Here is a 54,450-nt window from a genome sequence, read left to right on the forward strand (position 1 = left end):
ACATCGGGGAGTTGACGTAATGCTGCTAATTCGCGGTATTTCGACCGGTGTTCACTCGCCGGACTACCAAAATAAGTTTTACCTGCTTCGGCATTGGACATTAATCCGGATTGTCCCAATACAACTGCACCTTCACCAATGGTGATGCCGGAAGGAACACCAACTTGTCCCCACAGCGTTACATTATTTTCAACGATCACACAACCTGCAATTCCCACCTGAGCGGCGAATAAACATTTTTTTCCAACAACGGTATCGTGACCAATATGTACGTGGTTATCAATTTTACTTCCTTCGCCAATAACCGTATCGCCGGTAACTCCCGAATCGATGGTGCTGGCTGCTCCGATTTCAACATCGTCTTCAATTACAACTCTGCCACAGGTATGCATTTTATCGAAACCACTTGCACGTTTTTTGTAATAGAAAGCATGTGCTCCAATTACGGCATTGGCATGAATAATTACATTTTTACCAATCACTGCATTATCATAAATAACAACTCCCGGGTAAATTACCGTGTTTTCTCCAATGGAAACATTATGTCCAATAGTAACATTCGGATAAATAATAGCCGATTCTGCAATGGAGGAATCGTGACATATTTCGAGATGTTGCGTAGTGGAGGGCGAATAATGTCGCGTAATGGTATTGAAATCACGAAAGGGATCATCGGATACTAACAGCGCTTTACCTGCGGGACAATCCACATCTTTATTGATGATTATTGTGGTGGCAGCAGACTGAAGTGCTTTATCGTAATATTTCGGATGATCTACAAAAACGATATCACCGGGAACGACTTTATGAATTTCGTTGATACCGGTAATAGAATGATTTTCATCTCCGATGAAACGAGCATTAATTAAAGCTGCAATTTCTTTAAGGGTGGTGCCTGGTTCTATGCGCATAGCCGTAAAATTGGGCTAATTTAACATAAATACACCACAGGGTGAAAGGATAATGAAGGAAAGGAAGGTTAAAAATGTTTAACGATCCCTCGAAAATTCTGTAGGTACATCGAAACAGATACCGGCACAAAAGCGGGGAAGTTCCTGATAGGGGAATTGCGTGCTTGGCTTAATCATATCGGAAATGCGGTATTGACAAAAAAGCAACATATGCCTGAAGCCCAGTCGAACTGTAGCACCATAATTCCATTTGTTGAGGTAGGGGAGGTCGCGATAATACGATTTTACCATCGATCCCCCTAATTGAGCATCAATCTTGTCTTTGGTCATATGCCGAGCAAAAAGCTGGTATTCCACATAGCCTGCCAAATCGATATAGCGACCCAATTGATTTCCTCTTTTCTTTTTCAGATTAAAACGGGTGTAGATTAAAAAATTAGCATCCACTTTTAAAAGTCGTTCACTTTTGTGATGTGAAATTCCTCCGAACGTTTTTTCATCATTTTGTTTGATGCTGTAGCTTTTAAAATTCAGGTTGAAATCATGTCCCATGGCAAATAGCGGACTAAACTGATGTTTGTGTCGCGCTCCTGTTTCGTAGTAAAATGATTTTGCCCAATTAACGGCAGAACCGGTAGAATCGGGAGCTCCAAATAATAATCCGAAGGAAGTAAATGTGGCGTTGTAGTATTTTTTATTGGGACCATATTCCTGTTCTTCGAAATCATTTTCCACATCCTGCTTTATAATCACATTTTGTGATTGAGCTGCATGAATGAAAAATAGAAATGCTATGGAAATAATTTTTTTCATAATCAGAAATTAATGGTTCTCATTTGTCCTTTATACCAAATGCGCACAATTTCGCCCTTATCGAAATCGGCTTTATAAAGCGTAAGCGGATTCATCTGATGCACCGAAATAACATAATAGGTTTTCAGATAGCCTTCTGTGTTTTGCACGGAATAAAATAAATAATCAGGGAATTTCGGATAGCAATATGCGCCTGAGGATGATGTTTCGCGATCGTCGATATGAAATTCCTTCCATTCGTCTTCCTGATTTTTTTTGCTGTTATTCTCGCCGTAAGGATAATAGTAATGAAGAAGTGGTTCTGCAAGTGTAAAGCTGGAACTGTCGATGATAACTTCAAATTTCAAATCGCTGCTCTGAATGTGGAATCGTTCAATTTCTAACTGTTCGGTGCTGTCGGTAAAATAATCAGCCTGAGGAACGCCATATCCGTGGGCATAATCGTAATAGGGGTAGAGATCGGCACTTTGTTCTATTTGCGATATGATTTCCATGTTTTTTGTTCCCGGATTCATTTGTAAAACACAAGCAGCAAATCCTGCCACCAAAGGGGATGCAAATGAAGTTCCTGTTTCTTCCATTAAACCACCATCCGAATCGCACATGGTATATCCATAGGCTGAAACATTCGGTTTAATTCGTTTGTCAGTAGAGGGTCCGTATGAACTCCAGGTAGCGTGTAGTCCGGTCCAGGGATTAATTGCGCCAACAGTAAGAACTGAATCTGCATCACCCGGTGATGCAACTATTTTCCATGCGCCGTCGCCTTCATTTCCTGCTGAGCTCACAACAATAATTCCTTTACGTGCAGCGATGGTGGCGGCTCTTGAAATTAATCCGGCTTTTCCGTTCATGTCGGCACGGAAATATCTGCTGGAGGTATAGCCTAAAGACGAATTAATCACCTGCGCTCCGTGTTGATCGGCCCACTCAATAGCGTGCAGCCAATTCTCTTCTTCGCGGAGTTTGTCTGACCAGGTCTTTTCGGTGCGGGCCAATAAAAATTCTGCCTCAGTTGCGAGACCGATAGGAATGGTGTCGGCCATCCCCGCAATGCAACTGGTTACCATCGTACCATGGTAGTGACCATGATAAACATCTTTTGTTTTTTTTACGAAATCATATGTTTCAACAATTTTGTTTTTGCGGAATAAATGATCGAGTCCATCCGTTTCTTTCATTCCCGAAAATCCTGCATCAATTACACAAATGCGAATTCCCTTTCCATCTATTCCGGCTTTTTTAAACGCTTCTGCATTCATGCGGGTTGTTTGTGCGCGAAGAAGATTGATTTCGCCGGGACTCAAATCCGACAAATCCAATGAGGTGGTGAATTGATCCAATTCTTCCACTTCCTCAACGGCAAGTACAAAGGGAAACTGTTTTATTTGTTCTATGCGTTCTGCGCTACTACTTACATAAAGCATATTGAACCATCTGCTCGCATAACCGGTAGAATCGCACAGGGAAGAAACCTGGGTAATGTAGCAGGGGTTGACAGGTAAATCAGAATAGCAATAAGGAGAAATACCGTGAATGGCTCTTCGCTGAAGTGCTTTTTCATCGAAGAATGAAATCGGATTAAAACCGGTGGAATCTTTATCGGAAAAATAAACGCGATATCGGTTTTGAGAAAAACCCTGCAACTGGAGCAATAGCAGGATTGCACTGAATAATTTCTTCATAGCTGTTTGGATAAAGCAAACATACGAAAGGAGCCTTAAAATAAAAAGGGATCCCGATGTGAGATCCCATTTCCATATGATATAAGCTTTAATTTTTCATTTTTATCAGCTTTTCACGGTTAACGATGGTAATTCTGCTGCCTTTGCTTTCAATGAGTTTTTCTTCTTTAAAATCCGAAAGAGTTCTGATTACGGTTTCAGAGGTCGTACCAACAATATTGGCAAGGTCATCCCTGGCAATAGCCATACTGAAATTTTCGTCTTTCTCCTTGTTCGAATAATGTTGTTCCAGCATGAGTAATGCTTCCGCAACACGTTTGCGAACAGAATTATAGGCCAGCTTAATGAGTCGTTCTTCTTTTTCACGGATGTTATCTGAAAGCATATGAATGAATTTCGCTGCTACTTCGCGGTTGGAATTTAAAAGAGCAAAGAAATCTTCTTTTGGAATAACACAAATTTCAGCATCCTCCAATGCAACGGCCGAATCATTATAGGGTTCGTCCTCCAACAATGAGAGGTAACCGAAAAAATCACCTTCATTATAAAGACCCGTAATGAATTCCTTTCCGTCTTCATTATTACGTGAAGCTTTTACTTTTCCTTTAGCAATAAAATAAATGCTGTTCGGATAAGCTCCTTCGCTGTAAATGGTTTCTTTTTTCTTGAACGATTTTATTTTACGGTTCTCCGATAATTTTTTTAAATCATCGAGACTTCTTGCTTCGGTATAGAATTTATCCAGACCCGGAATATCGCGCGAGAATGCATCTTTCAAACGTTCCGATTTTGTAAGGCGGGTTTCAACGGCCGTCAACAATTCCATATCATCAAATGGCTTGGTCAGATAATCATCTGCTCCCATACTCATCCCTTTGCGGTAATCTGATTTTTCTGCTTTGGCGGTAAGAAAAATAAAAGGAATAGAAGCTGTTTGCGTTTCCTTACCCAGCATGTGCAGCACACCATATCCATCCAGTTCAGGCATCATGATGTCGCAAATGATTAAATCGGGCGATTCGGATTGAGCCAGTTTAACACCTTCTTTTCCATTTGGAGCGGTGAGCACATTATACTTTGCCAGTTCCAGAATCTCAGCTGTATTTTCCCGCATTTCCGGATTGTCCTCAATAAGAAGTATTTTTTTCATGCTGTTATTGGGTTAATGGTAGTTCAATATAAAAAATAGTTCCTTTGTCCGCTTCGCTCTCAAATCGAATCGTTCCTTCCATTAATTCGATGTATTTTTTTACAATGTTCAGCCCCAGTCCCGTACCCTGAATGTTGGTTGCATTTTGAGCTCTGAAAAAACGCGTAAATAAATGCGGCTGGTCCTCTTTCGGAATTCCGATACCCTGATCTTTAACGCTTATCAGGATGGTTTTCGCTTTTATTTCGGAGTTGACAACAATTAATGCGTTTTCCGGCGAGTATTTAATGGCGTTCGAAACGAGGTTGATTAAAACATTACGAAACAATTGCTGGTCGAGAATAATTTCCGTGTATTCTTCTTCGTGATCGAAGCGGATGCTTTGACCCGTTTTTAAAATTGCTTTTAATTCATCGATGGTTTTTCCAATGAAAGGTTCCAATGGAAATTGCACCGGGTTATTGCGGATGATTCCTTCTTCCAGTTTATCCAGCGATAAAAAGTCATTGAGAATTTCAGTCAGATTAGTCACCGCCGAACGAATCCGGTCCACATGTTTATTCCTCTTTTCACTATCCTCCGGAGCCTCATAACGTGCAATCAGCGAAGCCGAAGATAAAATAGTTCCCAGCGGTGTTCTGAATTCATGCGATGCAGTGGTAACGAACCGCGATTTTAGAGTGTTGAGTTCTTTTTCTTTTTCAAGCGCTTTCATCACTTCTTTTTTCGATTCTGCCAAATCTTTAAATGCCTGGGCAAGTTCTTCGGTTCTTTCCTGAACTTTCGTTTCCAATTCAGCATTTAATTTCGATAAAGCCTCCGAGGTTTGCATGAGTCGTTCCGAAGCCATTTTTAACAGTGCTTCTCGCTGTTTGCGCTCGGTAATATCAATAATAAAGCACATTACAAAATTACCTTCAACTGTGCTGAAATGACTTAAACTGATTTCCACCGGGAATTCAACACCTTCTTTGGTGATGGCGAATAGATCCAATCCTTTCCCCATCGACTGGGAATGCGGCGCTTTGGTGTAGCCCTCGCGTTGACCAACATGTTTGGCATGAAAGCGCGTGGGGATTAATTTCTCGATATTTTGATGAAGTAATTCATTCCCGGTATAGCCAAACAATTGCTGAGCCTTGGGGTTTAGCATTACAATCTCGCCTCTATCACTCACAACCACAATGCCTTCCGTTGCATTCAGGAACAATGCGTCCAGCATTTCAATATCCTTTTCCATTAGGCTTCTGCGAGATTTTGGTGTTTTCATGACAAATATAATACCGTGCGCGACAAAATATTGAATCGGGTGATTAAAAAATATGACCAAGGTCAGTCTTTTTGTTTGACCACTGTCATTCTCATCTTCTTACGACTTAGCGTTATTTGTAGTGTAAATACATCGAAATACTGACCAAAAAACCTGAATTATGGAAAAGATGAAAACAGAAAAAGCGTATACCCTGCATGTGGAGCATTCTCAATGGCTCGAAAACTTGAAATTTTATGATGATGAAATCGGAATACTCCGTTCCAGAATCACCGAGGTGGCAGCAAAAAATACTTCACAGGAAGTAATGAAAGAAATTGAGCATTTTCAAAATCAGTTGATCATTCAGAAAAATGAAATTGACGAGTTGCGTCATGCGATTAAAGACCATGAAAACTACATCGAAAATGCCGTAGCTCAAAATCCGGCTGCTGATCATAAATACGTGAACGATCATGTCGTTGAACGCGATCGTATGGATAGCTTTGAGAAACTGTTTAAGGATATGAAAAGTGAATTGAATAAATTCCTTTCTAAGACAATGTAAACGTGTTTTTATAAATGGAAAAGTCGACTGAAAAGTCGACTTTTTTTTGTGCCTTGATTAACATTTAAATCGCAGAACTGAATATTTTTTGAGTCGGCTGATTCCGGTGTAAACGTGCATCCAATGCCATGCAAACATTCCTTAAAAAGGATTTACCCTTTTCCGTAATATGTAATTGAAAAGGCTCGAGAATTACCAATCCGTCCGCCACTGCCTCATTCATGCGTTCCAGTCCTTCGTATAACGACTGACATTGCTGATCTTCTTCTTTCCATGAAGTTTTGTAGGTACACATAATATTGAGAATGTGCTTACGAAGGATAAGATCCTCATGACTTAAAATATGTCCTTTAAAGAATGGGAATCTACCTTGTTGAACCGCTTCCTGGTACTCTTCTACGGTTTTAATATTCTGTACAAATCCAAACCAGGAATCACTGATGGAAGAAGTGCCTAAGCCAATGAGCAATTTACTTTGTGTTGTAGTATAGCCCATAAAATTGCGGTGTAAGCGGTCTTGTTGTTCTGCAATCAGCAATTCATCGCCTTGAAGTGCAAAATGGTCCATACCAATTTCAGTATAACCGGCGCCTTCTAAAAATTTTCTTCCCAAATCATATAATTCCAGTTTTGTCTCCATTTGGGGAAGATCCGCTTCGGAATATTTGCGTTGTCCGGGTTTAATCCATGGAACATGCGCATAGGCGTAAAATGCAATCCGGTCGGGATGTAAATCAATGACTTTTTTAACGGTGGCTTCAACACTTTCTTTGGTTTGAAAAGGTAAACCATAAATCAAATCATAATTCACGGAAGTGTATCCGATTTTTCTTGCCAATTCTGTGATGTCACGAACTTGTTCTTCACTTTGTTTTCTGTTGATCACATCCTGAACATGTGGATCGAAATCCTGAATTCCCAGTGATAAACGTCGAAATCCAATCGTATACAATTGTTCCAGATGTTCGCGTGTTGTATTTGCGGGATGTGCTTCGAAACTCAGCTGTGCATCTTTACAAAGTTTTCCGTTGGCAATGATGTTGCTGAGCAGATGTGATAAATTTTCAGCTGAAAAAAATGTGGGAGTCCCACCTCCTAAATGGATCTCGCAAATGTTCGGCTTATCGGGGAAAATAGAAAGGTACATCTCCCATTCTTTCAGTACAGCATCGATATATGGACGTTCAACTTTGTGATTAACCGTAATTCGTGTGTTGCAGCCGCAATAGGTGCAAAGACTTTCGCAGTAGGGGAGGTGAATATATAAGCTAATTCCATCGGTACGGTTTGCAATTTGGAAAGAGTTAATGACAGATTCTTTCCATTGTTGTTCAGACGGAGCCTTACTATCCCAATAAGGAACAGTGGGATAGCTGGTATAGCGTGGTGCCGGAACGTTGTACTTACGGATTAATTCGATGTTCATACAACAAATATCCGATCCTGCTTTCATTCAGGAAATGATGTTAATCAGTAGCCCGAAGTTTTTAATTGAATCATCATTGCAATGGATTGGGCTCGTTGTGAGGCGATTTCGGTGTTTGGCCCACTAAAATGCTCCTTTAGATTGCTTTGAAACAGTTCCAGCCATCGACTGAAATGTTCTGCTTTAAGCGGACTTTTTCCATGTAGTTGTATATGGCTTTGCATGGGGTTCCCTTTATAATTACCTTTTCCAAATACGATACTCTCCCAGAAGTCATACATCACCGGGAGATGATGTTCCCAATTCACTTGTGCCACATCAGTGAATAAATAACTAATCAGAGAATCTGCCTTTACTTTTTCGTAAAAGGTATTGACCATTTGGGCAATGTCATTTCTTGATTCAAGATCTTTCATGTGAAATTATCTGTAGAGCAAAAATACAGAATCTTCTATGCATTTAACGGAATGTTTTTCCATGGCCAGAAAATTGAGAAACATATTTTCGCTTAATAAATAATCTTTGCCACCCATATTAAAACATATTTCACCCTGAATTACTAATAGACAGGTATCAACCGGTGAATGATGATCGGGCAGAATGGCATCTTTTTTCATTCTTAACTGGACAATTTTCCGATCGCCGGAGTTGAAAATGATATCAGATTTTAAGCTTTCTTCAAATGAAGAATCAGGAAGTTTTTTGGATTCCATAAATAGATACAATTCCGGTTAGAAGTAAAACAACAAGTTTTATTATTTCAAGAATCACATAGGTGATGTGGTGCCAGGTGGAGGGAATATCTTTTCCGGATAAAATTTCGGAAGCACGTTCATCCATTGGTGGAAACAATACCAGTGTTTGAATCAGAAGAATAATGGCAATGGTGGAAAATAATAAGGTAAAGGTGGAGTGCTGTTTTCCGAAAATCAGACTAATTGCCAAAGTGATTAGAAGTACCAATTCCAGTTTATTTAAAGCATGAAAAACGATTTGTCCAATCCCCAAACCTAATTGCAGTGTAATGTTGGGGGCTGTGAATTTTAAAGGAGCTTCAATAAACGAAATCGCTAGTATTAATCCGGCCCAGATAAATGGAATGGCAATGCGAAGTGAAGCAATGGCTTTCATTGTTTTTCTTTATTCCTGATACGGTGATCTGGTTTTTTACAACAATCAGGCACCGCCATGGTTTCTGTTTTTTTGTTTCCATCATTATCCACCACCTCAATTTTCTTTTCTACGATGGAAGGAGATAAATAGGGAATTCCAAGATTTAATCCACGCAATACTAAAGCCAGACCCATTATCCCCACAACAACGGGAACCATTCGTCGAACGTTATTTCTAAAGTTAACCGAAACAATTCCGCCAACCATATTCATGGCCATCATAGCAGGGAGTGTTCCTAATCCGAAAAAAGCCATAAATAAAGCACCGTATATTGCACTACCTGTAGCAATGGATCCGGTAATTCCCATATAGACAAATCCACAAGGAAGTAAGCCATTCAACATTCCGATTAAAAATAATCCGCCGGTGGATTTCTTATTGAACAACGGAATGAATTTCGATTTCAATCCATTCACTATTCTAAAAATTACGGCATTGTTTCCAAGCCGATTAGCCCATGCTGAAAAGATCAGCGATAATAAAATCAGAATTCCCAGTGTGAGAGACAAAAAATTCTGGTAACCGGCAATGAACAGCCCCTGACCTATTAACCCAAAAACCAGACCAATCGCGGAATAAGTAAAGACTCTCCCGAAATTGTAAGCCGCACTGCCGATTACCATTGTGAGATAATTCTTCCTGTTTAAAGGCAATGCCAGAGCAATGGGACCACACATTCCCATGCAATGAAAACTACCTAAAAAACCAAGCGAAAAGGCTACAGGAAGAAACATAAATATCAATTTTGCATTTGTATTGAACCTTCGTTGTAATATTTTTTATTGCCTACCGACCAATCAATTTTTACTTCGTAATAACCGGAAGGCATTTCTGAAGTATTAATGGATTGCTGCAATTCATTACTGTTGATTTCTATTTTTTTATCCAGACGTGAATCGCTCGGTCTGAAAAAATGGACGTCAGCATGAATTTCCTGTCCCGCAAATTCATTGGGGAAATTCAATTGAAAAGAACCTGGTAAAACCTGCCATTGCAATTGTTCTTTTAAGGCATTTGATGCCGTTTTCTTATCAATGATTTCCTGATATTTTAATTCTTCCTTGTAATAGTCGGAAGTAACTAAATCCAGACGTTGATTCATGCTCATTATAACGAGCGTTACAATGAGAGCAACGAATCCGATATAAACGATTGCTATTCGTATTCCCCAGTGAAATTTCATGGCTTTTTCTTTTTAATGGGACCTAAGAAACTTGTTTTTACAGTTTGGAGTTTTTTATCTCCGGTATATATTCCGATTTTAACTGTGGTTTTTCGTTCCGTAATTTGTTCTTTGGGAAGAATCAGAAAGAAAGTACCTACGGCATTGGATTCTTTTTTACAAACTAATGCATCACCCACCATTTGTATCTCACCGGTTCTGTCTTCAAGTTTTAATTGAATTGGAATGTCCTTGTGCGATTTGTTGATCACTTTTACATTATACAAATTACTGATTTTATCGGGACCCTGCTCCTGAAATAAACTTCCCTGCGCACGTACAATGGTTGCTTCTACATCGCTTCTGCTTACCAATAAGAAAGTTAAAAAGCCAAGCAGTAATGTAAGTACAATTGAATATGCAAGAATCCGTCTGGTAAAAGTCAGCTTCACTTTGTTTTTGATTCCCGATTCAGAATCGTAACGAATGAGGCCTTTTTCCAAACCGACACTCTCCATCATATGATCGCAGGCGTCGATACATGCAGTACAGTTGGTACATTCTAATTGAGTACCGTTTCGGATGTCGATACCGGTTGGACAAACCTTAACACATAATCCGCAGTCGATACAATCTCCTTTATCCCGTTCTTCATTCTTTTTGAATTTGTGACGGGGTTCTCCGCGGACATAATCGTAAGCAACTACAATGGAGTTTTTATCGAGCAGCACACCTTGAAGTCGACCATAAGGGCAAACGATTAAGCAGGCTTGCTCCCTGAACCATGCAAACACAAAGAAGAAAACAAGGGTAAATAATAACAGAGCGATGAATCCGCCTAAATGCTGACCAACAGGTTCGGAAATGATCTGGAATAATTTGTCGGCCGAAATAATATAAGCCAAAAAGGTATTTGAAATGATAAATGAAATGAGAAAGAAAATGGAATATTTTAAAGATTTCTTTCTGATTTTTTCACCGTTCCATGGCATCTTATTCAACGCGCGCTGGTGAGGTGCATCGCCTTCTATCCAGTATTCTATTCTTCGGAAAACGAGTTCAAGAAAAATAGTTTGCGGACAAGCCCATCCGCAGAAAAGCCGTCCGAACACTACGGTAAATAAAACCACGAAAACAATCATGGTTAACGTCGCGATACCGAAAATAAAAAAGTCGTGAGGCCAGAATACAAACCCGAAAATGATAAATTTTCTTTCGAGAATGTTTAGCATCAACAGCGGATTACCATTGAGCTTTAGGAAGGGTAGAGTGAAAAAAACAATCAGATATACATAACTGAGTTTTTTCCTAAGGTTGTAATACCATCCGGAAGGTTTATTGGCATAAATCCAATTTCGTTTTCCTTCTTTAATGGTGCCGATCGAATCCCTGAAGGAGTCATCGGGTTCTTGATCATTCTGCACGGTATTCATTTGGGTTGGGTTAATAGGATTTCAAAAAAAAGCGGATCAACCGCAGTGAATTACTTCACTGCGGCTGAATCTGCAACGGGTGCAGTAGCTGTTGAATCGGGTACAACAGTAGCTGTAGCACCTTCTTCAGTATAAATCGTTCCTTCCGGAGCTTTCGCATTGGCAGGATTGCTTCCACGCAATGATTTTACGTAAGAGGCAAGGACGTGCATTTGACGCGGACTTAATTCTTGTCCCCATGCTTTCATCCCTTTTTCTGTCCATCCGTATTTGATGGATTTAAAAACATCCTGAATACTTCCGCCGTGAATCCAGTAATCGTCCGTTAAATTCGGCGCGATGCTGGTTCCTTCTCCGTTGGCACCGTGGCATGCTTTACAATCTTTACTTGCAAATACACCTTTACCTTCTTCAATATCGGCAGCTTCAGTTAATAAGGTCACATTGTTTTCATCAATGAGATTGGCGTGTTTGGCTTTGTATTCTTTCATTTGAATATCTGCTTGTGCCAATTCAGCTTTTAACTCATCGATTTGTAATGCACCTGTTTTAAAGATGTGGTAGTTGAACATGTAAATGACTGCAGCCACAATAGTAAAATAGAATCCATATTTCCACCATGGTGGTAAGTCGTTGTCCAACTCTTTAATACCATCATAATCGTGATCGAGAAGAATGTCTTTCTCATCTTCAATGGCAACGGATGCATTGAATTTTTCCATGAAAGAAACAACCGGTTTTGCAGCCATTTCTTTTGCTTTAGAGGAATTGCCAAGTAAAGTTTTGATTTGTCCGATGAAGAAGAATGCAATTACAGCTTCGAACAAGTTAAACAATACGAGAGTCCAGAATGTAAAGCCGTCCAGCCCCCACCAGTTATCCGTAAATTGTGGAATAACTTGTTGAGCAGGCTCAGCGGCAGCAGCAGCAGCTGCAGGTGCAGCGGCATCTTGTGCAAAACTGAAAGCCGGAATGGCAATGAGCAAGGCAATCATCATCATTGTTTTTCCGCCACCGTTATTTTTTTCTTTTAGCATTTCACGCTGGTGATGCAAAGAAGATTTTACGATGTCGCCCAATACCATAATGAGAACCATTAAGAGTAAAGCGGAAATTACAAGGGCAATAAACACCGGATTGGTGTACACGGTTCCTCCGAATTGAGGAATTTTATTTTCTGCAGCAGCAGCTTCTTGTGCAAGAAGAGTAGCGCCAGGCATAAGCAGAGTGACTGCTAACAGTAATGCTCTGCGGATTTTTTGAGTCTTCATATGATTGGGTTGACCGTTCATGATTTTTTTAATTTTCATTGATTTTCTTCGCCTTCAAGCGGCATGTTTTCCATGTGTTTAATCAATTCTTTATCCGATTTAAAGAGGTAAATCCCTAATAGAATAAAGAAGGAAAAGAAAATCAAAAAGGAGATCACCGGATAAATCCCTACACCGTCGATCGAGCTGAGATAATTAATGAACTTCATGATTACTCCTTTTTAGTGGTTACACCATATGGATCTCTTTCTTCCGCAGGTGCCAATGTAACATCTCTACCTAAGCGTTGCAGATATGCAATCAAGGCGACAATCTCATTGGTGTTTTCTGCAGGTAATCCATTTTTATCCAGATCAGCAACAATGCTGTCGGCTTGTGCAAGGAAGTCTGCTTCTGCCAGTGCATCGTATCCTTCAGGATATGGTACACCTAAGGTTTGCATCGCTCTGATTTTTGCAGGGGTCATGCTCAAATCAACATGCTTGTCGAACAACCACGGATAAGAAGGCATAATGGATCCTGGTGATGGAGTTGATGGATCTAACAAGTGATTGTAATGCCATGCATTCGATTTTTTGTTATTTCCAACACCTTCACGTGCTAAATCCGGACCAGTACGTTTAGATCCCCATTGGAATGGATGGTCGTAAACGAATTCTCCTGCTTTGGAATAGTCGCCGTAACGTGCAACTTCATCGCGGAAAGGACGTACCATTTGTGAGTGACACACATAACATCCTTCACGAACGTAAATGTCGCGACCTTCAAGTTCAAGCGGAGTATATGGTTTCACAGTACTGATGGTAGGAATATTCGATTTAATCAGGAAGGTTGGAATCATTTCGATTAATCCCCCGATTAAAATCACCACCAAACTCAATACTAACATTTGAACTGGTTTACGCTCAATCCAACGATGCCAGTGTTCACCTGCATGTTTGTGATAAGTTTTTTCAAGCGGAGCAGCTTCAGCTTCTTCATTCGCAACAAAGTTTCCGATTTTGATTGTTTTAATCAGGTTGTAGGTCATAATCACCGCACCGGTGAGGAATAATGAACCTCCGATTGCACGCATCGCATACATTGGTAGAATTTGCGTTACTGTTTCCAGGAAGTTCGGATAACGAAGCATACCTTCTTCAGTAAATTCTTTCCACATCATCGCTTGTGTGAAACCTGCCCAATAGAGTGGAATAGCATAGAAGAGAATACCTAAAGTACCAATCCAGAAATGCCAGTTGGCAAGTTTTTTAGAATACAGTTCGGTGCGGAACATTTTTGGAATCAACCAATACAATACACCGAAGGTTAAGAATCCGTTCCATCCCAATGCACCAACGTGAACGTGTGCAATGGTCCAGTCGGAGAAGTGAGAAATCCAGTTTACAGCTTTTAAAGAAAGCATCGGGCCTTCGAAGGTTGCCATACCATAAGCGGTAACTGCAACAACAAAGAATTTTAAAACAACATCTTCACGCACTTTATCCCAAACACCACGCAGTGTAAGCAGACCATTAATCATACCACCCCATGATGGTGCAAGCAGCATAAAGGAGAATACAACACCAAGTGACTGAACCCAGTCAGGTGTTGAACTATACAATAAATGGTGAGGACCTGCCCAGATATAAATAAAGATCAGTGCCCAGAAGTGAATAATGGAAAGTCGGTAAGAGTATACCGGACGATTAGCCGCTTTAGGAACGAAGTAGTACATAATTCCTAAATATGGAGTTGTAAGGAAGAATGCTACTGCATTATGTCCATACCACCATTGTACCAATGCATCTTGTACACCTGCATACCAGCTATAACTTTTAAACAAGCTTACCGGTAATTCAAAAGAGTTCACAATGTGAAGTACTGCTACTGTAACAAATGTGGCAATATAAAACCAGATAGCAACGTATAAGTGACGTTCGCGGCGTTTAAGAATGGTTCCAAACATGTTCCATCCGAACACTACCCAAATCAATGCAATCAGAATATCGATTGGCCATTCTAATTCTGCATATTCTTTACCGGTAGTGTAACCCATCAGAAGCGTAAGCGCTGCGAGTACAATTATAGTTTGCCAACCCCAAAAGTGAATTCGGCTCAGCAGATCGCTGAACATTCTCGCCTTGGTGAGGCGCTGTAGAGAGTAATACACACCCATAAAAATTCCGTTTCCCACGAATGCGAAGATGACGGCATTGGTGTGTAATGGACGGATACGACCAAAAGTGGTGTATTCCAATCCAAGGTTGAGGGCCGGGTAGATCATCTGCAATGCAGCGATTAACCCAACAAGCATACCCACCAGTCCCCATAGGATGGTGGCATACGCGAACATCTTTACGATCTTGTTGTCGTAATAGAATTTTTCGGTTTGCATAGTTGTACTCATTTATCGTCGGTTGTATTTGTGGATTCTTTTTTGGATTCCTTGGAGGAGGTTAATTCTGAATCGAAAAGGATTCTAACTGCAGGTGAATAATCATCTTCATATTGACCTTTTCTTACGGCCCATAAAAAAGCAGCCAAAAATCCGATAGCGATTATAAGGCTGGCTCCGATCATGATGAATAATGCACTCATACTATTTATCTTGTGTCAAATGTATTTTTAGTGGCTTAGGAGGTTAATGACTGTGGTCACTACAAAAATTGATAGTTGTCAGTTTTTACCCTGAAACCTTTTAACTGCTTGTTTTGTAGTTCGGTTTAAAAATTTTTCGCGATGCAATTCCTACTCCGATGGTGGTAAAAATGATAACAGAAATGGAACTGATGGGCATAAGTATAGCGGCCACCAGGGGTGATAAATTTCCCTGCACGGCGAACCAGAGTCCAACCAGATTATAAATAAAGGATAGTCCAAAACTCATCAGAATTACATTTACGGCGGCTTTGGAAAAGCGGATAAAACGGGGTAGTTCACTGAACGATTCCGAATCGAGAATGGCATCGCAGGCGGGAGAAAAATTATTGATGTTCTCCGATACGGAAATTCCCACATTACTTTTTGCCAATGCACCGGCATCATTCAATCCATCACCAATCATTAATACCGTTTTATGTTCATCCTGAAGTTGTTTTACCAGTTCCAGTTTTTCAAAAGGCGATTGATGAAAGAGCATGTTTTCTTCCTTTCCGAATAAAGGCAGCAATTGTTGTTTTTCACCATCATTATCGCCGGAAACTAATTTAACCTGATGCTTTAATTGCAAATCCTGAATCACATGCTTTAAATCATCCCGGTATTCGGATCGTATGCGGAAATAGCCTTTGTATTGACCGTTAATGGCGTAATGCACTTCCATGGTACGTAAACCATCGTGATTTCTTTTTTTACCGCAAATCCATTCTTCGGAGCCCAGTTTAATTTCGTCGGTTAATTTTTTGGCAATAATTCCTTTTCCGGAAATTTCTTCATAAGTATCCCATTCGATTTTCGAAATCGACGAAGGGATGTTATCGTGGATTATACGGGATAGCGGATGTGCAGAATTTCCGCTTGCGGATCGGATTAATTGTAAATCGTAGTCGCTTAATTCTTCACCCTCAAATTTTAAACGGGCAGCTCCACTTCGTGTGATGGTACCTGTTTTATCGAATAATACCACATCCGTTTGGGCCAGTTTTTCAATGACAATCGTATTCTTTAAATAAAATTTCATTTTACCCAGAATCCGCATGGCATTCCCCAATGTAAAAGGTGTGGATAGGGCTAAGGCGCAGGGACAAGTAATAATCAGAACCGAAGTAAAGGCATGCAATGCTCTGGCCGAATCGGTGCGTAGCCAATAGAGTGCAGCGCCAGACGCAATGATTAAAATGATAAGCGTAAACCAGCGGCTAACCCGATTGCTTAATGAAGTAAGTTTATCTTTTTCCGTTTTATCTTTTTCAAAGGTGTCTTCATTCCATAAGCGGGTGAGGTAAGATTGAGATACTTCTTTTATTACTTCAACTTCAATGGCATTCCCAATTTGTTTTCCGCCGGCAAAAATTATTTCACCTAAGGTTTTATCTACCGGAGTCGATTCTCCCGTAACAAAACTGTAATCGATATGCGCATCTCCTTTAAATAAAATGGCATCTCCGGGTATCAGCTCGTTGTTTCGAATCAATAGTCTGCTTCCCACTTTTACCTGTGTGGCTGGAATATTTTTTTCCTGTCCTTGTTCTAATAAAGTAACAGAAACCGGAAAGTAGGATTTGTAATCGCGGTCGAAGGAAAGTCGGCCATAAGTCATGTTTTGCAATGCCCTTCCAACCAGCATTAAAAAAACCAGACTCGCTAAGGTGTCCATATAACCACTCCCTGTTCCCGAAAAAATATCGTAAGAGCTGCGAACAAACATGATAAGAATTCCCAAAGCGATGGGAAAATCCATATTCAGAGTTTTGTGTATTACCCCTTTCCATGCGCTCACAAAAAATTCGGAAGCCGAGTAAAACATTACCGGAATTGCCAATAGGAAATTTAGATAACCAAATAAATTGCGGTAGGGCGATTCGGTTAAAGAATCGATACCGAAATAATCGGGAAAGCTCAGCAACATAATGTTGCCGAAACTAAAAAATGCAATACCTAATTTGTAGAAATAACTTTTATTGAAATATTGACGCTCATCTGTTTTTTCTTCCAGCGAATTCAAACTTAAGTGAGGAGGATATCCAACGCGGTCGAGCAATTTGGCAATATCCGATAAAGCAATTTCTGAACTGAAAACAATGGAAAGTTCCTTTTTAATGAAGTTGACCCTCGAACGAAATACTTTTGGATGAAGCCGGTTTAAATTTTCCAGTAGCCAGATGCAACTACTGCAATGCATGGCGGGAATGTAAAAGGTGACGTGAATCTGGTCGGCATCACGAAATGTGATGAATTTCTTTGAGGTTTCTTCATCATCGAGAAATTCATAACGTACGGTGTTGGATTTTTTTTGGGTTTGACCCGGACGTTCATTCAGATCGTAATAATCGCACATTCCGCTTTTGTTCAGAATGTCGTACACTGTTCTGCATCCTTCGCAACAGAATTTTTTATCCTCCAGTGTTAATGGTTTATCCGGACAAAGTTCACCACAGTGAAAGCACGTTGTTTCCTGTAAAGTTTTGGTTTCTTCCATTACCACAAGTTTAAAAGATGGTCAATGGAAAATACATCCTGTGCGATGGGGATGAACATCAGAATTACAAGCAAAATCATCCGTGGAAATACATGTTTTAAATCCCAGAGCGGATTCATCATTCCCATTGCGGCGGTAACAAGAATTAAATCGACTCCCAAAAATAAAAATGCCAGGGGCTTAAGTAAACCAAGAATAAGCAATGCTCCTCCAATTAATTCAACCCAGGAACTGTATAAAGCGGTAGCAGAAAAAAGCCAATCCGGTAAAAAGGATTTTTTTAATTCGTAGCGAAAAGTTTCCGCCACTTTGGAGGTACCAATCAAAGCTACTTTTTCATAGCCCTGAAACAGGAATAACATTCCCAACATCAGCCGCAGAAACAAAATGCCGGCAGCCGGTAAGTGAAGAATCAGATTTTCCATGATTATTCCTGTTCGTGAATATCCGGTAATTCATCTTTACCCATAGGCATATTCATTTCTTCACCAAGGTGATTAATCTCCGATAAAGTCATTTCATCCGTAACCGTAGTTTGCAACCATATTTTTCCGCTTTTCCGGAAAACCTGAACCCAGATACCTGCATCTTCAATCCAGTTTTTTTCAAAATTTTTCACTTTGGTGTGACCATTCATTGAAATGGAACAGTTAATGCGGGCATGCAATACATCGTGAATGGTTTTGCTGTAATCCTTTATCGGATCACCGGGAACCTCTTTATGCGCCAACTGATCAATTTTGTCTTCGTAAAACTGAATTTTTAAAAAAGGAAAATGCTGTTGAAATGCTTTATTGATATCCTCCAGTTTGGAATCTTCATTAAATATTAAATTCATGGGGCTGATTTTTTGGGTTAATAATCAACTGAAACAATTTAATGTTTACAGAATATTTTATGGACCATAGCACAGGATTTGGGTAAAAATATATTCCTGAATCCGTACTATTACCTAAGTGTTTATTTTGGTGTATCGGTGTAGGGGAGTTCTGGTAATACCAATAATGGTAAGTGAGTGTGGTAAATCATTTTTTTGGTGACACTCTTGTTGAACATGCGATCGAACAATCCATGTTTACGATGCACTAATGCTAACCAATCTGTTTTATGTTCAGCAATAAATTCATCAATTCCTTCTGTAACATTTTTTCCTTCCGGAAAGAAAAACAAGTGACTGAGTTCCTCAAAATAGTGGTCCAGCTGAATACCTGCTACACTCTTGTTGTAATCAGGAAGTAATTCACCTTCGGTTACATTCACGATGTTTACCTTTGCTTTAAAACTCAACGCACATTCTTTTAACGCATCCAGCGAATGAATTTGGAGTCCCTTTAAATCAGAAGCAAAAGCAATCCACTCCGGTGTTTTGTATTTCGCATCCGAAGGAACAACCAATAAAGGTGTTTTGGTGTTTTCAATATACGATGCAGTGGTGGATCCGATAAACAGTTCGGAAGCTTTATTATGACCATGCATGCCTAAAACAATTAAATCTGCATTGATGGCTTCTTTGTATTCATTTATTTCATCCGTGGTAAAACCCATTTCTGCTTTTACAAAAGGAGTGATACCATATTTTTCATTCAGATCTTCGCCAAGTTTTTCAAGACGGTCTAAACTTTCTTTTTCCATCGATGATAAATCCGGAACAACCGGAATATCTGAGGCAATCAGGGGCATGTGATAAACATGCAATAAATGTAATCGGGCGTTTAACTGCTTGGCTAATTGGGCGGCAAACTCAACGGCATTAACCGAAGCGGGAGAAAAATCGGTGGCAACTAAAATGGATTTCATAAGGACAGTTTTAGGGTTTTGGGTTAAGCAAAAATACCCCCCATGCAGAGCATGCTTAATGATTACGGTCACAGGTAATTCTGACATTCATCAGTTTTTGTAGTTTTGGAAAAAAAAATGAGCATGCAAACCTTTATCGACCTTAGAAGTGATACCGTAACCAAACCGAGTCCCGAAATGCTTGAGGCCATGTTAAGTGCACCTCTGGGTGATGATGTTTTTATGGAGGATCCCACCGTTATTGAGTTGGAATCGAAATTGGCATCTATGTTTGGAAAAGAGGCTGGTTTGTTTTGTCCTTCAGGAACCATGACCAATCAAATTGCAATTCGTATGCACACGGTGCCTGGTCAGGAAGTAATTTGCCATAAAGAATCGCATGTCTACAAATATGAAGGTGGCGGTATAATGGTTAATTCGTTATGCAGCGTAAAACTGATTGATGGAAACCGCGGACGAATTACGGTGGATGACGTAAAGAACAGTTTAAATAATCCGGAAGATGTGCATTTGCCTGTTAGTCGATTGGTTTCTGTTGAAGACACTGCTAACCGTGGGGGAGGAGCGATTTATGATTTTGAGGAGTTAAAACGAATTTCGGCCTTTTGTAAGGAAAAAGGATTGGCCTACCACCTTGATGGTGCGCGTATTTTTAATTCACTGGTAGAAACAGGAGTGGATTATACCACCTATGGTCAGCAATTCGATTCAATTTCCGTTTGTTTAAGCAAAGGTTTGGGTACTCCGGTTGGATCCGTCTTAATCGGTACATCTGCTCAAATAAAAGCTGCACGTAGAATTCGAAAAGTGTTGGGTGGAGGAATGCGCCAGGCAGGCGTTTTGGCAGCTGCAGGATTGTTTGCGCTCGAGCATAATATTCAACGATTAAAAGATGATCATCGTCGTGCAAAACTTATCGGGGAGATGGTTAAAAAAATATCGTTTGCAGAAGAAGTTTTTCCGGTTGAAACCAATATTGTAGTGTTCGGAATAAAACCGGCATTAAGTGTGGAGAAGATAGTTTCCGACTTAAAATCGAAAGGTGTATTGTGTGTGCCGTTCGGACCCGGTTTAATTCGTATGGTGACCCATCTCGATTTTAAAGAAGAGGACTTAAACAAACTAAGTGAGGTGTTAAAATCATTATGAAGAACAAGCTAAAATTGATTATCCCCTTTCTACTTTCAGTAGCATGTTCTACTTATGTGGAAAAGGACCCCGCTCCTGAACCGGAAAATACAGATACTTCCATTTCTCTTACCGAAGAACCCGCAATTTTACCTGATACGGTTGCTATAGATCCAAAGTTAAGTCCACAGGAAAAAATAATTGCCTTTAAAGAAAAACAGTTGCGTTTGTATTCCGAGGTAGAGGCAACAAAAGGTATAAATCCCGAACGCTTCGAAAAGGATACACTGATAAAATTCGCTTTGAAAAAAAACACTCCGGTTAAATACGGTACTACTGAGAATGTATACCCTGTTGCTACTGTTTTTTATTTACACTATTCCGATTCTACCACGTTCAACAATGCATTCAATAACTGGATGAATTGTTTTGGTAATGATTGCACACCCATTCGGTTCGAAGAGGATATGAAGGCTATAAAGACAACACCTTCTTATACCTGGATCAATCAGGATCAGTTATGGATGCTTCATCTTTGCTATCAATGCGAGCATAAGGAAAACGACTGGAACAAATGGATTGATGAGCTGGATTTGCTTTTTGGCGGAAAAAATACAGTCCGTATCGAGACGGCTTGTGGTGGACCGCTAAAATGGAAGTGATTTAATTACTGACCCAACTAACGAGCTCAGCTTTCTTAAAATTATGGCCTGTTATCAGAAAAGTCTGAATCAATCTTCCGTTTTTTTCATTTTCCCAGGAAATCATTTTTACAATTTTCGATTCAGTAATTTTTTTGGGTTTCCCGTAGTATTTCATACATAAACTATCCAGCGACTGAACTTGTTTGGGATCGTTGGTGTTGACCTGAAAATGCATTAATATTCCTTTGCGAACAATTAAGGTTAATTTTAATTTGTTCAGTTGACCCAATGTCGATTTTGTAAAACACAATTTCACATTATTCACCGTGTCGCAACCCGAAAATTTTAATCCTAATTCATTAAAACCGATACCGGCAAATTGGAGTCCGCTTAAATTTACCGGAGTGCTGATTTCAACGGTGGGACCATTATATTTAGCCTGAGCAGCGCATGAATTAATACCTGCCGGAAAAATGCAAATTGAAATGAATAGTATTTGAAAGAATAATTTCATCGTTCCTGCTGGTATTGCTGTTGCTTACGTTTATCGTCGGGGTGACCCTCTACCGGAGGACAGTCCCATGATTTTTTACTTACCCAAGCAAAACGAATGGTAAAATAGATCGGGCGGTAATGGCTACTGAACATATTGTATCTGGAACGGCCATTTTCCCAGGTAGAAAAAGATAGAATTGGAGTTTCAAGTGTTGGAATTACAAATAGTTTATCATTCCATTTTATTCCGTATCCCAATTTATAATGCAATTGGAATAAAAATTTAGAAGGGTTTTGCTGGTCCTGATAACTGAGGTTCCCACTATAGGAATTGTTATTAATTACTCGGTAATCCGCATTAATTCCGATGCTGTTTTGCAAAAATTGCAAATCATTCAGCTGATAAATATTATTTAGATTGAAGTTGGCAGTGATATAACTGTGACCATATTTCCCGGATCCGTCATTGCTGCCGAATGTTGATCCTGTACTCAGTTGTTCGTAATTGGCATTGAAGGCTTCTTTACCTCTTATCTGTTTAAAGGCAAGTGAATAATCCATGAAGTTAAACAAGTAACCATATTTAAAAATGTGGAAACGTCCTACCTCCAGGTATAAACCAATTCTACCGGCAGGATCGAAAGTGGCTTTATATGCTGTATCGTTTGCCTGCATCAGCGTTTCTTCCTGATTTTTAAAACGACTTAGCGCATAAGAAGCTCCCGGAGCAAAATGCCAGCCTTTAAGTTTATAGGGGCCTTCTAAATTAATTAAGGGAATATTTTTTCGTTTGTAGGTGTGTTGTCCCGATGCCAAACCGGAAAGGGTGAGGAATACAATGGTAAGGAGCCGTGTAGAAAATTTCATCAGGTAAAAATACTCAGATTGAAACTTAATGTACAAGGCATTAATCCGTTTTTTAAAGAGGTTTATCAACTAAATGAAGGGGAGAACTTATGGTTGTTTACCGAAAATGTCCTTTGCCATAATTTAAACCGATTTCGTCCTTTTTTTTAAGCAGATCAACCATTCTTGCAAAATCGTTTAAACCTTTGGTACGTTTTTGGGTCTATATTCAGCGAACCAACAAAATCGAGTAACCATGTCCATGCAAAAATTAAGTGTAATCTCTTTTATAATACTCACCGTATTTTCATCCTGCCGCAAAGAAAGAGATACCGAAGATTTTCAAACGGTAAGTGATAATGCGCTTGCGGAGAATTCATTTAACGAGTTAAAAAATATTGCCGATGAAGCTTATTCCGGTAATATGGTCATCTACCGTTCCGCCATGGATACGCTGGTTTATGGCTGTGCAACCGTTATCAGAGATACCACCGGAAACGGGGGAACCATTACGGTAGATTTCGGTACAAGCAATTGTCAGTGCAACGATGGCAAAAACCGCCGGGGAAAAGTAATATTTACCTATACCGGTCCCTATCGCGATTCCGGTACTGTAATTACCCATACGCCGGATCAGTATTTTGTAAACGATAATCAGCTTACAGGTACTAAAACAGTTACCAATATGGGTCGCAATAATGCCGGTAATCTTTGGTATGCTATTCATGTGGATGGAACAGTGATTAAAGCTAATAATGGCGGAACCATCACCTGGGTGTCCGACCGTACCCGCGAATGGGTAGCGGGGGAGTCCACCGTGCTCAATATCTTCGATGATGCTTATCTGATCAGCGGAACTGGCAACGGCGTTGCTGCCAATGGAGAAAGCTTTACGGCTCAGATCATTACCCCATTGCGAAAAGAAATAGGATGTTATCACTTTGTGAGCGGTAGCATCAGCATAACACCGGGATCTCGTCCCACCCGCGTAATTGATTATGGAAACGGAACCTGCGATAACAATGCCACCGTAACGGTGAATGGAAATACGTATTCCATTCAATTGCCATAACCTGCTTTGTTTCCTGTAAAATGGGGCTTTTCCGAATGGAGGCCCCTTTTTTTATTCACAAGGTGATGAAAACAGCAGTCCGATTGTGCCTTGGAATTTGTCTTTTTGGATCATTCCTCTATTTTTGCACCTCAATTTTATCATTATGGCATCTACTGCAGATTTTAAGAATGGTCTTTGTTTCCGTTACAATACGGATTTAGTGACCATCGTTGAGTTTCTTCATGTTAAACCAGGTAAAGGACCAGCTTTCGTTCGTACCAAGCTGAAAAGTCTGAACACCGGAAAAATTTATGATATCACCTTTAACTCCGGTGTAAAAATTGATACCGTACGTGTTGAGCGCCGCAATGTTCAGTTTTTGTATAAGGACGAAGAAGGGTATCATTTTATGAATACGGACGACTTCGAACAAATCGCTGTACAGGAACACCAAATCAACTCGCCTCAATTTCTGAAAGAATCGAACGAGGCAGAGATGATGTTCGATACCGACGAAGAACGCGTTCTTTCCGTTGAATTGAAACCATTCGTAGAATTGGAAATTACCTATACCGAACCAGGTATAAAGGGTGATACTGCTACCAACACATTAAAACCTGCCAAAGTAGAAACCGGAGCAGAAGTACGCGTTCCATTGTTTATTAACATTGGCGACAAAGTGCGTATCGATACCCGCACCGGCGATTACATGGATCGCGTAAAATAATCAACATACATTCTACAAAGCCCTGCCAGTATTTGGTGGGGCATTGTTATTTAATACAGGGAATTTTCCCATAACAACAAAAGACCAACCAAGCCATGATCACAAGCGATCAATACTCCAAGCTGGTAGAGCGCGTTGAAGCGCTGAGGGGGTATCTTTGACATCGATAGAAAACTAATCGATATTCAGGAAGAAGAAATAAAAACCCAGGACCCCAATTTCTGGAACGATGCGGAGAAGGCAGAAACACTGCTGAAAAAGATTCGTGAAATGAAATTCTGGACCGAAGGTTATGCCAAGGCTAAAGCGCAGGCTGAGGATTTACAGGTGCTCTTAGATTTTCACAAAGAAGGCGGTGCTTCAGAAGAGGAAGTGGATGCACAATTTGCTGCAACTGTAGATACCATCGAAGAACTTGAATTCCGGAATATGTTAAGTGCGCCCGAAGATAAATCGAGTGCCATTTTACAAATCACCTCCGGTGCAGGAGGTACGGAAAGTTGCGACTGGGCTTCCATGTTGCTGCGGATGTACCAAATGTATGCGCAGAAAAAAGGATTTAAAGTCACCGAAATCGATCTTCAGGAAGGTGATGTTGCCGGTATAAAACAAGCCACCATCCAAATTGATGGTGATTATGCATTCGGAAATCTCAAGGGTGAAAACGGAGTACATCGCCTGGTGCGCATTTCTCCTTTCGATTCCAACGCAAAACGTCACACCTCTTTCGTTTCGGTTTATGTATATCCGCTGGTGGACGATTCCATCGATATCGTGGTTAATCCCGCAGACCTGGAATGGGATACTTTCCGTTCGGGTGGAGCAGGAGGACAGAACGTAAACAAGGTGGAAACTGCCGTGCGTTTACATCACAAACCATCCGGTATTATCATTAAAAATCAGGAATCACGCTCGCAGCATGACAATCGTGCAAAGGCACTTCAATTATTAAAATCGCAGTTGTTCGAAATCGAAATGAGAAAGCGAAGAGAAGCGGTGGATAAAATTGAAGCAGGAAAGAAAAAAATTGAGTGGGGTTCCCAAATCAGATCCTATGTACTGCACCCGTATAAACTGGTGAAGGATATGCGTACTGATTATGAAACTTCCGATACCGTTGGTGTTTTGGATGGTAAAATTGATGGATTCCTGAAATCGTATTTGATGGAATACGGTGGTAACTGATGCTATGAAAAAAAGTAAGTTCATCATCTACCACAATCCACGCTGCAGCAAAAGCCGTTGCGCACTCGATATTTTGCGCGAAAACGGAATTGAAGCACAGGTGGTGGAATACATGAAAGAAATTCCAACCCGCGAAGAATTTAAACTTTTACTGGCACGTCTTCATTTGGGACCCAAAGACATTTTGCGTACCGGCGAGGAACTGTTTAAAAGCAAGTTGAAAGGACTCCGTCTCACCGATGAAGAATGGATTACCATTATGCTCGAAAACCCGCAATTGATTGAGCGACCCATTGTTGTTAAAGGCAATAAAGGAATAGTGGCTCGTCCGCCCGAAAAAGTCCTCGAATTGATTTGAGTGGGATAAAAAGAAATGTAGTTTTACGTCAATATAAAAACAGCCGTTATGGAATTCAGAATTGAAAAAGACACCATGGGTGAGGTAAAAGTACCCGCCGATAAATATTGGGGTGCGCAAACCGAGCGTTCCAGAAACAATTTTAAAATCGGACCGGAAGCTTCCATGCCGAAGGAAGTGATTTATGCATTTGCGCATTTGAAAAAAGCAGCAGCCTATGCCAATCACGAATTGGGCGTTTTGGCCGTTGAAAAAAGAGATTTGATTGCGAAAGCCTGCGACGAAATTCTGGCGAAAAAACTCGACGATCAATTTCCGCTTGTTATCTGGCAGACCGGCTCGGGAACCCAGTCGAACATGAACGTGAACGAGGTAATTGCATATCGCGCTCATGTTATTTCCGGTGGTAATCTTAATGATGAAAAAAAGATCCTTCATCCGAATGATGATGTAAACAAATCGCAAAGTTCGAATGATACCTATCCAACGGCCATGCATATTGCAGCTTACATCGCAGCAGTGGAAGTGACTTTACCGGGAATGAAAAAATTGCGTGATACCCTTGCTAAAAAGGCACAGGAATACATGGGAATTGTAAAAACGGGACGCACTCACTTTATGGATGCTACACCGCTTACACTTGGTCAGGAATTTTCCGGTTATGTTCAACAATTGGATAACGGAATGCGCGCTATTCAGAATGCATTGGAAATGGTTCGCGAATTGGCATTGGGTGGTACTGCGGTAGGAACCGGACTCAACACCCCTAAAGGATATGATGTACTTGTTGCTAAAAAAATTGCAGACTTTACCGGTCACCCTTTTGTAACTGCTCCTAACAAATTTGAAGCACTCGCTGCTCATGATGCGATGGTTGAACTTTCGGGTGCATTTAAACGGGTTGCTGTTTCATTAATGAAAATCGCCAACGATATCCGCATGTTAAGTAGCGGACCGAGATGTGGTATCGGCGAAATCGTTATTCCGGATAACGAACCAGGGTCTTCCATTATGCCGGGTAAGGTTAATCCTACACAACCTGAAGCTATGACGATGGTAGCGGCTCAGGTAATAGGTAATGATGTTGCCGTTTCAATTGGCGGAAGCACCGGTCATTTCGAATTGAATGTGTTTAAACCTTTAATTGCAGCTAATGTGTTGCAGTCGGCTCGTTTAATCGGAGATGTATGTGTAAGCTTCAACGATAAATGTGCAGTTGGAATTGAACCAAATCATGCAGTCATTAAACAACATCTCGAAAATTCCCTGATGTTGGTTACTGCATTAAATACCCATATTGGTTATGAAAATGCAGCTAAGATTGCGAAGAAGGCGCATAAAGAAAATAAGACACTTCGCGAGGCGGCTATCGAATTAAATCTTCTTACTGATGAGCAATTCACAGAATGGGTTCGCCCGGAAGATATGGTTGGATCTATGAAATAATTCAATCGGAATAAATAAAAAAAGCGGGATGAAAATCCCGCTTTTTTTTATGTCTTAATACCTGATCAGAAAATCCATTCGAAGATGGAAAATAAGGAGAGGGAAGGACTGTTTTCCGTTGAGCTTCCGTTTCCGCCATCGGTGTTTACATTCGCATCATTGCTGATGGTTTTTTCTTCGGAGCTTTCTACGGTGTAAGCATGTTCGTTCACTTCTTCCACAGCAGAAATCATCTCATCGCGACTAACCACTTTCGAGTCGAATTTCACAATGGCATGGTTAACGTCGTTCTCTGCATTGAAATCCATTTCAAAGGATGCAACGCCTTCCATTTTCATTAATGTTTTTCTAACTGCACCAACACAATTTATTTCGCAGCTCATTCCCGAAATTCCTAAATCGGCAATCATATCCGGATTAACAGGTGCTTTTGGTGCAGCACTTGTTTCTTCTGTGGAATCTGTATTTTCGGTTTCCGGTTTTGTTTCTGCTCCACCGCATGAAATAAAAAATAATGTGGCGGCGAAAAATAAAGTTGAAATTGACTTCTTCATAATGACGCTGATTTAGCAGTATAAATTCCTGTTTCGTTAATGTCGCTGATTAATTTTTCTGTAGTGGTTTTGTCGCTCTCCACCCAAACTTTGCCGGACGATAAATCCACCTCAAAATGTTCGATTCCCTCACCACGGATGATGCGCTCAACGGCCATCTTACAGTGATTACAGGTCATTCCATCTACGCTTAATTCCATTTTTTCCATACTGCAAAAATAAATCGCAGGTTCCCCGTTTCCAACAACTAATCGATTTATCTTCGTCCACCTCAAATCAGCAATGGAAAAACCGCGTCCCCTATTATCTGTCCTGCTCCTCGCCGTTTTGGCGTTTACCTGGGGTAGTTCCTTTATTCTCATGAAGTTGGGAATGGAAGATGCAGCGGGGAATCCGGTTTTTTCTCCATTTCAGGTCGCTGCCATGCGCATGAGTTTTGCCTGTTGGCTGCTGTTGCCTTTTGCACTTTACCACATCCGCAAAATTCCATTCTCAAAATATCTGCCCTTGTTGGTGGTAGGAATGTGTGGTAATGCCATCCCCGCTTTTTTATTTACCACCGCCGAAACTTCAATAGCACCCTCTCTGGCCGGAATGCTGAATTCAACCACTCCATTATTTACGGTGATTATTGCGGCGCTCATTTTTAAGAACCGCTTTTCGAAGGCGAATTATCTTGGACTCACACTTGGTATTGCAGGCTCTGCCGGATTAATGCTGGCGGGGGGAACAGCGGCTTTTTATGGGGATATCGGTTCGAGTTTATTAATTCTTTTGGCTACACTTTGTTATGCCATCTCCGTAAATACCATTCGCAATTATTTAACCGGAATTCACCCAATAGGGGTGACCAGTGTTTCCTTTATGTTTTTCGGAATCCCATTAAGTTTATACCTGTTCAGTACCGATTTTATTTCGGTCCTTCAACATCACCCTTCAGGCAAATCGGCCCTGGGCTTTGTCAGTATTCTGTCCATGTTCGGCACCGCTCTCGCGGTGATTCTGTTTAATTACCTGGTCCGACTCTCCGGCGCCGTTTACGCGAGTACGGTGACCTATCTAATTCCCGTAACAGCCATTTTTTGGGGATTTTTACGGAAAGAACCCATTTTACCCATGCATTTCATTTCAATGGGGGTCATTTTAACCGGAGTTTACCTCATTAACCGAAAGTAATTACTTGTTTTTTAGTAGTTTATGGAGGATTTTTGCCCGGTCTCTAATATTTTCCACATCTCACTTGTGAATAAGGCTTGATTTTGATTACATTTGCAGCCCCTGTACAAAGCAGGGACTGATTTAAAAACCTAAAAAAACAAACCCATGTACGCAATCGTAGAGATAGCAGGGCAGCAATTCAAGGTTGCAAAAGATCAGCGTGTTTACGTTCACCGTTTAGAAGGCGAAGAAGGTGCGAAAGTTGAATTCGACAAAGTACTTCTCGTTGATAACGGCGGAAAAGTTAGCGTTGGCGCCCCGGCTGTAGAAGGTGCAAAAGTAACAGGTAAAATCCTGAAGCATCTTAAAGATGACAAAGTGATCATCTTCAAAAAGAAAAGAAGAAAAGGTTATAAAGTGAAGCGCGGACATCGTCAGTCGCTCACTCAGATTCAGATTTCTGACATCAAAGCCTGATAACATAAATAATTAAAAAAAGGATTAAGCCATGGCACACAAGAAAGGCGTCGGTAGTTCCAAGAACGGTCGCGAATCGGAAAGTAAGCGACTCGGAGTTAAGATCTATGGTGGTCAACAAGCCATCGCCGGCAATATCATCGTACGTCAACGCGGTACTGTTCACCATCCTGGTGACAATGTAGGTATCGGTAAAGACCATACATTATTTGCACTTGTTGACGGAACTGTTATGTTCCGCAAGAAGAAAGATAACCGTTCGTATGTAAGCGTTGTTCCTGCAGCGAATTAATACGAATACCCCCATTCGAAACCCCGTTGCACTGCTTCGGGGTTTTTTTTTGGGGAATTGTGAATGGAAATAAAAACATTTCATTCCCGAATTGAGCATTAACTTTTATTTTTACTACCTAAATACACCTGTCCATGTTAGAACTGAATTACCTGCGCGAAAACAAAGAAGAAGCTATTCAGCGGTTGAGTAAACGAAATTCCAATTTTAGTGCTGTGATCGAACAGATCCTGGCGATTGATGCGGATCGCAGAAAAACGCAAAATGAACTGGATTCGCAATTGGCAGAATTGAACCGTATTTCGAAAGAGGTTGGTGCTTTAATGCAACAGGGAAAAAAAGAGGAAGCGAATGCTGCGAAAGAAAAAACAGCGGAATTAAAAAACGGGACTAAAGTTTTTCAGGATAAACTGGCCGAACTGGAACAACAGCAACAACAGTTGTTATATACAGTACCCAATACACCAAATAACATTGTACCAGCAGGTAAATCCGCCGAAGATAACCTGGAAGTATTTCGCCATGGCGATATTCCTCAACTGGAATCAAAGCTTCCGCATTGGGAGTTGGCGGCAAAATATGATTTAATCGATTTTGAATTAGGCGTTAAAATCACCGGTGCCGGTTTTCCGGTTTACAAAGGAAAGGGTGCGCGCTTACAACGTGCCTTAATTAATTTTTTCCTCGATCGTGCAACAGCTGCCGGTTACGCAGAAACACAAGCACCTCACATGGTGAATGAAGCTTCCGGATATGGTACCGGACAGTTACCGGATAAAGAGGGACAAATGTATCACGTGGGTGTAGATAATCTTTATCTCATTCCTACCGCTGAGGTTCCGCTTACTAATTTGTACCGCGATGTCATTTTAAAAGAAGAAGATTTTCCGGTTAAGCTTACAGGATACACTCCTTGTTTCCGTCGCGAAGCAGGTAGCTATGGAAAAGATGTACGCGGATTAAACCGACTCCATCAATTTGATAAAGTAGAAATCGTTCAACTGGAGCATCCGGAGCGTTCGTACGAAACGCTGGATACGATGGTGGAGCATGTAAAAGGATTACTCAGCGATTTGGGATTACCATTCCGCATTCTTCGTCTCTGTGGCGGAGATATGGGTTTCACTTCTGCATTGACTTACGATTTTGAAGTGTATTCTACTGCACAGGAAAAATGGCTGGAAGTTTCTTCTACGTCTAATTTCGAAACCTACCAGGCCAACCGACTGAAACTTCGTTTTAAAGATAAAAACGGAAAAATCCGACTTGCGCATACCTTGAATGGTTCTGCATTGGCTTTACCACGCATCGTTGCTTCTTTGCTGGAAAATTATCAAACACCAAACGGAATTAAAATACCGGAAGTTCTGGTGCCTTACACCGGATTTAATATCATTAACTGATTATGAAAAAAACTGCAGTATTTAACGTATTCGTCCTTTTTGTCTACCTCATGTTTCCCTCTTGCGGAGGCATCGATTACAGCGCTGAAATTGCCCAACTCGATAGTTTGTCTACAGCCGTAACCAAAATGGAAGAAGCATTTAAAGCTGTAGATACCAATCGCCTTCGCGAAATCAGCATTGAGGCCAGTAATAACATCAACCGCATAAAAGAGGTGTATACTACCGACACGGTGAACATGAAAGAAGCGCGTATGATTACCACCTACAAATCATTACGCAAAATCGATGGCAAATCGAGAGCGGAAAGAGGGAAGTTATGGTCGGAAATCGCTTACAGTAAAAAACAATTATCCACGCTTACGGAGGACTTGAAAAACAGTCGCTTTGAAAAGGAGCTGGGAAAAAAGTATTTTATTGATGAGAAACTGGCAACCCAATCCTTGCTTGGTTCGTATGAAAGTTACCGCTTGAACATAGAATGGGCATTTCAAACATACGATTCGCTGCATCCTCTCGTTCTTGAGGTAATTGCTCGTCAGGAGCAGGTGCTTGAATCGAAAAAATGAAAAAGATACTGCTGCTTATTTTGATTCTGTGTCCATTCTTCGCAATGGCACAACCTTCCAATGACCAACAATTGGCCGTGCAGTATTTTCAGGCCGGCGAATACGATAAGGCAGTACTTTATTACGAAAAACTGTACAATAAAAATCAGGCCGATTTCTACTACAATTACTACGTAAAATGCCTGATTGAATTAAAGCAATACAAGGACGCCGAAAAAATAATCCGTAAACAACAACGGAAAAATCCGGGGAATCTGAAGTATTATGTCGACCTCGGGGAATTGTATAAAGTGCAGGATGATCCGGCAAAAGCAAAAAAGGAATTCGATAACGCCATAAAAGATTTAACAGCCGAAACACAACAGGTGCAAAATCTCGCTAACGCTTTTCGCGATAAAGGAGAATTGGATTATGCATTGGCGGCTTATGAAAAAGGAGATCGCCTTACAGGTGGAGTGCTTAAATACAGAATGCAAAAAGCGGAACTCTACAACATGAAAGGATTAACCGAACAAATGGTAGAGGAGTATTTATCACTGATTGATGATAATCCGAACAATATTACCAATGTAGAAAACCAGCTTTCATTTGCCGTTAATTTCGAAGATCCCGAAAATCCCCGCATCGAAGTATTGCGTGTCGCTTTATTAAAACGAATTCAAAAACATCCGGATAATTCATCTTACACCGAATTGCTTATTTGGTTTTTTCAGCAAAAGGGAGATTTAGCTTCTGCATTTAATCAGATTAAGGCGATTGATAAACGACAAAAAAAGGATGGTTACGAATTGCTGGATTTTGGCCGGCTTTGTAAATCAAATGAAGATTATGATTTGGCTGCGAAATGCTTCGATTATATCATCACCGAAAAAGGGAAGTCGAGTCCCTATTACCTCGAAGCAAAAATTGAAATGGTGGATGTACTTTCCAGAAAAGTGCTGGACCGCAGAATTTACGATCAAAACGATTTGCTTACACTTGAGAAATTGTACAATGAAACCTTACTTGAACTGGGAAAAAGTTCTTCTACTGTGGGATTAATCCGTGGTCTGGCTAAAGTGAAAGCCTATCACTTGCACGATAGTCAGGCTGCAATTACCTTATTATACGAAGCACTTAATCTCCCGGGAATTTCATTAATGACGGAGGCCGAGATTAAATTAGAAATGGCAGATGTTTTACTGATGCAGGGAAATATTTGGGATGCATCATTGTATTATTCGCAAGTGGAGAAAGCATTTAAGCATGAGCCAATCGGGCATGAAGCCAAATTGCGCAATGCAAAAATTTCGTTTTATACCGGAGATTTTTCCTGGGCACAGGCACAGTTGGATGTATTGAAAGCATCGACCTCTAAACTTATTTCCAACGACGCCATGCAATTGTCGCTGTTGATTACCGATAATCTGGGAATGGATTCCTTGCCCGATGCTATGAAGCTTTATGCAGAAGCAGATTTGCTGGTTTATCAGAATCGTTTTGATGAAGCTTTAAAAAAACTGGATACGCTCAACGGAAAATTTCCGTGGCATGGACTAGCCGATGAATCGCGTTTTCTTCGTTACAGAATGTTTATGCAGCAACGCGATTACGAACATGCTGCTGAAGAATTACAATTTATTATCGATAATTTTTCGCAGGATATATTAGGGGATGATGCCCTTTTCCGAATGGCGGAACTGGAGCAGTATTATTTTAATCAACCCGAAAAAGCGGCCGAGTTGTATAAAAAACTCATGTTCGACCATCCGGGAAGTCTCTATGTAGTAGAAGCCCGAAAACGATTCCGTACACTTCGCGGAGAAAAAATTAATTAAACAAATTGTCAATGATACTTTACAATGTAACCGTAAACATCGATCACGATGTGGAGCAGGAATGGTTGAAGTGGATGAAAGAAGTTCATATTCCGGATGTATTGCGTACCGGGATGTTTATAGAAAATAAAATTTGTAAGATTTTGGCAGAATCGGAAGGGGGGACGTCTTATTCTGTTCAGTATTTGTGTAAGGACATGCCTACTTTTCAGCAGTACGAAGAAACGTTTGCTCCTGCTTTACGTGCCGAGCACACAGAAAAATACAAAGGTAAATTCGTCGCCTTTCGCACTTTATTAGAAGTGGTGCATCACGATAAAAACTAAGAAGCGCATTAATGCTGATGCGGTGGTGGTCCGCCGTATTGACCCGGATATTGTCCCTGCGGTTTTTGATCGGTGGCCGATTGCTTTTTGAAATTGCGGAACGTATATGTGATCTGCAATTGAAAATAGCGGTTCATCACATTATTGCGGGTGTCTTCAATATACGTTTCGGTAACCGTACGATTAATGCTGTTGTTTTGATTCAGTAAATCGTATGCGATAATCCGAACATCGAGCAGACGATCCTTCAAAAATTTATATCCGAAGCCTGCATTCCACAAAACAAAATCGCGATTGTATTCTTTTTCCAATCCCCGATACATACTGTGTGTTACATCGGTTGCAAAAACAAATCCTTTACCAAACAACCAGTTTATTTTTCCGGTGGTGTTCTGGATATAATAATTGTTGTCGGAATTGGTTTGTAAAGTATTATTTACCACTGCGTAATTTCCGTTAAAGCCAAATGAGAAATCGATTTTTTCGGAGAAGTTGGAAGCGAGTGTAAATCCTGCTGTATAGGTGTAACTCGAAGCAAGATTTTTTTGGTCGTTTACCATACCGGGAGTCCGGAGGTAATTGATTCCTAAATTCAGATTTGCATTACTTTTTAAAGGCGCCATCGGGAATCCCCAGCTAAAGTAGGTGCGTAATTGCTGATTGCCGCTGAGATTGACATAGCGATTGTATTGAGCGCCTTTTTTTAATAATACATTTCCGTTAAGTAAGGTGTCGCTTTCTGCAATGAAGGCTGAATTACCAATGTAATTTTGCGTTAAACTTCCGAACATCATCCAGAAAATACTGGTGCCTTCTTCCACGTTCGATTTCATCCAGCGTCCGAATAAACGATGCGTGTAGGATTGAACTAAATCCGGATTTCCGCCTTTAAGTAAAAGGGTGTTGGTGTTGTCGATTACATTTTGCAACTGACTCGCCGTTGGTGCGTCGGTAGAAGTCCGGTAATTGAGCCGGATATTGCTTTGCTTGTTAAAGGCATAATACATCGACACCGTAGGCAAAACTGAGAGAAAATCTTTGTCCACATTAAACGCCACCGGATAGGTTTGATCGGAAGTAAGTGTAGCGTATTGTCCGTTTAACGTTACCTGGTAATTAAAATTATCGCCTTTGTTATACCGATAGGTTATGCCACCTTTTTGTGCAAAATACTGTGTTGCAAATTTGCTGGTTAAAGCAGTATCCAGAATGGTATGATCCGATACGGTTGAATCGTAACTCAAGGTTGTTTTTTCTGCCGTACTCCATGTGAAATTCGGATTGTAGGTGAATTGAAGTTGACCGAACTTACCTGCCGGTTCGGTATAGGTAATGTTTACTCCTTCATTGTGTGATGTGCTATTCTGGTCGTTTACCTGATCAAGTACAATTAAACTATCGGTAGAAAAATAATAGCGGTTGGTAGAATTCAGGTAACCATTTCCACTTTTGTTATTGATGTCGGTGGTCCACTCTGCCGAAATGGTTCTGCCTTTTTTCTTTAGTCGCTTACGATAAGTAATGTTATTGTTAAAGGTGTAACCCTCCATGCTGGTTCCATTCAGATTTTGCATAAAGGATTCAACAATATTTTCTGCACGGTAATTATTTCCGAGTACGCTCGCATCATTGGATGTTTGCTGAAAACTTCCCTTTGGATTCCACGATAATACGGAAGTGCTATCCAGGGGTAAATCCAGACGTAGATTCACTCGGTGATTCCAGGTGAGATTGGTGGTGGAACTGTTTTCTAAATAATTCAGAAGAGAATCGGAAGAATAAATAAAGTTCCTGTTGAGTTCTGTGAGTTGTAAACGATCGGTGTAATTCCCGAAATAACTTCCCGTGAATTTTCCTTTTTTAAAAATATTATTGGTAAAGTTTATTCCTAATGAATGAGTGGTAGCCACACCGTTTTGGTTTCCGGACAAAAAATTACTGCTCTGTCCGTAACCGCCGTAACCGCCACCGGGACCACCTCGTCCTCCTCCGGGTCCACCTCTTCCTCCGCCGCCACCTGAAGAACTGCTGTTAATGCCTAATAAATCTTCAGTAGAAAAATTTTGTTGGTTGATGTTGTTACTCATTCCAACAAATGAAAGTTTTCGGTTGCCTTTAAAATAATTTAAACTGAAGCCTGCATTGTAAAGCAGATCTTCCATTTCTTCATTGCTCCCTGCAGCAGCATAATACTTTCCGAAACTTCCATCGCCAATGGCTTGATTAGTGATGATGTTTATGGTACGTGTTCCTGATCCGTCGTTAAATCCGGTAAAGGCGGCCTGGTCGCTTTGCTGATCGAAAACCTGGACTTTGTCGACCATATTCGCAGGAAGATTTTTCAGTGCTGCATTCGGGTCATCGCCGAAATAGGGACGACCATTCACCAATACGCGTTTCACATCTTCGCCATTCACTTTCATGGTGCCGTTCTCTTGGGTAACACCGGGCATTTTTTTCACCAGGTCTTCTGCAGTGGCATCCGGATTCACTTTATAGGCAGCGGCATTAAATTGTGTGGTGTCGCCTTTAATTTCTACCCGTACAATGCGTTCTTCAACGGTAACATCACTTAATTCGGTTGAAGCAACATCAAGTGCAAGGGTACCCACATTTACATCCGAAAAGGTAAATACAGAGTCCTTCACCAGGGTGGCATAGCCAATAAATGAAGCTTTAAGTATATAGCGACCTCGGCGGACATTTTCAATGGTGAATTTTCCGTTTCCGTCGGTAATGGTTCCTTTGCGAATAGAACTGTCGCGTGCGTGAACCAATAAAATATTAGCACCCGGTAAAGGTGTTCCGCTGATTTTGTCAATTACCGTTCCGCTTACCGAATAAGTTTCCTGTGCCATCACCGGGGTGATGAAAGAAAACAAGAGCATCATGAAAAAAAAGCGGCTGAAAGATGAATTGGACTGCATGTTGATTTAGACGGCTAAATGGTCCTTTGGTTTAATGGGAAGGACTTTCAAGTGATAAAACTACCGATTTTCTGCCTACATGGTATTATTTTGGGATGAACGGTTGGGAATATCGACAAGAAATGGTTTTTCTGCGTTCAATAAGTGTATTTTTGAGCAATGGTTCGACCGAAAAAACATCTGGGGCAGCATTTTCTGCACGATAAAAACATTGCGGCTAAGATTGCCGATTCCTTAACCCTCTATGGGAATTATAAAAAAGTACTGGAGGTGGGTCCCGGTACCGGAGCACTTACCCAGTTTTTATTGCAGAAAAAGGAATTTGAAACATCGGTGATTGAGGTAGACATTGAATCAGTAGAATACCTCAAGGAACATTATCCCCAATTAAAGGACCGGATTCATTTTCGCGATTTTTTGCGTTTGGATTTGAATGAATTGTTTTCGGAACCGGTGGCCATTGCCGGAAATTTCCCTTATAATATTTCATCGCAGATAGTGTTTAAAATTATTGAGCATAAAAATCTTGTCCCCGAAATGGTTGGCATGTTTCAGAAGGAAATGGCAGAACGGATTGCGGAAAAACCGGGGACAAAAACCTATGGGATCATTTCTGTTCTTACCCAGGCTTTTTATCGCGTTGAATATTTATTTACGGTGCACGAAAATGTTTTTACACCACCACCTAAAGTAAAATCGGCTGTAATTCGTTTACAACGGAATGATACCCAACAATTGGGATGCGATGAAAAGTTGTTTGTCCGCGTAGTAAAGACTGCATTTAACCAGCGACGAAAAACCATTCGGAATTCGGTGAAGCAGCTTAATCCCGATAAAAAGGAACACCCCTATCTGGATTTACGTCCCGAACGCTTAAGCGTAGAACAATTTGTGGAATTGACCAATTTTTTAGATCCGAAATAGTTCCCCTTACTGAGAGCGATTTCCCAATTAGAAACTGATTTCATTCTAATTTAACAAGCCTGCTCCGATTTTACGATTGCAAGTCCTATCTTTGTGCTATGCAATCTCCCATCACCCGTGAGTTAATAGAGCAATTAGGTGAGGCCATTTCTAATGGAAATGATGGCTTTATTTTATCGCGGTTAAAGGACCTCGATGGGGTGGATATTGCCGAAATCATCAATGAGCTGGAAACCGACGACGGGAAATATGTTTTTCGTCTGCTCGAAAACGAACAAGCTGCCGATACTCTGGTGGAGCTGGATGATGATGTTCGTGAAGATTTATTAGAGTCGCTTACCACCAAAGAAATTGCCGCGCATATCGAGGAAATGGATTCGGATGATGCGGCGGATGTGGTGGGTGAATTACCAGAGGAGAAACAGCGTGAAGTAATTTCTCAAATAGAAGATAAGGAGCAGGTAAGCGATATTGAAGCGCTGCTTCATTATGAAGAGGGAACAGCAGGTGCACTGATGGCGCGTGAGTTTGTAAAAGCAAACATCAACTGGCCGGTAGATCGTTGTATAGTTGCACTGCGAAAACAAGCACAGGAAGTAGAACATGTGTACACCATTTATGTGGTGGACGATTCCGATAAGTTACTCGGATTACTTTCTTTAAAATCATTATTGGTAGCGAGTCCAAAACAAACCATTGGCGAGTTATATACACCCAATGCCCGATACGCTAAAGCGATTCAGTCCACCGAAGAAGCCGCTCGCCTGATGGAAAAATACGATTTGGTGGTTCTGCCGGTGGTGGATGACAATAATGTATTGTTAGGGAGAATTACCATCGATGATGTGGTGGATGTGATTAAAGAAGAAGCTGAACGCGATTATCAGTTAGCTTCCGGTTTATCTGAAAAAGTTGAATCGTCCGATACCGTGTGGGTAATTTCCCGTGCGCGTTTGCCCTGGTTAATCATAGCCATGATGGGTGGAATTTTAGGTTCGATGGTCATTGGTAATTACGAAGGAGAAATTCAGATTCATCCGGAAATGGCCTTGTTTATTCCACTCATTGCTGCCATGGGAGGAAACGTTGGAATTCAATCCTCAGCTATCGTTGTGCAGGGTTTAGCCAATGGCGAAGTTGAAATGCAGGGAATGGCGGGACGATTACTTAAGGAATTAGTTGTTGGTTTAATCAACGGATTAATTTGCGCTTCGGTTATTCTTGGATATAATATTTTAATGCAGGATTCCCTGAATCTTGCACTTACGGTTAGTATTGCTTTGTTAACCGTTATTTGTTTTGCCGCTGTATTCGGAACTTTTGTTCCGCTGGCCTTAAATAAATATAAAGTAGATCCTGCATTGGCAACGGGTCCCTTTATTACAACCACCAACGATATCCTTGGTGTGTTTATTTACTTTTTAATGGGACATCTATTGTATTTCTGATTATGAAAGTTTGCTTCATCGATACGGTTCATCCTGTTTTAAAAGAGCGTCTCGAAGCGAAGGGAGTGAAATGTGTGATGCATACGAGTACGAGTCAACCCGAACTGGAGCAGTTAATCGGAAGTTACGACGGGATTGTGATTCGTAGCAGAATAAAAATGGATCGTCAGTTTTTAAGCAAGGCCGTTCAATTAAAATTTATTGCGCGTTCCGGTGCAGGGATGGAGAATATTGATTTGGATTATTGCAAGCAGCGCGGTATCGTTTGTTTTAATTCTCCCGAAGGAAACAGAGATGGAGTAGGAGAACAAGCCATTGCTATGCTTCTAAGTTTGTTTAACCACCTTTTGCGTGCCGATCAGCAGGTTCGGCAAGGAATTTGGGATCGTGAGGGTAACAGAGGTTATGAGTTGTCAGGAAAAACGGTGGGGATTATCGGATTCGGAAATATGGGAAGCGCTTTTGCGAAAAAACTAACCGGATTCGATTGCCGCATTTTAGTACACGATAAATATAAAAGCGGATTTGCAACTTCCACCATCGAAGAAGTTTCGCTGGATCAACTAAAGGAAGAAAGCGATATTATCAGTCTGCATTTACCTTTAACCGAAGAAACACATTATTATGTGAACGATACCTTTATCCGTTCATGTAAAAAATCATTTTATCTGATTAACACTGCACGTGGAAAAAATGTAAATACGGCAGCGCTGGTGGAGGGATTAAAATCCGGAAAAATACGGGGAGCGGCCTTAGATGTTTTGGAGTACGAACATTCATCGTTCGAGAAAATTGATGCTTCAGAATTTCCGGAACCGTTTAAATTTCTGATACAATCCGATAAAGTTGTGTTAACACCACACATTGCGGGGTGGACATTTGAATCCTACGTTAAATTATCATCATTCCTGGCCGATAAAATCATAAGTTATTTCGGACTATAATGAAATTCCGGTAAAATATCCGGTGTCTTTTACTTCCAATTTCTAAACGCTGAATTCGTTTTGAGTTTTACTTTTTAAACTAGAAGTAAAACAAATTCACCATCCAGTTAAGAGTATCGTTCCAATTTTGCGTCAACCAAATAATACGTGAAATGAAACGAACTTTTAAAAAATTGAAACAACGCTTAGGCTTTGTGTGCGGACTCCTCTACGGTGTTCCGGTAGTGGCACAGGGTCCCGGTCTTGTTATTTCAGAATTTCTTGCCAATCCTGCAGGAACCGATTCTCCATTTGAATATGTAGAATTAGTTGCAACACGAAACATCGATTTTAGTGTTACACCTTACTCTGTTATTGTATGTAATAATGGAACAGCAAATGCCAATGGATGGATTGCAGGTGCAGGAATTTCCTATGCCTTTCAAATCAACTCCGGTACGGTTACATCAGGAAGTATAGTTTATGTAGGAGGTGATCAGATGGCGATTACCGGTACAAAATTGAGAGTGATTAATACTGCCACCACAGCTGGTGATGGTCTGGGCAATGCGAATGCTTCGGGTGTTATTGGTAATGGTGGTGCAAATGCGGATGGAATTGCGGTATTCAATTTACCGGTGAGTTCCATCACCTCTTCTACTGTTCCTGTAGATGCTGTTTTTTTTGGAACAGGCGGAGGAACTGCCGTGGTGAATGGTGGATTGGATGGTTATCAACTTCCGGTAAATGATTTATATGCCGGAGGAAAACTGCAAAGCACCAGCTTTTTTGCACCTGATCCTGCATCGGGTGTTGCTGTTTTTGCAAATGGAACATACGATTTATCGACCGGAAATTTTAGCACGATTCGTTCATGGTCAACCGGCGCCATATCCGATGGTACAACAGGTATTACATTAAGCGCATCATTAACTCCTGCCACCGTATCGTTTACCGTAACTAATCAAACTGTAAATGAAAATGCAGCTACTGCTACAATAAATGTTGCGGTAAGCAATTCAAATGCGAGTCCTTCGTACATCGATTTTACAGTTAAAACACTTTCCAGTGCGAGTCGTCCTGCCGATTATTCCATTTCAAATTTTACATTGACCATCCCTGCAAATACTTCAGGAAATGTTCCCTTTACCATAGCTATTACCGACGATGCCCTTGTTGAATCGGATGAATTTGTTGTGGTGCAAATGAACGGTTTTCAAAATGCAGTTGCAGGTTCAAATAATTTACACGCTTTATATATCCGCGATAACGATAATGCAGCGCCTGTTGCAAATAATGAATTGGTATTAACCTTGCTTCATTCATTTTCAAATGGAGTTGCAGGAACAAATTCTGCAGAAATTGTTTATCACGATCCAGGCACTCAACGTTTATTTATTGCGAATTCGGTTGGTAAAAAACTGGACATCGTTAATTTTTCAAATCCTTCAGCTCCTGTTCTTATCAATTCGGTGGATATAACTCCCTATGGAAATATAAATAGTGTAGCAGTAAAAAATGGATTGGTTGCTGCTGCTGTAGAAGATATTAATCCGCAAGATTCCGGTTGGGTAGTGTTTTTTGATGCTGCAGGAACTTTTATCAAGAAAGTTCGCGTTGGAGCAATGCCCGATATGATTACGTTTAATCACGCAGGCACCATGGTGATTACTGCCAACGAAGGAGAACCAAATGCTGCTTATACCGTTGATCCGAATGGATCCATTACCACGGTAGATTTAAGTGCGGGAATCGCAGCGGTAGATCAGTCGAGTGTTACGTTTATCAATTTTACGGCCTTTAACGGACAAGAAGCTTTATTGCGTTCGCAAGGGATTAGGATTTTTGGTCCGGGTGCCAGCGCATCGCAGGATTTGGAGCCGGAATATGTTGCGGTGTCCGAAGATGATCAGTCGGCATGGATCACTTTACAGGAAAATAATGCAGTAGTCAAAATCGATCTTGTTACAAAAACTATCACCGGCATTTTCCCTTTAGGTACAAAAGATCATTCACTGATCAATAACCGTATGGATATTTCGAATCAATCCGCTGCCGCTAATTTATCCAACTGGCCGATTAAAGGATTCTATATGCCGGATGCGATTGCACAATTTTCGGTGGGAGGAACAAATTATTTCATCACCGCCAACGAAGGTGACTCCCGTGCTTATACCGGATATAGCGAAGAAGTTCGTATTTCATCTGCCAATCTTGATCCGACTGTTTTCCCTTATGCATCGGATTTAAAGAAAAATTATCTGGCTGGTCGCTTAAACATCACCACTGCTAATGGTGATATTGATAATGATGGTGATTTAGATGAAATCTATTGCTACGGCGCTCGCTCTTTTAGTATTTGGAATGGAAATACCGGTGCAATGGTTTATGATTCCGGTGACGATCTTGAACAAATTTCATTGAATCACCCATTGTATTCCGCATTCTTTAATGCATCGAACAGCGGTGCTGCTGTGGTGAAGGACAGAAGTGATGATAAAGGTCCGGAACCTGAAGGTGTAACTGTTGGATCGGTAAATGGACATCAATACCTTTTCCTTGGATTGGAACGTATCGGTGGTGTAATGGTGTTTAATATCGATAATCCAACATCACCGCAGTTTGTCACCTATATGAACAACCGTACAGGAAATGGAAGTGGTCCTGATTTAGGTGCTGAAGGAATTATTTTTATTCCCGCGTCGCAATCGCCCAATGGAAATGATTTAGTCATTCTCGCAAACGAAATATCTAGTACACTTTCCATTTATCAGGTACAAACCTGCGAGGCGACTTTACCTATGACCATCAACGCTGCTTCTTCTACAAGTTTTTGCAGTGGAGAATCGGTTGATCTTACACTTGCCAACAGTGCGGGTCACACCATTCAATGGTTACAAAACAATGTTGCTCTTTCAGGAGAAACTTCAGCAACCATTAACATTGATGCTGCCGGAGATTATGCCGTAAAAGTGACATCCAACACCTATGGTTGTACCGATACCAGCGCTGTACAAACGATAACAGTTTTTACATTACCAACAGTAGTGGCCAATGTAAGTGATGCATCTATTTGTATTGGAGATTCAGTACAATTTACCGGTTCAGGAGCGCAGTCCTACACCTGGGATAATGGAGTAACCGAAGGAAATTACTTCACTCCAATGGCAACTGCAACGTATCAGGTAACAGGAACCGATGTAAACAATTGCTCTGCAACAGCAAGTGTTGATGTAACGGTGAATTCACTTCCATCGGTAATGGCTTCTGCAAGTATTAATCCTGTTTGCGAAAACTTCTCTACTGTATTTACAGGAAGTGGAGCACTGACTTATACCTGGGATAATGGAATTATAGATGGACAATCCTTTACGGCTTTAACCACAACTACGGTAGGTGTTTTAGGAACAGATGCGAATGGATGCAGCGATAGTGCATACGTAACACTGCAAGTAATTCCCGCACCCCAGGTAACGGCTTCTGTAAGTTCCATCGAAATTTGTGAAGGAGAATCGGTTGTGTTTAACGGATCCGGTGCGGTTTCATATTCCTGGGATAATGGTGTTACTAACGGACTCCCCTATACTCCTTCTGCAACGCAGAGTTATACCGTAACAGGAACAGATAATAATTGCTGTACCGCAAGCGATCAGATTTCGGTTACTGTTCACCCGCTTCCTTCAATGCCGGTAATTACAGCTAACATGAATGTATTGACATCAACTTCTGCTAACAGTTACCAATGGTATTTAAACGGAAGCTCGATTGGTGGTGCCAATGCACAAAGCTATACGGCTACTTCCAATGGTAATTATTCAGTAGAAATCACGGATCAGTTTGGTTGCTCCAATTCATCTGCTGTATTCGTGTTTAATAGTTTAGGATTAAATGAAGCAGATATCATTGCACTTCAGGTTTCTGTTTTTCCTAATCCATTCAACAACGAAACTACATTACGGATTATCGCAGATAAAAACAGCAATGCCATTGTTCGTGTTCAGGATGCGATAGGAAGAGAGTTATCAGTTCAAAACATCAGTTTGCTTTCCGGACAAAATGATATTCGTTTAAATGATCGTCATTTTTCCGATGCAAGTGGTGTATTGTTCCTGAGCATTCAAATCGACAACGAAATAAAAACCATGCGTATCGTTCGCATGCATTAATACAGGGTTTGATTCCGGTTGAGAGAGGACCGGATAGAACAAAACGAAAAGGGGATTTCAAATTGAAATCCCCTTTTTATTTTTTTATTGGTTTATTATCTGCTGTAACGGAAATTTTTTCCAGGGTAAATAGCAGATGGACCTAACAATTCTTCAATACGAAGTAACTGATTGTATTTTGCAATCCGGTCGGAGCGTGAAGCAGAACCGGTTTTAATCTGGCCACAATTCAATGCCACGGCAAGATCTGCAATGGTTGTGTCTTCTGTTTCACCGGAGCGGTGCGACATAATGGAAGTGTATGACCAATTTTTTGCAAGTTCAACGGCTTCTACGGTTTCAGTTAATGTCCCAATCTGATTCACTTTTACAAGAATAGAATTAGCTACACCTTTTTCAATTCCCTGCGCTAAACGTTGGGTGTTGGTTACAAATAAATCATCGCCTACTAATTGAACGTGACTACCAATTGAATCGGTCAGTTTTTTCCAACCATCCCAATCGTCCTCTGCCATTCCGTCTTCGATAGAGGCAATCGGATATTTTTTCGACCATTCCGTCCAGTAGTTCACCATTTCATCGCTGGTGTATTGCTTGCCGGTGGATTCGAACAAGTATAATTTTTTCTCCGGATTGTAGAATTCAGTCGATGCGGCATCCAAAGCAATCAGAATATCTTCTCCCGGTTTGTAACCTGCAGTTTCAATGGCTTTCAAAACGGTTTCAATGGCTTCTTCATTCGAACTTAAGTTGGGAGCAAAACCACCTTCGTCACCAACATTGGTGCTATGTCCTGCTTTTTTAAGCACAGCTTTAAGGTGATGGAAAATTTCGGTTCCCATACGTAAGGCATCACTGAAACTTTCTGCACCAACCGGCATCACCATAAATTCCTGAATGTCTATTTTATTATCGGCATGCGCACCTCCGTTGAGGATGTTCATTAATGGAATGGGTAAGGTACATGCATTTACTCCGCCTACGTAACGGAAAAGCGGTAAACCGGCTTCTTGTGCTGCTGCTTTTGCGCAGGCGAGTGAAACACCTAAAATGGCATTCGCACCGAGATTGGCTTTATTTGGAGAACCGTCAAGTTGAATCAGTAATCGGTCAATGATATTTTGATTGAACACCGGTAATCCCTGCAATTCTTTATTGATGGAATCATTTACATTTTGAACGGCTTTTGTAACGCCTTTACCCATGTAAACTTTCTTATCTCCATCGCGCAATTCAACGGCTTCGTGTGCTCCGGTTGATGCACCGGATGGAACAGCGGCTCTTCCTAATACACCATTGGTGGTGATTACATCAACTTCTACTGTGGGATTCCCTCTCGAATCGAGAATTTGTCGGGCTTCAATTTGCGCAATGGTGCTCATGTGTTGGGATTAAAATATGAATTGAAAAAAATGAAACGCGTAAAAATGGTGTTTATCTGTTAACTCACTTTTTGTTTTGCTGCAACATAGGTTTTTATGTTACTTACAAAATCATCAAAAAGGTAGCGCGCATCCAGTGGTCCGGGTGATGCTTCCGGATGGTATTGTACGGAGAATACAGGCTTGCCTTTTAACCGCAATCCTGCAAGTGTGCCATCATTCAAATGAATATGCGTCACTTCAATATCCTCCCGTTTTTTTGCTTCTTCCATATTCACCACAAATCCGTGGTTTTGTGAAGTGATTTCAGATTTTCCGGTAATCAGATTTTTGATGGGGTGGTTGATACCGCGGTGACCATTATGCATTTTTTTGGTGCTGAGTCCTTGCGATAAGGCCATCACCTGGTGACCCAAACAAATTCCAAATACAGGAATGCCAGAAGCTACAATCGATTTTACTTTTTCAATGGTGTCGGGCATGGCAGAGGGATCTCCGGGACCATTACTCAACATGAAACCGTCGGGTTCAAAGGCTTTCATTTCTTCCAATGAAGCGGTCATTGGAAATACCTTTACATAACATCCGCGCTCGGTTAAGCAACGAACTATATTTTTCTTTACACCGATATCCAAAAGCGCTACTTTATAAGGAGCATTGGCATCACCGGCAGTATATGCTGTTGTTGTGGAAACCCGCGAAGAAAGTTCGAGTCCGTCCATGGAAGGAACCGACTTCAATTTTTCTTTTAACACCTCTACATCCAGAATTTCCGAAGAGATAATGGCATTCATCGCTCCCGCATTGCGGATGTGGCGTACCAATGCGCGCGTGTCGATTTCGCAAATACCTACAATGTTGTCGCGTTCGAAATAGGTTTGCAGGGAACTTTCGCCGGAGGGACGTGAATAATTCGGAGAGAATTTTTTACAAACGAGTCCTGAAATTTTAACTCCCTCAGATTCTACTTCATCCTTGTGAACCCCATAGTTTCCGATGTGCGTACTGGCCATTACTAAAATCTGACCGAGATACGAAGGGTCGGTAAAAATTTCCTGATAGCCGGTCATTCCCGTATTGAATGCGATTTCACCGGTTGTGGTGCCAATAACGCCACAGGCTTTGCCCTGGAAAACGGTACCATCCTGAAGAACGAGGAGAGCTGATGGTTTCACTTGGTATTTCATGGGGGCAAATATAGAAAGCGAAGAGTGAAAAGGAAGAAAAAAAACGATTGCGGTTTTGAACAATTTTTGGAGAAATGTTGATAGGTTGAAAGCCCCTGAAAATAAGTCCTTCTGCATGCATCTCCTCCCTTCTTTATTTCGTCTTTTATTCAGATAATTTTTGTTATATTTACCCTAATGAGATTCTTTTCCCTTTTCCTTTTGCTATTGTTTTCAGGCACTTCCGTGATGGCTCACGATGGAGAGGGTAGCTATTGCCGCTTTATTCCGAATAGGGGACAATTCCATCCTGCCGCCCGTTATCAGGGGAAAATCAATCATGGAAATCTGATTTTGGAGGACAAAGCCTTTACCTTTCATTTTATGGATAATTCCATACTGGCGAAGGCGCACATGGGGGCTGATGTAAAGGCAGAGGAATTGATTTATAAGGGACATGCCTATAAAGTGAATTTTATCGGAGCCGGAAATGCACAACTGTCTTCCGAAGAACAAAGTCCGGAATATTACAATTACTACCGCGGAAATAATCCGGCTCGCTGGGCCTCCAAAGTACATGCCTATGAAAAGGTGAATTACAAAGGACTCTATCCCGGTATCGACATGTCCGTTTATACGAGTGAGGGTCGACTGAAATACGACTTCCAGGTATCACCCGGTGCCGATGCAGGGATGATTGTGCAGGAGTACATTGGACTGGAAAATTTAAAATTGGTAAAGGGGAATTTAGAGATTCACACGGATGTGATCGACATTACAGAACAAGCACCTGTTGCCTGGCAGATGGTGAATGGGAAAAAGAAAAATGTACCGGTAGAATTTAAATTAGAAGGAAATAAAATTACCTACCATTTCCCCAAGGGATATGATCATACACAGACATTAATCATCGATCCTGTTTTAATATTTGGAAGTTCATCCGGAAGTTTTGCAGATAATTTCGGAATGACGGCTACCTATTCTTCGCAGGGAAATTTATTTACGGGAGGAACTGCATTCGATGTAGGTTACCCGGTTACCTTGGGAGCTTATATGACGAGTCCGAATGTAAACGGATCCACTTCCGGTATAACCGATGTGGTTATTACCAAATATTCTCCCAATGGCACATCACTGGTGTATAGCACCTATCTCGGAGGTGGAGATGGAACGCAAGGAGCGGAAACTGTGCATTCACTTATTTGTAATGCCAATGATGAATTGTTTTTAATGGGGGTTACTTCATCCAGCGATTTTCCTACTACGCCCGGCGCATTTGATAATACCTTTAATGGAGGATCTTATGTGTATTTTCCGCAAAATGGAACCTTGTTTAATTCGGGAACCGATTTATACGTAACGAAATTTAATTTCGACGGCACCGCTCTTTTAGCCTCCACCTATATTGGAGGATCTGCCAACGATGGAATCAATTGCAACAATAACACGAGTCTTTACGATTCCCTGCAAAAAAATTATGGCGACCAGTTTCGCGGAGAAATTATGGTAGATAGAAATGGAAATTGCTATGTTGCGAGCGTAACGAAATCTTCCAATTTTCCAACGGCCAATGCCATTCAAAACACACTCAATGGCGATCAGGATGCAGCAATTTTTAAATTCGATCCGAATCTTACATCCTTGCAATGGAGTACCTTTTTGGGTGGAAGTAACAAAGACGCTGCGTATTCGATTAAGGTCGATACCAATTTCGTAACCTACGTTTGCGGCGGAACTTCATCAACTAATTTTCCTACCACGGTTGGAACCTATTCGCCAACGGCTCCCGGAGGTAAAGCAGATGGATACCTGGTTACCATTTCACCATCGGGTACATCTATTTTGGCAGGAACATATTTGGGGACTAATAATTATGACCAGACTTATTTCCTGGAGATCGATCGTTACAAAGATGTTTATGTGGTTGGTCAGACCCTCGGTACATCTTCATTCCCGGTTGTAAATGTAGGATATACCAATGCCAATAGCGGACAATTCGTTACCAAATTCGATCATAACCTTACAGCAATTCAGTATTCCACCACATTTGGAAATGGAAACAATAACATCAATATTTCTCCTGCTGCATTTATGGTGGATGTATGCGGAAATGTATATGTTTCCGGTTGGGGTGCCAATATTTTACAAGCGGTTCCATTGAATGGAATGCCTACCACTGCAAATGCTTTTCAGCCCACCAATGGTGATGGATTTAATTTTTACCTCATTGTATTTTCACGCAACATCGGATCGCTTTTGTATGCAACGTATTTTGGCGGACCACTTTCGCATGAGCATGTGGACGGCGGAACGAGTCGCTTTTCGCAGGATGGAATCGTGTACCAATCCGTTTGCGCAGGATGCTGGGGGAATGATGATTTTCCAACTACACCCGGAGCATGGAGTCAGGTAAACAATTCAAGTTTTTGCAATAACGGCGTGTTTAAATTCGACTTCGAAATTGAACCGGTTGCAGATTTCGTAACGGATCAATTGGAAGGTTGCGCACCGCTAACGATTCATTTCGATAATACCAGTCCATTGTATTCCTCCTACGTGTGGGATTTTGGAAATGGAGATACCACATCAACTAATCCGGATCCGATTGTCACCTTCGATACCGCCGGTACCTATACCGTTTATCTGGTGGTGCAGGATTCCATTTGCCTCTTGTTGGATACTGCCGAAAAAGTGATTACGGTTTATCCTCCATTGCAATTATCGGCCACCGATTCCGTCATTTGTTCTCCATCACCCGTGGTGCTTACTGCAACCAGTTTCGGAACGGTCAACAATTATTTCTGGTCGAGCAACGGAAATTTTACCGATACACTCAATTCGCCTTCTACCGATAGTACCTTATTGGTGAATATTTCCGGCGACACCACCTTCTTTGTAAATGTATCCAATACCTGGTGCTCGTATACCGATACGGTTATTGTTCATATACCGCAATTGGATATTACGATAAGTTCTATTGCCGGATTATGCACGGGCGATTCTGCATTTATTTCGGTGACCAATAACACGCCACAAGATCCTTTGAATTTTAATTGGGGACCCGATTCTTTAATTATTTCCGGCGATGGTACCAATACGGTTTTGGTGAGTCCCGATTATAATAACTGGATTACGGTTACAGGGACAACACTGCAGGGATGCACGGTTTCCGATTCAACATTTATACCCGTAAGTGGTCCGCCCACCGGATTACTCAATGCTACTGCCGATGATTACACGATAATGATCGGACAAAGCACCGTATTGCATGCAAGTCCCAATGGCTACACCTATAGCTGGTCGCCATCTTCTACCTTAGATAACCCGAATATTCAGCACCCAACAGCCACGCCGGATGTCACCACCATTTATACCGTTACGGTTTCTAACAATGGCTGCTCGCTCACCGATACGGTGATGGTAAAAGTGCTCGAATTTGTGTGCGGCGAACCGAATATTTATGTCCCCAATGCATTTACCCCGAATGGCGATGGTGAAAATGATTTATTGTTTGTGCGTGGAAACAACATCACCAAGTTATTATTCCGAGTATTCGATCGCTGGGGAGAATTGGTGTTTGAAACAACGAATCAAAGCATAGGATGGGATGGAAAGTTTAAAGACAGAGATTGCGATCCTGCTGTATTTGTTTGGTACGTAGAAGCCACCTGTGAAGGCGGTGATGAATATTTCCAAAAAGGGAATGTCACATTGATTCGATAAGTGGAGATGAATAATTATTTTTAATCAGAAGATCTCCTTTGTGAAAGTCGCACACCTTTTTTTCCGAATAAAAAATTTCAGCGTATGGGTCCTTTTCGTGATGCTGTTCGTTCCATTATGGAGTTTCGGACAAAAAGATAGTTTGTTCCTGGTGTGGAAAAATCCGAAAGTGGCAGATTCACTTCGTGTAAAGGCCTATTCCGAATACCTGCACAAGACGTATTTATTTTCAGAACCGGATAGTGCCATTTATTTTGCAGAAGAAGCCATTCGTTTTTGTGAAAAACGCCGATTACCCAATGAAAAAGCCAATGCCATAAACATTATCGGAATAGCCAATGCGGTTAAAGGCGATATATCCAAAGCCATCGAAGAATTTGAGAAGGCTTTAGCTATTTACGAGCAGACCAAAAACAACAAGGGAATTGCCAGTGAGTTAAACAATATTGCTTTGGTGTACAGCGATCTTGGTAAACCTGAAAAAGCATTGCAATATTTTGACCGGGGTTTGGAGCTTTACCGGAAAACCGATAATCAAAAAGGAATTGCGTCTACCTTAACCAATATTGGAATTGTCTATCACAATCAGGGAAATTATTCGAAAGCCATTGAAAATTATACAGCGGGATTAGTGGTGTCGGAACGCCTGAAAGACCGTTCGAATATGGCGGTATCGAACACCAACATCGGAATTGTTTACTACGAACAAAGAGAATACGAAAAGGCAAAGGAATATTTTAAAAAGGGAATTGATTTAAATACAGAGCTGGGGAATCTGCAGGGACTAGGTTTAATTTATAATTATTACGGAAGTATTTATTCTGATCTGGGGAATTATAAAGAAGCATTAAAATATTACCGGATCGATTTGGATTACCATGAGAAATTGGGCGATAAACAAGGTATTGCCATTGCACTAAATAACATGGGAAATATTTTTCGGTTCCAGGGTAACCTCGATACAGCCGAAATTTGTTACAGGAATTCCCTCGCCTTAAGTGAGGAAACCGGAAACTCTATTTCAATTCCCGGTGCAAAAAATAATTTGGGAATCGTTGCCGCACAGCGTGGCGATTATAAAAAGTCCATTCAGTACAGTCGTTCCGCATTGCAACTCGCGCAGGAATTTGAACTGAATCTCGAAGTGCGGGATGCTTCACAGGCTTTATGGTCGAGCTACAAAAAAATTGGTGACTATAAACAAGCGCTCGAAATGTTCGAATTGTATATCGCAACGCGTGATACCATTGAGAGTGAGGAAAACAAAAAAGCCATTATTGAGCAAAAATTTAAATACGAATACGATAAACAACATGCGGCTGATAGTGTACGCAATGTGGAAGAGCAGAAAGTTAAAGATGCAGAAATTGTTGCGCAGAAAGCAGAATTAAAAGCGAGCAGAACGCAGGAGTTGTTTCTTTATGGTGGACTCGCCCTCGTTGTGGCTTTTGCATTATTTATTGTAAACCGTTTGCGTGTTTCTCGTTTACAGAATAAAATTATTGAAGAGCAAAAGAAAATGGTTGAGGTTAAGAACAAAGAAATTACGGATTCCATCACCTATGCAAAACGTATTCAGTCGGCCATTCTTCCTCCACTAGAAACGATCAATGAAGCTTTTCCGGATTCCTTTGTATTATATAAACCAAAAGATATCGTTGCCGGCGATTTTTATTGGTTCGAACCGAAGATAAATAATGCCATGATTGCGGCTTGTGATTGTACTGGACACGGAGTTCCAGGTGCAATGGTGAGTGTTGTTTGCAATAATGCATTAAACCGTTCTGTTCGTGAATTCGGATTTACAGATCCGGCAGAAATTTTAAACCGCACCAGAGAAATTGTAATTGAAGAATTCAGTAAGTCCTCCGAAGAAGTGAAGGACGGAATGGATATTTCATTGTTGGTTATTGAAGAAAAACAAAACGATCGCGTTATTGCACGTTGGGCAGGAGCTAATAATCCTTTGTGGATTATCCGAAACGCCGCCAGTGAAGTGGAGGAAATAAAAGCGGATAAGCAACCTATTGGGAAATATCATGTTGACAAACCCTTTCAATCGCATCGCATTGAGCTGAATCGTGGCGATATGATTTTCTTGTTTTCAGATGGATTCCAGGATCAGTTTGGTGGAGATAAGTCGAAAAAATTAAAGGCCTCCAGCTTTCGTGAAATGTTATTGAAGAACCGAAATGAATCAATGAATCAGTTGGCAGAAAATCTCAACCGTGAATTTGAACGCTGGAAAGGTGATCTGGAACAAAACGATGATGTTTGCGTTATCGGAATCCGGTTCTGATTATTCGAAAAGAGTAATTATTCCCTTCTTGTAGCACTTCTCGTTGGGTGATAAAATCAAATAAAAATAAGTGCCTTGCACAAGCGGCTCACCTTTGTCGTTTTTCCCATTCCAACCCGATATTATTTTCGAATTCCCCGAAAAAACAGTTTCTCCCCATCGGTTATAGATAAAAATACTCCAGTATTCCAAGGTGTCGGTAGAAATGGAAAACGCATCATTTAATCCGTCTGCATTAGGCGAAAGGGTATTGGGAATCCAGATGTCACATTCGTGATCGATGCTGTAGTCGGGATAAGGCGTAACCGGTGTTCCATTTCCACCGCCGGGGTTGGGATTTGAATAGGCGCTGTCGATGCAATCTACCACCATGGTCGTATCATATGGAACAAGCTCTACATCATCGATGAGGTAATAGGACCAATGCACGCCGTAATTTTGATACGGACATCCGCTCAGTTGCACAAAGGTGGAATAGTTATCGTCTTTAAATGATCCAATCGTAATAAAATTTTCACCGCCGTTGGCTACAAATGTCCCGCAGATTTTCATCCAGTCGGAACGTTGATCCAGCATACGGTATTGCTGATTGAGAATTTGTGGTACCGTATTAAACAACATTTGAACACCCGGTGGATCAGGAGGAATTCCATTGGTAAACCAGGCACCTAATGCATCACTCGCCCAACATTTATCACATTCCAGTTTTACCCAGAACTCACAATAATATTCCGTACCTGCAATTAAAGGGGAAGTGAGAAATGTTCCAATGTATTCGCGGTAGGGAACCGACCATGAAGGACGATACACCGAAACGCCGGCATATCCGTTCCCTGTTCTTCCATGCGGACATTGACTCTCTGCTTCATAATTACAATTGTAATAATCTGAAGTCGGCGTTACATCCATCCAGGGAACAGCACGGTCAATTTGATTATCGGAAGTTGGACATTGCGAATAGATTTCGAAAGAAGGATTAGGCACCAGATTCTGTGATGAACCGGAAATGCGGAACATCAGGATAGCTATGACCAGAAGCGGATACTTAAACATTGAATTAAAAATAGTGTATTTATTAGGCATAACAAAGCCTATATTTACAACATGAGTAGTTCACAGTCCCGAACTTTATTAATCCTTCTGGCACTTGTTCTGATCTTCAACTGGATTACACCTGTTTTGGTGATGGATGGGATGTTTATGGACGGACAACAATATTCCAATGTGGCCATGAATATGGCAGAAGGGAAAGGGAG

At 41.0% G+C, this 54,450-nt stretch carries 49 protein-coding genes (1 of these 49 cut by a window edge); 21 read left to right on the forward strand and 28 right to left on the reverse strand.

All coding sequences use genetic code 11. The annotated features are described in order from the left end of the window. From K1X56_02845 to K1X56_02865, 5 genes are all read right to left on the reverse strand, one after another. Positions 1 to 911 carry the 5' portion of a UDP-3-O-(3-hydroxymyristoyl)glucosamine N-acyltransferase gene (locus K1X56_02845; protein ID MBX7093633.1) on the reverse strand. The gene continues 22 nt to the left of window position 1, outside the view, so 911 of the gene's 933 nt are visible here — the first part of the coding sequence; it begins with the start codon at positions 909 to 911; the stop codon falls past the left edge of the window. Positions 912 to 989: 78 nt separating this feature from the next. After that, positions 990 to 1,724, reverse strand: coding sequence for a hypothetical protein (locus K1X56_02850; protein MBX7093634.1), 735 nt, complete (start codon positions 1,722 to 1,724; stop codon positions 990 to 992). Positions 1,725 to 1,726: 2 nt separating this feature from the next. Continuing rightward, positions 1,727 to 3,409: a S8 family serine peptidase gene (locus tag K1X56_02855; GenBank protein ID MBX7093635.1), complete on the reverse strand. Its 1,683-nt coding sequence runs from the start codon at positions 3,407 to 3,409 to the stop codon at positions 1,727 to 1,729. An 88-nt stretch (positions 3,410 to 3,497) separates the two neighbouring features. Next, entirely contained in the window at positions 3,498 to 4,559 is a 1,062-nt protein-coding gene (locus K1X56_02860) for a response regulator (protein MBX7093636.1), read from the reverse strand. 4 nt (positions 4,560 to 4,563) lie between these two features. Further along, a complete protein-coding gene (locus K1X56_02865) occupies positions 4,564 to 5,799 on the reverse strand; it encodes a PAS domain-containing sensor histidine kinase (protein ID MBX7093637.1) in 1,236 nt (411 codons plus the stop codon). A 190-nt stretch (positions 5,800 to 5,989) separates the two neighbouring features. On the opposite strand from K1X56_02865, the gene K1X56_02870 reads away from it, so the two are divergent. Further along, complete coding sequence (locus tag K1X56_02870; protein ID MBX7093638.1) at positions 5,990 to 6,376, forward strand: hypothetical protein; 387 nt, start codon at positions 5,990 to 5,992, stop codon at positions 6,374 to 6,376. Between the two features lie 64 nt (positions 6,377 to 6,440). On the opposite strand, the gene hemN is transcribed toward K1X56_02870, so the two are convergent. The 15 genes from hemN to K1X56_02945 all read right to left on the reverse strand — a co-directional run bounded on the left by hemN (position 6,441) and on the right by K1X56_02945 (position 19,757). Further along, complete coding sequence (gene hemN, locus K1X56_02875) at positions 6,441 to 7,802, reverse strand: oxygen-independent coproporphyrinogen III oxidase (GenBank protein MBX7093639.1); 1,362 nt, start codon at positions 7,800 to 7,802, stop codon at positions 6,441 to 6,443. A 44-nt stretch (positions 7,803 to 7,846) separates the two neighbouring features. Continuing rightward, a complete protein-coding gene (locus tag K1X56_02880; protein MBX7093640.1) occupies positions 7,847 to 8,218 on the reverse strand; it encodes a group III truncated hemoglobin in 372 nt (123 codons plus the stop codon). Positions 8,219 to 8,224: 6 nt separating this feature from the next. Beyond that, positions 8,225 to 8,515 carry a hypothetical protein gene (locus K1X56_02885; GenBank protein ID MBX7093641.1) on the reverse strand — a complete coding sequence of 97 codons (291 nt, stop codon included), beginning with the start codon at positions 8,513 to 8,515 and terminating at the stop codon, positions 8,225 to 8,227. After that, complete coding sequence (locus K1X56_02890; GenBank protein ID MBX7093642.1) at positions 8,493 to 8,933, reverse strand: hypothetical protein; 441 nt, start codon at positions 8,931 to 8,933, stop codon at positions 8,493 to 8,495. The genes K1X56_02885 and K1X56_02890 overlap by 23 nt, the downstream gene beginning before the upstream one ends. Then, positions 8,930 to 9,709: a sulfite exporter TauE/SafE family protein gene (locus K1X56_02895; GenBank protein MBX7093643.1), complete on the reverse strand. Its 780-nt coding sequence runs from the start codon at positions 9,707 to 9,709 to the stop codon at positions 8,930 to 8,932. The genes K1X56_02890 and K1X56_02895 overlap by 4 nt, the downstream gene beginning before the upstream one ends. A gap of 5 nt (positions 9,710 to 9,714) precedes the next feature. Next, positions 9,715 to 10,158, reverse strand: coding sequence for a FixH family protein (locus K1X56_02900; GenBank protein ID MBX7093644.1), 444 nt, complete (start codon positions 10,156 to 10,158; stop codon positions 9,715 to 9,717). Further along, entirely contained in the window at positions 10,155 to 11,570 is a 1,416-nt protein-coding gene (gene ccoG, locus K1X56_02905; GenBank protein ID MBX7093645.1) for a cytochrome c oxidase accessory protein CcoG, read from the reverse strand. The genes K1X56_02900 and ccoG overlap by 4 nt, the downstream gene beginning before the upstream one ends. Before the next feature lie 50 nt (positions 11,571 to 11,620). Further along, complete coding sequence (locus K1X56_02910; GenBank protein MBX7093646.1) at positions 11,621 to 12,880, reverse strand: c-type cytochrome; 1,260 nt, start codon at positions 12,878 to 12,880, stop codon at positions 11,621 to 11,623. Next, entirely contained in the window at positions 12,877 to 13,053 is a 177-nt protein-coding gene (locus tag K1X56_02915; protein MBX7093647.1) for a CcoQ/FixQ family Cbb3-type cytochrome c oxidase assembly chaperone, read from the reverse strand. The genes K1X56_02910 and K1X56_02915 overlap by 4 nt, the downstream gene beginning before the upstream one ends. Continuing rightward, positions 13,053 to 15,218 carry a cytochrome-c oxidase, cbb3-type subunit I gene (gene ccoN, locus K1X56_02920; protein ID MBX7093648.1) on the reverse strand — a complete coding sequence of 722 codons (2,166 nt, stop codon included), beginning with the start codon at positions 15,216 to 15,218 and terminating at the stop codon, positions 13,053 to 13,055. Before ccoN ends, K1X56_02915 begins: the two co-directional genes overlap by 1 nt. Positions 15,219 to 15,226: 8 nt before the next feature. Then, on the reverse strand, positions 15,227 to 15,421 hold the full coding sequence (gene ccoS, locus K1X56_02925) for a cbb3-type cytochrome oxidase assembly protein CcoS (GenBank protein MBX7093649.1): 195 nt from the start codon (positions 15,419 to 15,421) through the stop codon (positions 15,227 to 15,229). 100 nt (positions 15,422 to 15,521) lie between these two features. Then, entirely contained in the window at positions 15,522 to 17,960 is a 2,439-nt protein-coding gene (locus tag K1X56_02930) for a heavy metal translocating P-type ATPase metal-binding domain-containing protein (GenBank protein ID MBX7093650.1), read from the reverse strand. After that, positions 17,960 to 18,385 (reverse strand): DoxX family membrane protein, encoded by a 426-nt coding sequence (locus K1X56_02935; GenBank protein MBX7093651.1) that lies wholly within the window; start codon positions 18,383 to 18,385, stop codon positions 17,960 to 17,962. The genes K1X56_02930 and K1X56_02935 overlap by 1 nt, the downstream gene beginning before the upstream one ends. A gap of 2 nt (positions 18,386 to 18,387) precedes the next feature. Next, complete coding sequence (locus K1X56_02940; GenBank protein MBX7093652.1) at positions 18,388 to 18,798, reverse strand: hypothetical protein; 411 nt, start codon at positions 18,796 to 18,798, stop codon at positions 18,388 to 18,390. Positions 18,799 to 18,920: 122 nt separating this feature from the next. Further along, on the reverse strand, positions 18,921 to 19,757 hold the full coding sequence (locus K1X56_02945) for a universal stress protein (protein ID MBX7093653.1): 837 nt from the start codon (positions 19,755 to 19,757) through the stop codon (positions 18,921 to 18,923). Between the two features lie 117 nt (positions 19,758 to 19,874). Here K1X56_02945 and K1X56_02950 point away from each other — a divergent pair, with 117 nt between their 5' ends. Continuing rightward, complete coding sequence (locus K1X56_02950; protein MBX7093654.1) at positions 19,875 to 20,906, forward strand: aminotransferase class I/II-fold pyridoxal phosphate-dependent enzyme; 1,032 nt, start codon at positions 19,875 to 19,877, stop codon at positions 20,904 to 20,906. Next, on the forward strand, positions 20,903 to 21,547 hold the full coding sequence (locus K1X56_02955) for a hypothetical protein (protein ID MBX7093655.1): 645 nt from the start codon (positions 20,903 to 20,905) through the stop codon (positions 21,545 to 21,547). Before K1X56_02950 ends, K1X56_02955 begins: the two co-directional genes overlap by 4 nt. Position 21,548: 1 nt before the next feature. On the opposite strand, the gene K1X56_02960 is transcribed toward K1X56_02955, so the two are convergent. After that, the gene (locus tag K1X56_02960) at positions 21,549 to 22,043 is read right to left on the reverse strand and encodes a hypothetical protein (GenBank protein MBX7093656.1); all 495 of its coding nucleotides are present in this window, start codon (positions 22,041 to 22,043) and stop codon (positions 21,549 to 21,551) included. Then, the gene (locus K1X56_02965) at positions 22,040 to 22,891 is read right to left on the reverse strand and encodes a hypothetical protein (GenBank protein MBX7093657.1); all 852 of its coding nucleotides are present in this window, start codon (positions 22,889 to 22,891) and stop codon (positions 22,040 to 22,042) included. Before K1X56_02965 ends, K1X56_02960 begins: the two co-directional genes overlap by 4 nt. A gap of 235 nt (positions 22,892 to 23,126) precedes the next feature. Between K1X56_02965 and K1X56_02970 the strand changes: the two genes are divergently transcribed. The 5 genes from K1X56_02970 to fumC all read left to right on the forward strand — a co-directional run bounded on the left by K1X56_02970 (position 23,127) and on the right by fumC (position 27,640). Further along, on the forward strand, positions 23,127 to 23,942 hold the full coding sequence (locus K1X56_02970; protein ID MBX7093658.1) for a hypothetical protein: 816 nt from the start codon (positions 23,127 to 23,129) through the stop codon (positions 23,940 to 23,942). Between the two features lie 145 nt (positions 23,943 to 24,087). After that, entirely contained in the window at positions 24,088 to 24,651 is a 564-nt protein-coding gene (gene efp / locus K1X56_02975; protein MBX7093659.1) for an elongation factor P, read from the forward strand. Positions 24,652 to 24,746: 95 nt separating this feature from the next. Beyond that, positions 24,747 to 25,836, forward strand: a protein-coding gene (gene prfB / locus K1X56_02980; GenBank protein MBX7093660.1) for a peptide chain release factor 2 whose coding sequence is annotated in 2 segments (ribosomal slippage) — positions 24,747 to 24,809 and positions 24,811 to 25,836 — 1,089 coding nt in all. Because the reading frame shifts where the segments join, the coding sequence is not laid out codon by codon here. Positions 25,837 to 25,840: 4 nt separating this feature from the next. Then, on the forward strand, positions 25,841 to 26,194 hold the full coding sequence (arsC, locus tag K1X56_02985; protein ID MBX7093661.1) for an arsenate reductase (glutaredoxin): 354 nt from the start codon (positions 25,841 to 25,843) through the stop codon (positions 26,192 to 26,194). A 48-nt stretch (positions 26,195 to 26,242) separates the two neighbouring features. Then, a complete protein-coding gene (gene fumC, locus K1X56_02990; protein ID MBX7093662.1) occupies positions 26,243 to 27,640 on the forward strand; it encodes a class II fumarate hydratase in 1,398 nt (465 codons plus the stop codon). Between the two features lie 65 nt (positions 27,641 to 27,705). On the opposite strand, the gene K1X56_02995 is transcribed toward fumC, so the two are convergent. Further along, complete coding sequence (locus K1X56_02995) at positions 27,706 to 28,194, reverse strand: hypothetical protein (protein MBX7093663.1); 489 nt, start codon at positions 28,192 to 28,194, stop codon at positions 27,706 to 27,708. Then, positions 28,191 to 28,403 carry a cation transporter gene (locus tag K1X56_03000; protein ID MBX7093664.1) on the reverse strand — a complete coding sequence of 71 codons (213 nt, stop codon included), beginning with the start codon at positions 28,401 to 28,403 and terminating at the stop codon, positions 28,191 to 28,193. The genes K1X56_02995 and K1X56_03000 overlap by 4 nt, the downstream gene beginning before the upstream one ends. Before the next feature lie 73 nt (positions 28,404 to 28,476). Here K1X56_03000 and K1X56_03005 point away from each other — a divergent pair, with 73 nt between their 5' ends. The 7 genes from K1X56_03005 (at position 28,477) to K1X56_03035 (ending at position 34,236) form a co-directional block, all read left to right on the forward strand. After that, on the forward strand, positions 28,477 to 29,370 hold the full coding sequence (locus K1X56_03005; protein ID MBX7093665.1) for a DMT family transporter: 894 nt from the start codon (positions 28,477 to 28,479) through the stop codon (positions 29,368 to 29,370). A gap of 147 nt (positions 29,371 to 29,517) precedes the next feature. Next, positions 29,518 to 29,829, forward strand: coding sequence for a 50S ribosomal protein L21 (gene rplU / locus K1X56_03010; protein MBX7093666.1), 312 nt, complete (start codon positions 29,518 to 29,520; stop codon positions 29,827 to 29,829). 31 nt (positions 29,830 to 29,860) lie between these two features. Further along, the gene (gene rpmA, locus K1X56_03015) at positions 29,861 to 30,121 is read left to right on the forward strand and encodes a 50S ribosomal protein L27 (GenBank protein ID MBX7093667.1); all 261 of its coding nucleotides are present in this window, start codon (positions 29,861 to 29,863) and stop codon (positions 30,119 to 30,121) included. A gap of 134 nt (positions 30,122 to 30,255) precedes the next feature. After that, the gene (gene serS / locus K1X56_03020) at positions 30,256 to 31,524 is read left to right on the forward strand and encodes a serine--tRNA ligase (protein MBX7093668.1); all 1,269 of its coding nucleotides are present in this window, start codon (positions 30,256 to 30,258) and stop codon (positions 31,522 to 31,524) included. Between the two features lie 2 nt (positions 31,525 to 31,526). Beyond that, entirely contained in the window at positions 31,527 to 32,093 is a 567-nt protein-coding gene (locus tag K1X56_03025) for a hypothetical protein (protein MBX7093669.1), read from the forward strand. Beyond that, positions 32,090 to 33,910: a tetratricopeptide repeat protein gene (locus tag K1X56_03030; protein MBX7093670.1), complete on the forward strand. Its 1,821-nt coding sequence runs from the start codon at positions 32,090 to 32,092 to the stop codon at positions 33,908 to 33,910. The genes K1X56_03025 and K1X56_03030 overlap by 4 nt, the downstream gene beginning before the upstream one ends. Before the next feature lie 11 nt (positions 33,911 to 33,921). After that, positions 33,922 to 34,236, forward strand: coding sequence for a DUF4286 family protein (locus K1X56_03035; GenBank protein ID MBX7093671.1), 315 nt, complete (start codon positions 33,922 to 33,924; stop codon positions 34,234 to 34,236). An 8-nt stretch (positions 34,237 to 34,244) separates the two neighbouring features. Here the strand turns inward: K1X56_03035 and K1X56_03040 are convergent, their stop codons facing one another. Continuing rightward, a complete protein-coding gene (locus tag K1X56_03040) occupies positions 34,245 to 37,127 on the reverse strand; it encodes an outer membrane beta-barrel protein (GenBank protein MBX7093672.1) in 2,883 nt (960 codons plus the stop codon). 195 nt (positions 37,128 to 37,322) lie between these two features. Here K1X56_03040 and rsmA point away from each other — a divergent pair, with 195 nt between their 5' ends. The 4 genes from rsmA to K1X56_03060 all read left to right on the forward strand — a co-directional run bounded on the left by rsmA (position 37,323) and on the right by K1X56_03060 (position 44,624). Then, on the forward strand, positions 37,323 to 38,087 hold the full coding sequence (gene rsmA / locus K1X56_03045) for a 16S rRNA (adenine(1518)-N(6)/adenine(1519)-N(6))-dimethyltransferase RsmA (protein MBX7093673.1): 765 nt from the start codon (positions 37,323 to 37,325) through the stop codon (positions 38,085 to 38,087). A 98-nt stretch (positions 38,088 to 38,185) separates the two neighbouring features. Further along, positions 38,186 to 39,535, forward strand: coding sequence for a magnesium transporter (mgtE, locus tag K1X56_03050; protein ID MBX7093674.1), 1,350 nt, complete (start codon positions 38,186 to 38,188; stop codon positions 39,533 to 39,535). Between the two features lie 2 nt (positions 39,536 to 39,537). Then, entirely contained in the window at positions 39,538 to 40,479 is a 942-nt protein-coding gene (locus K1X56_03055) for a hydroxyacid dehydrogenase (GenBank protein MBX7093675.1), read from the forward strand. 152 nt (positions 40,480 to 40,631) lie between these two features. Then, positions 40,632 to 44,624 carry a choice-of-anchor I family protein gene (locus K1X56_03060; protein ID MBX7093676.1) on the forward strand — a complete coding sequence of 1,331 codons (3,993 nt, stop codon included), beginning with the start codon at positions 40,632 to 40,634 and terminating at the stop codon, positions 44,622 to 44,624. Between the two features lie 95 nt (positions 44,625 to 44,719). Here K1X56_03060 and eno read toward each other — a convergent pair whose 3' ends face one another. Both eno and carA read right to left on the reverse strand, forming a co-directional pair. Beyond that, positions 44,720 to 46,006, reverse strand: coding sequence for a phosphopyruvate hydratase (gene eno / locus K1X56_03065; protein MBX7093677.1), 1,287 nt, complete (start codon positions 46,004 to 46,006; stop codon positions 44,720 to 44,722). Between the two features lie 59 nt (positions 46,007 to 46,065). Next, the gene (gene carA / locus K1X56_03070) at positions 46,066 to 47,193 is read right to left on the reverse strand and encodes a glutamine-hydrolyzing carbamoyl-phosphate synthase small subunit (GenBank protein MBX7093678.1); all 1,128 of its coding nucleotides are present in this window, start codon (positions 47,191 to 47,193) and stop codon (positions 46,066 to 46,068) included. 177 nt (positions 47,194 to 47,370) lie between these two features. On the opposite strand from carA, the gene K1X56_03075 reads away from it, so the two are divergent. Then, positions 47,371 to 50,895, forward strand: coding sequence for a gliding motility-associated C-terminal domain-containing protein (locus K1X56_03075; protein MBX7093679.1), 3,525 nt, complete (start codon positions 47,371 to 47,373; stop codon positions 50,893 to 50,895). Positions 50,896 to 50,995: 100 nt separating this feature from the next. Continuing rightward, entirely contained in the window at positions 50,996 to 53,194 is a 2,199-nt protein-coding gene (locus K1X56_03080) for a tetratricopeptide repeat protein (protein MBX7093680.1), read from the forward strand. Here K1X56_03080 and K1X56_03085 read toward each other — a convergent pair whose 3' ends face one another. Beyond that, positions 53,195 to 54,247, reverse strand: coding sequence for a gliding motility-associated C-terminal domain-containing protein (locus K1X56_03085; GenBank protein ID MBX7093681.1), 1,053 nt, complete (start codon positions 54,245 to 54,247; stop codon positions 53,195 to 53,197). It abuts the gene before it with no gap. Between the last annotated feature and the right edge of the window lie 203 nt (positions 54,248 to 54,450).

The sequence above is a fragment of the Flavobacteriales bacterium genome, assembly GCA_019694795.1.
GTDB lineage: Bacteria > Bacteroidota > Bacteroidia > Flavobacteriales_D > UBA2798 > UBA2798.

Excerpts from the sequence above, each read along its gene's own strand:
- K1X56_03055 (MBX7093675.1), top strand. The coding sequence starts at position 39,538 with ATGAAAGTTTGCTTCATCGATACGGTTCATCCTGTTTTAAAAGAGCGT.
- K1X56_02930 (MBX7093650.1), bottom strand. The coding sequence starts at position 17,960 with ATGGAAGAAACCAAAACTTTACAGGAAACAACGTGCTTTCACTGTGGT.
- K1X56_02885 (MBX7093641.1), bottom strand. The coding sequence starts at position 8,515 with ATGGAATCCAAAAAACTTCCTGATTCTTCATTTGAAGAAAGCTTAAAA.
- fumC (MBX7093662.1), top strand. The coding sequence starts at position 26,243 with ATGGAATTCAGAATTGAAAAAGACACCATGGGTGAGGTAAAAGTACCC.
- arsC (MBX7093661.1), top strand. The coding sequence starts at position 25,841 with ATGAAAAAAAGTAAGTTCATCATCTACCACAATCCACGCTGCAGCAAA.
- K1X56_03025 (MBX7093669.1), top strand. The coding sequence starts at position 31,527 with ATGAAAAAAACTGCAGTATTTAACGTATTCGTCCTTTTTGTCTACCTC.
- K1X56_03085 (MBX7093681.1), bottom strand. The coding sequence starts at position 54,247 with ATGTTTAAGTATCCGCTTCTGGTCATAGCTATCCTGATGTTCCGCATT.
- K1X56_03040 (MBX7093672.1), bottom strand. The coding sequence starts at position 37,127 with ATGATGCTCTTGTTTTCTTTCATCACCCCGGTGATGGCACAGGAAACT.
- K1X56_02880 (MBX7093640.1), bottom strand. The coding sequence starts at position 8,218 with ATGAAAGATCTTGAATCAAGAAATGACATTGCCCAAATGGTCAATACC.
- rpmA (MBX7093667.1), top strand. The coding sequence starts at position 29,861 with ATGGCACACAAGAAAGGCGTCGGTAGTTCCAAGAACGGTCGCGAATCG.
- K1X56_02855 (MBX7093635.1), bottom strand. The coding sequence starts at position 3,409 with ATGAAGAAATTATTCAGTGCAATCCTGCTATTGCTCCAGTTGCAGGGT.
- K1X56_02940 (MBX7093652.1), bottom strand. The coding sequence starts at position 18,798 with ATGAATTTAATATTTAATGAAGATTCCAAACTGGAGGATATCAATAAA.
- K1X56_02950 (MBX7093654.1), top strand. The coding sequence starts at position 19,875 with ATGAGCATGCAAACCTTTATCGACCTTAGAAGTGATACCGTAACCAAA.
- efp (MBX7093659.1), top strand. The coding sequence starts at position 24,088 with ATGGCATCTACTGCAGATTTTAAGAATGGTCTTTGTTTCCGTTACAAT.
- K1X56_03060 (MBX7093676.1), top strand. The coding sequence starts at position 40,632 with ATGAAACGAACTTTTAAAAAATTGAAACAACGCTTAGGCTTTGTGTGC.
- K1X56_02955 (MBX7093655.1), top strand. The coding sequence starts at position 20,903 with ATGAAGAACAAGCTAAAATTGATTATCCCCTTTCTACTTTCAGTAGCA.
- K1X56_02890 (MBX7093642.1), bottom strand. The coding sequence starts at position 8,933 with ATGAAAGCCATTGCTTCACTTCGCATTGCCATTCCATTTATCTGGGCC.
- K1X56_02945 (MBX7093653.1), bottom strand. The coding sequence starts at position 19,757 with ATGAAATCCATTTTAGTTGCCACCGATTTTTCTCCCGCTTCGGTTAAT.
- K1X56_02910 (MBX7093646.1), bottom strand. The coding sequence starts at position 12,880 with ATGAAAATTAAAAAAATCATGAACGGTCAACCCAATCATATGAAGACT.
- ccoG (MBX7093645.1), bottom strand. The coding sequence starts at position 11,570 with ATGAATACCGTGCAGAATGATCAAGAACCCGATGACTCCTTCAGGGAT.
- ccoS (MBX7093649.1), bottom strand. The coding sequence starts at position 15,421 with ATGAGTGCATTATTCATCATGATCGGAGCCAGCCTTATAATCGCTATC.
- serS (MBX7093668.1), top strand. The coding sequence starts at position 30,256 with ATGTTAGAACTGAATTACCTGCGCGAAAACAAAGAAGAAGCTATTCAG.
- K1X56_02960 (MBX7093656.1), bottom strand. The coding sequence starts at position 22,043 with ATGAAATTATTCTTTCAAATACTATTCATTTCAATTTGCATTTTTCCG.
- carA (MBX7093678.1), bottom strand. The coding sequence starts at position 47,193 with ATGAAATACCAAGTGAAACCATCAGCTCTCCTCGTTCTTCAGGATGGT.
- K1X56_02970 (MBX7093658.1), top strand. The coding sequence starts at position 23,127 with ATGTCCATGCAAAAATTAAGTGTAATCTCTTTTATAATACTCACCGTA.
- K1X56_02850 (MBX7093634.1), bottom strand. The coding sequence starts at position 1,724 with ATGAAAAAAATTATTTCCATAGCATTTCTATTTTTCATTCATGCAGCT.
- K1X56_02895 (MBX7093643.1), bottom strand. The coding sequence starts at position 9,709 with ATGTTTCTTCCTGTAGCCTTTTCGCTTGGTTTTTTAGGTAGTTTTCAT.
- K1X56_03075 (MBX7093679.1), top strand. The coding sequence starts at position 47,371 with ATGAGATTCTTTTCCCTTTTCCTTTTGCTATTGTTTTCAGGCACTTCC.
- rsmA (MBX7093673.1), top strand. The coding sequence starts at position 37,323 with ATGGTTCGACCGAAAAAACATCTGGGGCAGCATTTTCTGCACGATAAA.
- K1X56_02900 (MBX7093644.1), bottom strand. The coding sequence starts at position 10,158 with ATGAAATTTCACTGGGGAATACGAATAGCAATCGTTTATATCGGATTC.
- K1X56_02870 (MBX7093638.1), top strand. The coding sequence starts at position 5,990 with ATGGAAAAGATGAAAACAGAAAAAGCGTATACCCTGCATGTGGAGCAT.
- K1X56_03030 (MBX7093670.1), top strand. The coding sequence starts at position 32,090 with ATGAAAAAGATACTGCTGCTTATTTTGATTCTGTGTCCATTCTTCGCA.
- mgtE (MBX7093674.1), top strand. The coding sequence starts at position 38,186 with ATGCAATCTCCCATCACCCGTGAGTTAATAGAGCAATTAGGTGAGGCC.
- K1X56_02995 (MBX7093663.1), bottom strand. The coding sequence starts at position 28,194 with ATGAAGAAGTCAATTTCAACTTTATTTTTCGCCGCCACATTATTTTTT.
- K1X56_03080 (MBX7093680.1), top strand. The coding sequence starts at position 50,996 with ATGCTGTTCGTTCCATTATGGAGTTTCGGACAAAAAGATAGTTTGTTC.
- K1X56_03005 (MBX7093665.1), top strand. The coding sequence starts at position 28,477 with ATGGAAAAACCGCGTCCCCTATTATCTGTCCTGCTCCTCGCCGTTTTG.
- ccoN (MBX7093648.1), bottom strand. The coding sequence starts at position 15,218 with ATGCAAACCGAAAAATTCTATTACGACAACAAGATCGTAAAGATGTTC.
- K1X56_02865 (MBX7093637.1), bottom strand. The coding sequence starts at position 5,799 with ATGGAAAAGGATATTGAAATGCTGGACGCATTGTTCCTGAATGCAACG.
- K1X56_03000 (MBX7093664.1), bottom strand. The coding sequence starts at position 28,403 with ATGGAAAAAATGGAATTAAGCGTAGATGGAATGACCTGTAATCACTGT.
- K1X56_02965 (MBX7093657.1), bottom strand. The coding sequence starts at position 22,891 with ATGAAATTTTCTACACGGCTCCTTACCATTGTATTCCTCACCCTTTCC.
- hemN (MBX7093639.1), bottom strand. The coding sequence starts at position 7,802 with ATGAACATCGAATTAATCCGTAAGTACAACGTTCCGGCACCACGCTAT.
- rplU (MBX7093666.1), top strand. The coding sequence starts at position 29,518 with ATGTACGCAATCGTAGAGATAGCAGGGCAGCAATTCAAGGTTGCAAAA.
- K1X56_02860 (MBX7093636.1), bottom strand. The coding sequence starts at position 4,559 with ATGAAAAAAATACTTCTTATTGAGGACAATCCGGAAATGCGGGAAAAT.
- K1X56_03035 (MBX7093671.1), top strand. The coding sequence starts at position 33,922 with ATGATACTTTACAATGTAACCGTAAACATCGATCACGATGTGGAGCAG.
- K1X56_02935 (MBX7093651.1), bottom strand. The coding sequence starts at position 18,385 with ATGGAAAATCTGATTCTTCACTTACCGGCTGCCGGCATTTTGTTTCTG.
- eno (MBX7093677.1), bottom strand. The coding sequence starts at position 46,006 with ATGAGCACCATTGCGCAAATTGAAGCCCGACAAATTCTCGATTCGAGA.